Raw genomic sequence first — 56,868 nt, 5'->3', positions numbered from 1 at the left:
GTACACCCCGGCGTCGATGGTGTGGTCGACGCCGCCCGGCTTGTCCGGAGCGGTGACGGGCGCGTAGCCGTTGCACAGCTCCCCGGTGGTCGGCGGGGTCACGTTGGAGTCGTGCGCGCGGTTGTCACCGGCCCGCGGGAGCGTGAACCTCAGCTCGCTCGCCGCCGGCTGCTCGGGCACCTGGCTGGTGTCCGCGGTGCACACGTCGAACTGCACCGTGTACTTCGCGCCGGGCGTGAGCTGGTACGCGGCGCCGACACCGCCGAAGTAGTACTCGCCGGCCGCGTTGGTCCTGGTCGTGGCGACCTGTTCGCCGTCCGCGTCCAGCAGGTTGATCGTCGCTCCCGGCAGGAGTACGTGCCCCGGGTCCTGGATGCCGTTGTGGTCGCCGTCGAACCACACGACGTTGCCGATCTGGATCGGCGCGTTCGCCGCCGCGTAGGCGATGTCACCGAGCCCGCCGGCCTTGCCGAACCCGCCTTGGGCCGAGCTGACGAACTGGTACCCGTTGGCCTTCGGAGCGTTGCCCGGGCCCTCACCGGTCGTGATGTCGTGGTACCCGGTCCCCGAGGTCGCGACCTGCTCGACCGGGTCGAACTCGGTGCTGACGACCCACTGTTGCTGCGGGATGTAGGCCACCGACCCCAGCGAGGTCTCCTGGTGGGCGTTGGCGAAGGAGTCGCCCGGGAAGTATTCGACGACGTCGGCGGGCTGGCCGCCGTTGTTGGCGGGGGTGGCGTTGTTGGGGCAGCTCCCGGTGCCTTCCCACTGGTACTCACCGGTGGGAGTGGCGCAGACCATGGTGATGTCACCACCGGACATGGCGTTCTCCGGATTGTCGTTGTCCGGGCGGGGGTCCAGCCCTCCCCAGCTGAGCACATCCATGAACCGGTCGCGGAAGCCCAGGACCATCGAGCCGTCCCGGGCGAAGGCGAGGGAGGCCAACTCCGGCTGGGGGTCGATGAAGACGTTGCCCGACTTGCGGTCGTCCCACGTGTCCAGGCTGGTGTTCCACGGGTTCCAGTGGGTGCCCCGGTCGCCGCTGCCGAAGACCCTGCCGCGTTCGTACGTGAGCGGGTGGCTCAGCACTGTGGTGAACCGCTTCCCGTCGAAGGTGGCGACGACGGCCTTCAGGTCCTCGCGCCGCTGCGTGCTCTCCGCGCTGCACACCCCGCCGACGTACAGCGTGTTGTCGTGGGTCTGGAGTCCGAACGGCCGCCAGTCGTCGCGGCTCGCGCACCCCGGGTCCGGGATCGGGACCGTCGACTTGGGCGTGGAGGCGGTGGCGCCGGTCGCGTCGAAGCTCACCAGGCTGCGGGTCCGCAGGTTCACCGCGTACAGCGTGGTGCCGTCCTCCGACAGGGCCAGGCCGCCGATGCTCTCCTTGCCGGGCGCGTCGGTGAACCCGGCGTCCTTGATCATGTTGGCGGTGTCGTGCCGCGTCACCGTGGCGTCCGGTACCCGCGCGAACAGCTTCGGGGCACCCGAGCCGTCGACCGGCACCGTGTAGATCGCGCCACCGCCCTGCGGCCCGTACGGGGTGTACCGGCGGGCGAACGCGCTCTGGAACAGCCGGGTCCGGTACGTGTCGTACGCCAGCCCGAACGTCGTGCCCACCTGGGCCTGGGTGGCCAGCGTGGTCGGGCACGCCGCGTCGGTGGGACACGTGCGCCGGACCTCGGTCCCGAACGCCACCAGCGCCCGGTTGTCGTTCCCGTTCGGGCCGTTGTGGACCGGCACGAAGTACCGGGTGTCCGGCAGCGCGTAGTCGGCCGGATCCCACACCCCGGTCACCACCGAGGCGTCCTTGCCGTCCGACACGTCCACGAACGACGTGAAGCTGTCGAAGTGGTTCTCCGCCGTCGACGCGGGCGCCGCCCGCAGATAGCGGCGGTACGGTTCCGGGACGCTGACGTCGACGCGGTACCGGCCGCCGTCGAGCGCGGCCGACTCCGACACCACGACCTTTCCGGTGGTGTCCGTGACACCGGTGACCCGGTGCCCGGCGGGATCGGAGACCTCCACCCGCATGCCCCGCTGCGGCACGTCCATCGTCGTGTTGATCACGCCGGTGCCGAAGAAGTCACGCAGGACCTGGACCGTCAGCGTGCCGTCGTCGGCCGCGGCGGTGGCCGGTCCGGCCGTCGCCCCGACGGCGGCGCCCGCCAGTAAGAGGAGGGACAAGCCGGTGCGCGCCAGTGGCTGCGCGAGCCCCCCGGCCGCCCGGCGCGAGTCTCTGCCGACTCGGTTCATGGCATCACACTCCACACTTTCCTTGTCTTGAAAACGAAGCCGCCGTGTCCTGAAAACGAAGCCCCCGAGGCAAAGAAAAAGGGCCCACGCCGCTGTGCATGGGCCGCTTTATGGTGATCGCCGGAGGATATCGCGGGTGAGCCGTAAGGAGTGCGGGCCAGAAAAAGCGAACACGCGTTCAGGCTCTTGGGCGGGACCGCCCCGGTCCGGGAATTTCCGCAGCTCAAACGTAGGGAGTTCGCGCAGCTCGAACACGGTACCCTCGCCCCCACCACCGACCTCGCCGACCGCCATCGCGAGCGGCGCGCGACATTCTATCCATGGGGATCTCGCCGTTACCACCGGAACTCCCCACAAGCGCCGGGAGCCGCATTCCCGAAGGCCCGCACGGTTTTCGGCTCGGCACCGGCCGACCGGGGGCACGGGTCTCGGCGGCGGCGGGGGCGGGGGCGGGGACCGGCGCCCACCGGGAGCTGTCCCTTCGGTCCGGGGGTGCGTACACTCCACTGCGACGTGTGATCTTCGCGGGCCGGAGGGCGCGGCATGGGTGGACCCGGGACTCCCCGACGTGAAGTGGTCACGGGGGCACCCCGGACGTCCCGCCCGGCCCCCGGCCCGGTTCCCCCCGCCCGGACCCGGCCCCAGGACGCCGCCGTGGTCAGGGACCTGATGCGCCGTCAACTCAGGCTCGGCATCGTCGCGTTCGGCATGCTCGTCGGGCTGATCGGGCCGCTGCCGCTGGTGTTCGCCGCGCTGCCCGACCCGGCAGTCCGGCCGGGCAGCGCGCTGCTCGTCTGGGCCGTGCTCGGAGTCGGAGCCTACCCGGTGTTCGTCGTCATCGGCCGGTGGTACGTCGTACGGGCCGAGCGCAACGAACGGGACGCCGTGGAACGGGACGAGGGGACCAGGCGGTGACCGGGGTCCGGGGTTCCGGAGCCGCCGGGTGAACCAGACGTACGGCGTCGTGGCCGTGTCGACGGCGGTCCTGGCCACGCTGGTGATCGGCTCGGTGGGGCTGCGCGTCTCCCGCACCACCTCCGACTTCTACGTCGCCTCCCGCACCGTCCCGCCGTACCTCAACGCCATGGCCGTCAGCGGGGAGTACCTCTCGGCCGCCTCCTTCCTCGGCATCGCCGGGCTCGTCGCCGCCGAGGGCGTCCAGATGCTCTGGTTCCCCGTCGGCTACGCGGCCGGCTACCTCGTCCTGCTCGCGTTCGTCGCCGCCCCGCTGCGCCGCTCCGGTGCCTACACCCTGCCCGACTTCGCCGACTCACGACTCGGCTCCCCGGCCGCCCGGCGGGTCGCCGGGGTGCTCGTCGTCGGTGTCGGCTGGCTGTACCTGCTGCCCCAGCTCCAGGGCGCCGGCCTCACCCTCGGCCTGGTCACGGGCGCCCCGCACTGGCTCGGCGGCGTGCTCGTCGCCGTCGTCGTCACCCTGGCCGTGGCCGCCGGCGGCATGCGCGGCATCACCTTCGTGCAGGCGTTCCAGTACTGCCTGAAGCTGATCGCGCTCCTCGTCCCCGCCCTGTTCCTGCTGCTCGCCTGGCACGGCGACCCGCGCCCCGCCGGAGCCCTGGAGGAACCGCCGGCCTTCCGCCGGCACACCCAGGTCACCGTCGACAGCACCGTACGGCTGCGGATCGAGGCGCCGCTGCGGGCCGTGGCGAGCGGTGCCGTGGACGGCAGGACCTACGACGGCACACCGCTGGCGCTGGACCCCGGGGTGCACGAGATCCGGGCCGGGACCACCCTGCGCTTCCCGCCCGGCACCCCGGTGCCCGAGCGCGTGCCCGGCGACGGCCGGCCGGGCGGCGCCGCGGGCTGGGCGGCACCGCTGTCCGGCGGCGAGGAGGAGCACCCGCTCTACGCCACGTACGGGCTGATCTGCGCCACCTTCCTCGGCACCATGGGGCTGCCGCACGTCCTCGTCCGCTTCTACACCAACCCCGACGGCCGCGCCGCCCGGCGCACCACCGTGATCGTGCTCGCCCTCGTCGGCGGCTTCTATCTGCTGCCGCCCCTCTACGGCGTCCTCGGCCGGCTCTACGCCCCCGACCTGCTGCTCACCGGCGACACCGACGCCGCCGTCCTCGTCCTACCCGAGCGGCTGCTCGGCGGCACCGCCGGTGATCTGCTCGGCGCGCTGATCGCCGCCGGTGCCTGCGCCGCCTTCCTGTCCACCGCCTCCGGGCTCACCCTGTCCGTCGCGGGCGTGCTCAGCCAGGACGTGCTGCCCTCGCTCGGCGTCCGCCGCTTCCGGCTCGCCACGCTGCCGGCGGTGGCCGTGCCCGGCACCGTGAGCGTGGCCGCCGGCCAGCTCCCCGTCGCCGGCGCCGTGGGACTCGCCTTCGCCGTGGCCGCCTCCTCCTTCTGCCCGCTGCTGGTGCTCGGCATCTGGTGGCGCGGCCTGACCCCGCCCGGCGCCATCGCGGGACTCCTCGCCGGCGGTGGCGGCGCCCTCACCGCCGTCACCCTGACCATCGCCGGGCCGCCGGCCGGCGGCTGGGCGCACTCCCTGCTCGCCTGGCCCGCCGTGTGGTCCGTCCCGCTCGGCTTCCTGACCATGATCCTGGTGTCCCTGGCGACCAGGGACCGCGTACCGCCCGGCACCGAGGCCGCCATGGCCCGCCTCCATCTGCCCGAACACCCGGCCGGCCGGGACCTGCCCAGCACCCGCCGAGGAGTGACGACGCCATGACGACCCACCGGCTCCGGCGGTACGCGGCCCAGGGCACGCGCCCGTGAACGGCCTCGCCCTGCTCGCCGCCGGGGCCCCGCTGCTCTTCGCCGCCGGGCTCGCCACCGGACGCCTGCTGGCCCGCCGGACGGTCCGCGGCGGCCCGGACCCCGGCACCCCCGTGGAACGCGCCACCTTCCGCACCCTGCACACCGCGTCCGTGGCCGCGCCCCCGCTGCGCGCCGGACTCACCCCGGACGCCGCCCGCAAGGCGGTCCGGGGGCTGCGGCCGCTGTTCGGCACGGCCGCGCTCGCGCTCACCGCCGAGGACCGGCTGCTGGCCTGGGAGGGGCCGGGCCGGCACCACGCGGAGGCGGCCCTGGAACGGGTCCGCCAGGTGCTGGGCACCGGCCGCGCGCAGACCTTCGCCGTCGCCTGCCCGGACCCGGACTGCCCGGTGCGCTGGGGCGCCGCCGCTCCGCTCACCGTGGACCGGCGCGTGCCCGGCGCCCTCGTCGTGCTCGGCGCGGGGGAGCCGGGATCCGGGGCGCGGGCCACCGAGGAGGTGGCGCGCTGGGTCTCCGTCCAGCTGGAACTCGCCGACCTCGACCGGGCCCGCACCGGGCTGATCGAGGCGGAGGTCCGGGCGCTGCGGGCGCAGATCTCCCCGCACTTCGTCTACAACTCGCTGGCGGCGATCGCGTCCTTCGTGCGTACCGACCCCGAGCGGGCCCGCGAGCTGCTGCTGGAGTTCGCCGACTTCGCCCGCTACTCCTTCCGCCGGCACGGCGCGTTCACCACCCTGGCCGAGGAACTGCGCGCCGTCGAGCAGTTCCTGGAGCTGGTCCGGGCCCGGTTCGGGCCGCGGCTGGAGGTCACCCTGCGGATCGCCCCCGAGGTGCTGCCGGTGGCCGTGCCCTTCCTCTGCCTCCAGCCCCTGGTGGAGAACGCGGTCAAGCACGGGCTGGAGGGGAGCGCCGGGCGCGGCCGGATCACGATCACCGCGCGGGACGAGGGGGCGACGGCCCGGATCGTCGTCGAGGACGACGGGGTGGGCGTGGAGCCCGGCCGGCTCCGCCGGATCCTGCGCGGCGAGGACGGCCCGACGGCGGGCATCGGGTTGCGCAACGTGGACGAGCGGCTGCGCCAGGTCTACGGCGACGAGCACGGCCTGGTGATCGAGACGGGCGTCGGGGCCGGGACGAAGGTCACCCTCCGCGTCCCCAAGTACCGGCCCGGGATCCACACCGCGCCCCCGGACACCGGGCGCGGGGACACGGCGGGCATGGACACGGAGGGCGGATACGACGAACCCCCGGACACCGAGGTGCCGGGGGTCACGGAGCCGGGGGCCGGTGGGCTACGCCGCCTCGACCGCTGAGGCCTCGGACGCCGGAGCCTCGCCCGCCGGCGTCCGCCCGCGCTGCCGGCGCGCCGCCATCACCGCGTAGACGATGATCCCGACGAACAGGAACAGCACACCCTGGTACACCGCCGCGTACCCGGCGCCCGCCATCAGCCAGACGGAGAACGCGGCGGCCACGGCGGTGATCACGGAGTCCCGCACCAGCCGCCCCCGGTCGACCTGCCCGGGCCGCCCGGCCACCAGGTGGAAGATCTGCGCGGCGGTGGCCAGCAGATACGGGACGGTCGCGGTGAACGTGGTCACCAGGACCAGGACGTCGAAGACCTTGCTGGAGCCGGAGAAGTAGTTGTAGACGGTGAGCAGCGAGGCGAGGACGACCGTCACGCCCACGCCGACCGTGGGCACGCCCCGCCGGCGGCGGGCGAAGGCGCTCGGGAACAGCCCGTCGCGCGCCGCCGCGTACGGCGTCTGGGCGCTGAGCAGGGTCCAGCCGTTGAGGCAGCCGGTCATCGACACCAGCGCGGCGAGCGCCACCGCCGTACCGCCCCAGCTGCCCCCGAACATCGTGTTCACGGCGTCCGAGAACGGCGCGGTGGAGGACACCAGCCGGTCGTGCGGGACCGTGCCGAACACCGACACCGTGCCCAGCAGGTACACCAGCGCCGCGCCCGCGGTGCCGATGACGGTGGCGCGGCCCACGTTGCGGCGGGCGTTCTTGACCTCGCCCGCGCTGACGGCGGCGGACTCCACCCCGAGGTAGGAGAAGAGCAGCAGGGCGGCGGAGGCGGAGACCGCGCCGACCGCGCCGTGCCCGCTCGCGTTGAACGGCCCGAGCCGGTCCGGGTCGAAGAAGAACAGCCCGCCGACCGCCACCAGCAGCAGCGGTACGAACTTCAGCACGGTGGAGACCAGCTGGACGGCGCCGACGTACCGGGTGCCGGCGAAGTTGGCGAGGGCGGGCAGCCACTGGAGGACCAGCGCGGCCAGGCAGGCGGTCCAGCGGTGGTCGTTGACCGGGATCAGCACGTCCAGGTAGCCGACGGCGGCGACGGCGAGCGCCGCGTTCGACACCCAGGTGGTGATCCAGTACGACCAGGCCGCGAGGAAGCCGGCGAAGTCGCCGAACGCCTCGCGGGCGTAGACATAGGGGCCGCCGGTGCGCGGGTCCCGGGCGGCCAGCCGGCCGAAGACCAGGGCGAGCGCGATGGCGCCGACCGTCAGCACGACGAACGCGACCAGGCTGACCGTGCCGTAGGGGGCGATGGAGGCGGGCAGCAGGAAGATGCCGCCGCCGATGATGTTGCCCATGACCAGCGCGGTGGCGACGGGCAGGCCGAACCGACGGGCATGCCGGCCGGCGTCGCCTCGGGGGTCCTCGGCGGGAACCGTGGGCGGCGCCGCGGGGGTCTCCGCGGAGGCCGGAGCCGACCGTGCGACGGTTCCGGTGTTGTGCATGGGTGGTGCGCCTCTCATGGAACGAACGTTCCCGGGATCACCGGGACGCGCTCCATGGTCGGGGATGCGCGGAACTGGCTCAAAATCGCCGTTTTTTGTTCCGTGCGGGCCGCTTGATCGCGCAAAAAACGTCGCGGCGTGGACCTCCCGCCGCCAGATGTCCGGCGCCGGACGCGGTCAGTCCGCCGCCCACAGCCCGCGCACATGACCCAGATGCCGGGTCATGAGCGCGTGCACGGCCCGCTCGTCGCGCTCCAGCAGGGCGTCCAGCAGCTCCAGGTGCTCCTCGGCGGAGGCCAGCAGCCGGCCCGCCCGCACCAGCGCGGTCAGCCCGTACAGCCGGGAGCGCCCCCGCAGGTCGGCGACGACCTCGACCAGGTGCGCGTTGCCCGCGAGGGCGAGCAGGCCGAGGTGGAAGCGGGTGTCCGCCTCGACGTAGGCGATCAGGTCGCCCGCCGCGGCGGCGGCGACGATCTCCCGGGCCGCCGGGCGCAGCGCCTCCAGCGAGACCCGGTCGGCGGTGCGGGCCAGGGCCGCCACGGTCGGGATCTCGACGAGCGCCCGGATCTGTGTGTACTCGTCCAGCTGCCGGTCGGAGACGACGGTGACCCGGAAGCCCTTGTTGGGCACGGTGTCGACCAGCCCCTCCTTGGCCAGGTCGAGCATCGCCTCCCGGACCGGTGTCGCCGAGACGCCGAACCGGGCGGCCAGCGAGGGCGCCGAGTACACCTCGCCCGGCCGCAGCTCGCCCGCGACCAGCGCGGCGCGCAGGGCGTCCGCGACCCGCTCGCGGTAGCTGCTGCGCCGCCCGCCGAGCCGGGGGAGGGCGGACAGCTCCGCGTCGCGCGTGTTCTGTGCCATGTCACGCATCACCGGGGTGAGTGTAGAGGAGGCCGGAGGCGGTGCGGGAGGCGAGGGGACGGCGGGGGAAGCCGGGGGCGGTGGCGGAGTCCGGGGCGCTACAGGACGAACCCCTCGGGGAACGGGTCGTCCGGGTCCAGCAGGTACTGTGCCGTCCCGGTGATCCACGCCCGGCCGGTGAAGCTGGGCAGCACGGCCGGCACCCCGGCGACCTCGGTCGTGCCCAGCAGCCGCCCGGTGAACCGGGTGCCGATGAAGGACTCGTTCACGAACTCGGTGCGCAGCGGGAGTTCACCGCGGGCGTGCAGCTGGGCCATGCGCGCGCAGGTGCCGGTGCCGCAGGGGGAACGGTCGAACCAGCCCGGGTGGATGACCATGGCGTGCCGGGAGTGCCTGGCCGTGGCGCCGGGCGCGTACAGGTGGACGTGGTGGCAGCCGCGGATGGACGGGTCCTGCGGATGGACCGGCTCGTCCTGCTCGTCGACCGCCCGCATCAGCGCCAGCCCCGCCGCCAGGATGTCGTCCTTGCGGGCGCGGTCGAAGGGCAGCCCGAGGGCGTCGATCGGCAGGATCGCGTAGAAGTTGCCGCCGTAGGCGAGGTCGTAGCGGACGGTCCGGCCGCCGGGCAGGGTCACCTCGCGGTCCAGCCCGGCGGCGAACGACGGCACGTTCCGCAGGGTCACGCTCCGGGCGGCGCCGTCCGCCACCGCGACCTCGGCGACCACGACCCCCGCCGGGGTGTCCAGCCGGATGGTGGTCACCGGCTCGGTGACCTCCACCATGCCGGTCTCGACCAGGACGGTGGCCACCCCGATCGTCCCGTGCCCGCACATCGGCAGATAGCCGGAGACCTCGATGTAGATGACGCCCCAGTCGCAGTCGGGGCGGGCCGGCGGTTGCAGGACGGCGCCGCTCATCGCGGAGTGGCCGCGCGGTTCGTTCATCAGCAACCGCTTGACGTGGTCGCGGTGGGCGCGGAAGTACAGCCGCCGTTCGTTCATCGTCGCGCCGGGCACGGTGCCGATCCCGCCGGTGATCACCCGGGTCGGCATGCCCTCGGTGTGCGAGTCGACGGCGTGCAGGACGAGTTTGCTGCGCATCTTCCGGCCTCCTTCCGTGTCGTCAGGCCGGCCCTGCGGCCAGGGCCTTCCCGGTGGCCGCGCGGACCGCGGCCTCCTGCTCGGGCAGCAGCGGCACCCGAGGCGGGCGCACCGGGCCGCCGTACCGTCCGGCGAGGTCCATGGAGAGCTTGATCGCCTGGACGAACTCCGTCCTGGAGTCCCAGCGCAGCAGCGGATGCAACCGCCGGTACAGGGGCAGTGCGGTGGCCCGGTCGCCGGACACGGCCGCGCGGTACAGCTCCACCGAGGCGCGGGGCAGCGCGTTGGGGTAGCCGGCCACCCAGCCCTTGGCGCCGGCCGTCGCCAGCTCCAGCAGCACGTCGTCGGCTCCGGCCAACAGGTCCAGCCCCGGAGCGAGTTCGGCGATCCGCCAGGCGCGGCGCACGTCACCGGAGAACTCCTTGACGGCCTGCACCAGCCCCTCGCCGTGCAGCCGGGCGAGGAGTTCGGGCACCAGGTCGACCTTGGTGTCGACCGGGTTGTTGTACGCCACCACCGGCAGGCCGGCCCGGGCGACCTCCGCGTAGTGGGCGAGGACGGAACGCTCGTCGGCGCGGTAGGCGTTGGGCGGCAGCAGCATCACCGCCGCGCAGCCGGCCGCGCCGGCCTGCTCGGCCCAGCGGCGGGCCTCCGCGGAGCCGTACGCGGCCACGCCCGGCATCACCCGCTCCCCGCCGACCGCGGCCACGGCGGTCTCCACCACCCGGGCCCGCTCCTTCGGGGTGAGCACCTGGTACTCGCCGAGCGAGCCGTTCGGTACGACGCCGTCGCAGCCGTTCGCGACGAGCCAGGCGCAGTGCTCGGCGTAACGGTCGTGGTCGACCGAGAGGTCGTCGCGGAAGGGCAGGGCGGTGGCGACGCGGACGCCGTGCCAGGGGCGGTGCGGCAGATCGGACATCGGAAGTCCCCATTCCCGGCGGATAACCGTCTAAGTGAGGTGTGACATGGCACTGTGGGGCGCCGGCTCACTCGGTGTCCGGCAGTTCGGCCAGGACGCCGAGCGGTACCGGACGGGCGAACGGCCGGCGGCCGGGGCCGAGCGGGCAGCCCGTCAGGCCGGCCACCGCGGGCCCGCACATCCGGCCCTGGCACCAGCCCATCCCGGCCCGGGTGAGCAGCTTCACGGTGCGCGCGTCACCGGCGCCGAGCGCGCCGACCGCCTCGCGGACCCGCCCCGCGGTGACCTCCTCGCAGCGGCACACCACCGTCTCGTCCGGCAGCCGGTCCGCCCAGCCCGAGGGCGGGGCGTACACCGCGTCCAGCGCCGCGGCGAACGCGCGCGCCCGCGCCCGCGCCCGGACGGCGGCGGCCCGGCGGCGCGGGTCCGGGACGGTGCCGTACAGCCGGGCGGCGACCGACTGCCCGGCGATGTGCCCCTCGGCGAGCGCGAGCGCCGCGCCGCCCACCCCGGTGGTCTCCCCGGCGGCCCAGACGCCGGGCACGTCGGTGCGCTGCTCGGCGTCGACCCGTACGGCGGTGCCGGACAGGGCGCAGCCGAGGGTCTCGGCGAGATCGGTGTGCGGCAGCAGCCCGTGGCCCACGGCGAGCGTGTCGCAGCGCACCCGGCGGGCGGTACCGGGCCGCGGGCGCCCGGACCGGTCGAGCGCGACCACCGTCACCGCCGCCAGCCGCTCGGTGCCGTGCGCCGCCAGGACCGTGTGCCGGGTCAGGGTGCGCACCCCGTGCCGCAGCAGCCGGGCCGCGTACCCGGCGCCCTCGGCGAGGGTGTCCGGCCGCGCGACGAGGGCGGGCATCCGGCGCGACAGCGCGGCCGGACCGGCGGACTCCACCAGCGCCGCCACCCGGGCACCGGCCGCGGCGAGCCCGGTCGCCACCGGCAGCAGCAGCGGCCCGGTCCCGGCGACCACGGCCGTCCGTCCGGACAGCACCAACTGCCCCTTGAGCATGGCCTGCGCTCCGCCCGCCGTGACGACCCCGGGCAGTGTCCAGCCCGGGAAGGGCAGCACCCGCTCATAGCCGCCGGTGGCGAGGAGCACGGCGTCGGCACGGATGGTGACGCCCTCCTCCTGCCCGGGCCCGCGCAGGGCGTACACGGTGAACCCGCCGGAGCCCGACTCGCCTGCCACCCACCACACATGATGGTCGGTCAGATGAGTGATCCGGCCCGCCGCGCGGTGCCGTTCGAGGCCGGTCCGCAGCCGCTCCCAGGTGCGCCACCGGTGGTGCAGGGCCTGGGGCCGGCGGGCGCCGAGGCCGGCGGCCGGCTGCCGGTAGAACTGCCCGCCGGCCTGGTCGGCCGCGTCGACCAGGAGCACCCGGACACCCCGCGCGGCGGCCGTCACGGCCGCGGCGAGACCGGCCGGGCCCGCGCCGACGACGGCGAGCCGGGGCCGCTCAGTCATCGTCCCGGCCCGTTCCCCGCTGGGTGCGGATCACGTCCCCCGGGCGCACCGGGACCAGACAAGCCCGTTGGCCGGGAAGGTCGTTGACGACCACCAGGCAGTCGAAGCACACCCCGGTGCCGCAGAACACCCCGCGCGGCTCGCCGGTGCCCCGCGCGCCGCGCCAGGCCGTCACGCCCGCCGCCCACAGCGCCGCCGCGACCGTCTGACCGGGCAGCGCCCGCAGGGGCCGGCCGTCGAAGGTGGCGGTGTGGGCCGGGCCCGGCCGGGCCCGCGTCAGCTCAAGGGGATCCACCGTCGTCGCCTCCCTCTGGGTCGAACCGTTCCGGCCGGAACGGCGTGAGATCGAGCTCCGGAGTCTTCCCGGTGAGCGCCCGCGCGATCGACAGCCCGGTGGCCGGGGCGAGTCCGATGCCGGCGCCCTCGTGCCCGCAGGCGTGGAACAGGCCGGGCACGCGGGGGTCGGGGCCGATCGCCGGCAGATGGTCGGGCAGATACGGCCGGAAGCCCGCGTACGTCCGCAGCGCGCGGACCCGCCGGAGGAACGGGAACAGCCCGACGGCCCCGGCGGCGAGCGCCCGGAGCGCGCGCGGCGACAGCGAGCGGTCGAAGCCCACCCGTTCCCGGGTGGCGCCGATCAGTACCGGCCCGGCCGCCGTGCCCTCCACCACAGGCGAGGCCCGCAGCCCGGCCGAGTCGCTGGCCACGTCGGCCACGTAGTCCGCGGCGTACACCTTGTGCCGCACCCGGCGCGGCAGCGGCTCGGTGACCAGGACGAAACCGCGCCGGGGGAGCACCGGCAGCCGGATTCCGGCGAGCGCCGCGAGCTCGCCGCCCCGGACGCCGGCCGCGTTCACCACCGCCGGGGCGTGGAGGTCCCCCCGGTCGGTGCGGACGCCGTACACCGTGCCGCCCGCCCCGCGCAGCACCCCGGTCACCGTGTGGCCGAGGTGCAGCCGGGCACCGGAGGCGCGCAGCAGGTGGGCTGCGGCCAGCGCGGGCATCACCTGGGCGTCCTGCGGGTAGCGCACCCCGCCCGCCATCCCGGGCGCCAAGTACGGCTCCAGATCGGCGAGTCGGTCGGCCGCCACCGGTACGGCCGTGACGCCGGCGGACCGCTGGCGGGCGGCGAGGTCCCGCAGCGCGGCCAGCGCGCCGGGCGCCGAGGCGACCACCAGGCCGCCCTTGGGCTCGTACTCGATCGCGGCGCCCAGCTCCTCGGCCAGTTCGGCCCACAACCGGGCCGACAGCAGGGCCAGTCGCAGCTCCGGGCCCGGCTCCTTGTCGGAGACCAGCAGGTTCCCCTCGCCCGCCCCGGTGGTGCCGCCGGCCACCGCGCCCCGGTCCACCACCCGTACCTCAAGGCCGGCCCGGGCGGCGTACAGCGCGCAGGCCGCGCCCGTCATCCCGGCTCCGACGACCACGACATCGCAGGTCGGCCGCTTCGCCACGCCAGTACTATGTCACATGTTTCTCACCCTAAGGAGACCCCCGACTCCAGTGCGCGGACGCCCCCTTGACGTCGTACCGAGCCGGATCGACACTCCAGGGAGGGAATCCTAGTGAACAGGTAGGGAATCATGGCGCGCCTCGCACCGGGCACCGGCCGAACGGACCGGACCCCGACGCGCGCACCCCTGCTCACCTCCCGCCGTCACATCGACCTCCAGCGTGTCTGCAGCGCGATCAGCCGCCACCGCTGAACCGGGCCCCTCGGCCCCCGCCGGCCGGCCGTCGCCCGTGCCGGAGCGCCCGTCCGCACGCCCACCACCCGGGGAGACGCATGTCCATCACTCCGCTCGACGCCGTCCGGCCCGCCCACCGCACCGCCCCCCTGTTCCGGGGCCGCATCGGCCGGGACGCGCGCAGCGGCCACTACGCCGTGCCGCACCGCTACCGGCTCCACCTGTCCACCGCCTGTCCCGACGGACTGCGCCTCGCCGTCGGCCACAGCCTCCTCGGCCTGGACACCCGCTGTCCGGTCACCCTCCTGCCCGCCGTCCCCGACTGTCCCGACGGCGGCCACACGGCGCTGCGCCCGCTGTACGAGGCGAGCGCCCACCACTACACCGGCCCCGCCCTCGACCCCGTGCTCAGCGACGACTGGTCCGGACGCATCGTCAGCACCCACACCCCCGACATCCTGCGCGACCTGGACCGGTTCCGCCCGGACGACCGCGCCGGCCTGTACCCCGCGGGCCTGGAGTCCGTCATCGAGGCGGTGGAACGGATGTGCGCCGAGGGCATGGAGGAGGCCGCCCAGCGCGCCGGCCGGGCGGGCGCCGACCCGGAGGAGCGGGCCGCCGCGCTCGACACCCTGCTGGACACCCTGGGCCGGCTGGAGCGCCGGCTGAGCGGCGAGGAGTACCTGGCCGACGGCCGGCTGACCGCCGCCGACATCGAGCTGTGGGTGTCCCTGGTGCAACTCGACACCGTCCACCGCTGCCACCTCGACGCCTCCGCCGTGCACCGGGTGGCCGAGCACCGCGCGCTGTGGGCCTACGCCCGCCGGCTGGCCGCCCACCCGGCCTTCGGCCGCCATCTGGACCTCGACGGCATCGCCCGCCGCCACCACGGCCGCTGCCAGGGCCTGGAGGCCGCCGGAGCCGCCGTCCAGATCCTGGACTGGGCGAGCCATGCCGCGCACACCCCGGGCGCCCTCCCCAGGTGAGAGGCGCCCGCCGGGGCCCACTGGGCGGACAGGCGTTGACATTCGAACGGTCAACTGCCTTACTTACGGCTCAGAACGGTCATGAGCGTCAGCGCCAAGCCCTGGCTCGCTGACCGGCAACCCTCGCACCGCGGTGGGGTGCCCCAGGTGACGACCGGACCGGACGACGCATTCGGTAAGCGCGAGGCCCCCCGGGGCCACGACAGTGACAGGTGACGCCATGTACGCAGCTCCCAGGACGGCCCCGAGCCGCCCCCAGGGCCGCGTACCGTCGTACGCCGGACTCCTGGTCGCCGACCGTGCCGTCGATCTGCTCCGGGTGAACAGCGCGCTGTGTACCGCGCCGGGCATCGCCCGCCGCCAGGGCTGACCACTCCTCTTCGCCCTCGCGTTCCCGCCGCACACCCCGCTCGCCCGGTGTGCCGTTGTCCGCCCAGCCCCCGGCTAGCGCCGGCCCGTGCGCCGCCCCGTGCCCCACCGCCGTGGCGGCGCGCGTCCGCCCGGCCGCGGCCCGGGGTGTCCGACCCCGCCGGAGCCCCTCATGAGTGAACCCCCAGGCGCCGCCGTCTCCCTCGCCGAGGCGCCCACACCCGCCGACAGACCGTCAGAAAGGCTCAACGCACCACGAGTTCAGCCGCAGCGCCGGCCCGGGCGGTGGGTCGTCACCGCCGTCGTCCTCGTGCTCGTCGCGCAGATCCTGCACGGACTGGTCACGAACCCCTTCTACCAGTGGGACCGCTTCCGCTACTGGTTCCTGCGCCCCGCCGTCCTCGACGGGCTCCTCGTCACTCTCGAAGTCACCGCGCTCAGCGCCGTGCTGGGGCTCCTCGGCGGTGTCCTGCTCGCGCTCGGCCGGCTCTCCGGCAGCGCGGTGCTGCGCGCGGCCAGCTGGACCTACACCTGGCTGTTCCGCTCCGTCCCGCTGATCGTGGTGCTGATCTTCCTGTACAACTTCAGTGCCCTGTACAAGACCCTGAGCCTCGGGGTGCCGTTCGGTCCGGCCTTCGTGACCTTCGACGAGTCCCGGCTGGCCGGCGACATGGCCATCGCCGTGGTCGGCCTCACCCTCAACGAGGCGGCGTACGCGGGCGAGGTGGTGCGCGGCGGCATCCTCTCCGTCGACCAGGGCCAGCACGAGGCCGCCGCCGCGCTCGGCCTGCCCCGGGCCCACCGGTTCCGCAGGATCGTCTTCCCGCAGGCCCTCAGGTCCATCACCCCCAACTACGTCAACCAGCTGATCGGCCTGGTCAAGAGCACGTCCCTGGTCTTCTACGTCTCCCTGCTCGACCTGTTCGGCGTGGTGCAGTCGATGGGCAACACCTACCCCGGCGACGTGGTGCCGCTGCTGATGGTCGCCACCGTCTGGTACCTGATCCTGACCAGCGCCGTCTCCGTCGCCCAGTTCTATGTCGAGCGGTACTACGCCCGCGGCGCTACCCGCGTCCTGCCGCCGACCCCGCTCCAGCGGCTGCGCGCCCGACTCGCCGACTTCCGAGCCCGGTTGCGCGGCGAGACCGCCGTATGACCGCCGCGCGGCCCCTCGGCGACACCGCGCCCGCCCCACGACATCCCGCCCCACGACGTCCCGACACCCGAACGACAAGGACAGCCATGCCCAGCCAGTTCTCCCGACGCCGTCTCGTACGCGGCCTCACCGCGGCGACCGCCACCCTCTCCCTCGCCGGCGGGCTCGCCGCCTGCGGCGGGGACAGCGACGCCGCCACGATCGGCGACCGGGCCGGCACGGTGACCGTGGGACAGCTGTCCAACGGAGCCGCCGACCCGGTCGAACTGAAGGTGTCCGAGGTCAAGTCCATCAGCGCCCAGCTGCCCGCCTCGATCCGCAAGAGCGGCAAGCTCGTCATCGGCATCGGCGCCCTGCCCTCCGGCTCCGCACCGCTGAACTTCGTGGGCAGCGACCAGAAGACCCTCACCGGCTCCGAACCCGACCTCGGCCGGCTGGTGGCCGCGGTGCTCGGCCTGAAGCCCGAACTGCGCAACTCCACTTGGGAGAACCTCTTCGTCGGCCTCGACAGCGGCAAGAACGACGTCGCCTTCTCCAACGTCACCGTCACCGAGGAACGCAAGAAGAAGTACGAGTTCGCCTCCTACCGCAAGGACGAACTGGCCTTCGAGGTGCTGAAGAAGAGCACCTGGAACTTCGACGGCGACTACCGCAACCTCGCCGGCAGGACGGTCACCGTCGGCGCCGGCACCAACCAGGAGAAGATCCTGCTGGAGTGGAAGGCCCGACTGGCCAAGGAGGGCAAGCGGCTCACCGTCAAGTACTTCCCGGACCAGAACGCCATCAACCTGGCGCTGCGCGGCGGCAAGGTCGACGCCTATCTCGGCCCCAGCCCCGCCGTCGCCTACCGCACGCGGCAGACCGCGCACACCCCCGACCCCACCCGCGGCGCCGGCACCTTCTCCGGCGCCGGCGAGACGGTCCAGGGGCTGATCGCCGCCACCGCCAAGAAGGACAGCGGACTGGCCAAGCCGCTCGCCGACGCCCTCAACCACCTGATCGAGAACGGGCAGTACGGCAAGTGGCTCGCCGCCTACAACCTGTCGGCCGAGGCCGTGCCCAAGGCCGAGATCAACCCGCCCGGCCTGCCCCTGGACAACTCCTGACGCGGCCCGGGAACAACCCGCGGCGGCGGTGTGTTGAGGGTCGTGACGAGATCCACCCGGCGGACGCCGAACCGGCCCGCCGCGACCGACGGAGGGAGGTGACGGCCGTGACCCGGGTGCCCGAACTCATCCGCCCGCCGCGCCCGTACCGCTCCGTCCGGCTGCACTCCCGGCCGCACATCGACCTCCAGCGCGTGTCCGCCGCGCTCTGTCGCCACTGATCCACGCCCGGCCTTCGGCCCGGCCGCTAGCCCCGCTTCCGCTCCCGCGCGCCCGCCGGGCCCGTGCCGCGTGCACCGCGGCCCCCGCCGCGCGCACCCCGGCCGCGCCCGGCCGCGCGCCGCTCACCGACGTACGGACATCAAGGAAGGCACCGACGTGTCGCCGACTCCCGCCGCACACCTGCACCTCGCCGTCGCCCTGGACGGCACCGGCTGGCATCCCGCGTCCTGGCGCGAGCCCGCCGCCCGCCCCCGGGACCTGTTCAGCGCCGGCTACTGGGCCGACCAGATCACCGAGGCCGAACGCGGTCTGCTCGACTTCGTCACCCTCGAGGACGGCCTCGGCCCGCAGTCCTCCCGGCGCCACGAGCCCGACGAGCGCACCGACCAGGTCCGCGGCCGGCTCGACGCGGTCCTCATCGCCTCCCGCGTCGCCCCGCTCACCCGGCACATCGGCCTGGTCCCGACCGTGGTGGCCACCCACACCGAGCCGTTCCACATCTCCAAGGCCATCGCCACCCTCGACTACGTCAGCGCCGGACGCGCGGGCCTGCGCGTCCGGATCAGCGCCCGCCCCGACGAGGCCGCCCACTTCGGCCGCCGCACCATCCGCCCAACCGGCACCGACGACGGCCCCGCGCGCGCACCGTTCACCGAACTCTTCGACGAGGCCGCCGACTACGTGGAGGTCGTCCGCCGGCTCTGGGACAGCTGGGAGGACGACGCGGAGATCCGGGACGCGGCGACCGGCCGCTTCATCGACCGGGACAAGCTGCACTACATCGACTTCGAGGGCCGCTTCTTCAGCGTCAAGGGCCCCTCCATCACCCCCCGACCGCCACAGGGCCAGCCGCTGGTCACCGCACTCGCCCACCAGACGGTCCCCTACCGGCTGGTGGCCCGCCAGGCCGACATCGGCTACGTCACCCCGCACGACGCGGACCAGGCCCGCGCCATCGTCACCGAGATCCGCGCCGAGCAGCGGGAGGCCGGCCGCGCCGGAGAGCCGCTGCACGTCTTCGGGGACCTCGCCGTCCTCCTCGACGACAGCGAGGCCGCGGCACGGGCCCGGCTGGACCGGCTCGACACCCTCGCGGGCGAGCCGTACCGCAGCGACACCCGCGTCTTCACCGGCACCGCCGGACAACTCGCCGACCTCCTGGAGGAGCTGGCGGCCGGCGGCCTGACCGGCTTCCGGCTGCGGCCCGCCGTCACCGGACACGACCTGCCCCGCGTCACCGGGGACCTGGTGCCCGAACTCCAGCGCCGCCGGCGCTTCCGCACGGCCTACGACGCCACGACCCTGCGCGGCCACCTCGGCCTCACCCGCCCCGCCAACCGCTACGCCACCACCGCCGCCTGAGCCGGGAGGACCCGCCCCACCATGAGCAAGCCGCTGAAGCAGATCCACCTGGCCGCCCACTTCCCCGGAGTCAACAACACCACCGTCTGGAGCGACCCGGCCGCCGGCAGCCACATAGAGTTCGACTCCTTCGCACACTTCGCGCGGACCGCCGAACGCGCCAAGTTCGACTTCCTGTTCCTCGCCGAGGGCCTGAGGCTGCGCGAACAGGGCGGCAAGATCTACGACTTGGACGTGGTCGGCCGCCCCGACACCTTCACCGTGCTCGCCGCGCTCGCCGCCGTCACCGACCGGCTCGGCCTGACCGGCACCATCAACTCCACGTTCAACGAACCGTACGAGGTGGCCCGCCAGTTCGCCAGCCTCGACCACCTCTCCGGCGGCCGGGCGGCGTGGAACGTGGTCACCTCCTGGGACGCCTTCACCGGCGAGAACTTCCGGCGCGGCGGCTTCCTGCCGCAGGAGGAGCGCTACTCCCGCGCCAAGGAGTTCCTCGCCACCGCCCACGAGCTGTTCGACTCCTGGCACGGCGACGAGATCCTCGCCGACCAGGCCACCGGCACCTTCCTGCGGGACGCCCGGGCCGGCTCGTTCGTGCACCAGGGACAGCACTTCGACATCCAGGGCCGGTTCAACGTCCCGCGCTCCCCGCAGGGCCGCCCCGTCATCTTCCAGGCCGGCGACTCCGACGAGGGCCGCGAGTTCGCCGCCGCCGACGCGGACGCCATCTTCAGCCGGTACTCCACCCTGAAGGAGGGCCAGGCCTTCTACACGGACGTCAAGTCCCGCCTCGCCAAGTACGGCCGCCGCCCGGAGGACCTGCTCATCCTGCCCGCCGCGACCTTCGTGCTCGGCGACACCGACGAGGAGGCCGCCGAACTCGCCCATGAGGTCCGCCGGCAGCAGGTCAGCGGCGCCACCGCGATCAAGCACCTGGAATTCGTGTGGAACCGGGACCTGTCCGCGTACGACCCCGAGGGCCCGCTGCCCGACGTGGACCCGGTCGTCGCCGAGGAGCACATCTCCCGGGGCCGCGCCCAGGTGCGGATGTACCGCGACCCGGTCGCCATCGCCCGCGAATGGCGCGAACTCGCCGAGGCCAACAAGTGGTCCATCCGCGACCTGGTCATCAACACCGGCAACCGGCAGACCTTCATCGGCTCGCCCGCCACCGTCGCGCGGACCATCAACGAGTTCGTCCAGGCCGACGCCTCCGACGGCTTCATCCTGGTCCCGCACATCACCCCCGGCGGGCTCGACCCGTTCGCCGACCGGGTGGTCCCGCTGCTCCAGGAACAGGGCGTCTTCCGCGCCGACTACGAGGGCACCACCCTGCGCGACCACCTCGGCCTCGCCCACCCCGACACCGGCCGGCGCACCGGCGCCCCCGCCGAGCGGGCCGCGTCGTGAAGTTCCTCGCCGTCACCCTGATCGCGAACCGGCCGGACCCCGCCACCGGCCTGCCGAAACCGGCGCACGAACGGTTCCGCGAGGTGCTGGACGACGCCATCCTGGCGGAAGAACTCGGCTTCGACGGATTCGGCGTGGGGGAGCGGCACGAACGGCCGTTCCTCTCCTCCGCGCCCACGGTGGTGCTCGGCCACATCGCCGCGCTCACCCGCCGCATCCGGCTCTTCACCGCCGTCACCACGCTCAGCCTGCTCGACCCGGTCCGGGCGTACGAGGACTACGCCACCCTGGACCACCTCTCCGACGGCAGGCTGGACCTGATCATCGGCAAGGGCAACGGCACCGCGCAGCGCGAGCTGTTCCACGTCACCCCCGAGGACCAGTGGGCCCGCAACGCCGAGGGCTACGAGGTGTTCCGGCGGCTGTGGCGCGAGGACAAGGTGAGTGCCGACACCCGGTTCCGGCCGCCGCTGAAGGACGCCGAGGTGTTCCCACGGCCCTACCAGCGGCCCGTTCGGGTCTGGCACGGCAGCGCCACCAGCGAGGAGTCCGTGGACCTCGCGGCACGCCACGGCGACCCGCTGTTCTCGGCGAACGTCACCCACCCCGTCGAGCCGTACGCCGCGCTGGTCCGCCACTACCGGGAGCGCTGGGAGCACTACGGCCACGACCCGGCGGACCTCGCGGTGGGCGCCGGCACGGCCGGACTGTACGTCGCCCGCACCTCGCAGGAGGCGCTGACGGCGTACCGTCCGGTCTTCGAGGCCGGCCTGGCCCACCAGCGGGCGGCCGGCCTGCCCGTGGTCTTCGAGACCCTGGAGGACTTCGTCGCCCGCAGCTCGGCCCTGATCGGCAGCCCCGAGCAGGTGATCGACAAGGTGCACCGCTACCACGAGGAGCTCGGGCACACCGTGCTGCACGTGGCGGCGGATGCGAACGGGCTGCCGCCCACGCTCCACCGCGACTCCCTCGAACTGTTCCAGTCCGAGGTCGCCCCGGTGCTGCGCCGCCACATCCCCGGCCCGCCGTTCCCCTGGGCGCCGGTCGTCCCCCGCCCGGCGCCCGCACCGGCCCCCGTGCCGGCCGGCCGCTGAACCGCCGCACGTCCGCGTCCGCGCACACCCGAGCTCCGTACCGAGGAGATGGACATGACCACCGTCACCGATCCCGGCACCCACCTCGTCGTCCACCGCACCGGCCCGCGCATCGGCGCGGAGATATCCGGCGTCGACCTGACCCGCCCCGTCGACACGGCCACCGCCGACGCGCTGCGGACGGCCTTCCGCGACCACAAGGTGCTGGTCTTCCGCGACCAGCACCTGACCCCCGAACAGCACGTCGAGGCCGTCCGGCTGTTCGCCGAGCCGTTCGACCACCCCACCGCCGAGCGCCACCCGGACCACCCGCTGGTCTACCCCTACAACGTGCGGCACACCGGCAAGGCCAGCACCTGGCACATCGGCGGCCTGTGGCGCACCCCCGCCTTCGCCATCGAGTCACTGACCTACGACGAGGTGCCCGAACTCGGCGGCCACACCCTGTGGGCCGACCTCCAGGCGGCCTACGACGACCTGTCCGAGCCCTTCAAGACGCTGCTCGCGGGCGTCCACGCGGTCTACGACGGCAACCCCGAGAACTACGCACAGGGCAGCCGGAAGACCGCCCCGGACCAGACCACCACCGAGCACCCGGTCGTCCTCGCACACCCGCTCACCGGACGCAAGGGACTCTTCCTCAGCTCCTCCGCGCTCGGACTCACCGGCGTCACCGAGCAGGAGGGCCGGGTCCTGCTCGACCACCTCCTGCGGCACGCCGCCTCGCCGGACTACACGATCCGCTTCGGCTGGCGGCCCGGCGACTTCGTGCTCTGGGACAACCAGGCCACCTGGCACTACGCCGTCGACGACTACGGCGACGGCGCCCGCGTCTACCGCAAGGTCATCGGCGTGGAGCCGCTGCGCACCGCGTCCTGAACGGGCACGGCACGGCGTGGGCGCGGACGTCACCTCCCCCGTAGGTGACGTCCGCGCCCGTTCCCCCGGTGCCGGACTGTGGCCCGATGCCGTCCGTGTGCCGTCACCAGCACATGACCGCTGTCTCTCCCGACCCCCACGTGGAGTACAGGCGGACCCGGACGGTGTAGCGGCGGCCCCTGACGAGCCGGACCCGGACGACGGCGTTGTCCGGCGTGCCGCCGTCGTCCCGCCCCGTGAGGAAGCGCGGCTCCCCGTCACGCTCCTCGAACACCACCAGCACGGTGTCGGCCTCGCCGAAGGTGCCCACGGTGTACTCGCGGGTCTCCGCCGGCTCGACGGCGAAGTCCGCCTGCTCGCCCGGCCCGAGGCCGAGCGGCACCGACCGGAACGGCACCAGCGCGGCCGGCCCCGCCGGACCGGCGGGCGGATACCAGCGCAGCACGAACTCCTTGTCGGCCGGGGACGGGCTGCCGGGCGGCCGCAGCCCCCCTCGGTACTGCTCCGGCTCCAGCACCAGCCCCGGCCCGAGCGGCAGCGTCATCACCGACTGCGGGTCCCACACCGAGGCCCCCGCCTCGCCGCCGTCCAGCCGGTCCAGCACATTGACGTACGTCGTCTCCCGGCTCCAGAAGTTCGGCGGACCGGCCAGCTCCGCGTACACCGCCTCGTCGTCCCAGTGCAGCCCCGCGTACGGGCTCTGGTGCTCGTGCACCATGCCCAGGGCGTGCCCGATCTGGTGCAGGACCGCCCCGCGCTCCCCGGGCGCGGTCACGTCCCAGCCGAGGTTCATGGTGCGCTCGCCCCGGCCGGCCGACAGCGCGTCCCGGCCCACCGCCGACCAGGACCCGGCACCGGCCTGGAACCCGATCCGCAGTTCCGCCTCGTGCCGGTCGGCGACCTCGGCGAAGACGACGCCGATGCCGAGGTCCTGCCACTCGCGGAAGCAGTCGCGGACCACCTCCCGCTGCCCCTCCCCGCCCGCCCAGGGCACCCGGCGCAACTCCCCGGACCCGGGGACCGGGATGACCGAGGCGTCGGTGCGGGCATCCAGGAAGCAGTAGTGCAGCACCGTGCCGTTGACCCACATCCGCCGCCCGGCGAGCAGCGCGCCCAGCCGCTCGGCGGTCAGTCCCGGTGGATACGACGGGACCGGCTGCCGCGGAAGCGAGCAGAGGCGTCGGGTCATGGCACCAGAGTGCCGCCCGCCCCGGCCGCCCACCTGAGTCGAGGGCTACTCAAGTCGCCCTGTATCAGAACTGAGTACCCGCGCTCAGTAGGGTGTGAGGACTTACCGACAGGACGCGAAGACCCTTCAGCTGCCCTGGCCGTTCACCGGCCGGTCGGAGGAACTCGACCAGGTGCGCGCCGCGTTGACCGGGGGACGGCCCGGCATCGTGGTGACCGGACCGGCGGGCCACGGCAAGACCCGGCTGATCACCGAGGCGGTCCGGGGCCTGGAACACGCCCGGGTGACCGGCACGCCCGAGGCCCGGGACCTGCCGCTCGCGGCGTTCGCGCGGCTGCTCCCCGACACCGTCTCGCTGCACCGCGCGGTCCGCGCGCTGTCCGGCGTACGGGTCCTCGTCGTGGACGACGCCCAGTTGCTGGACGAGACCTCCGCCGCGCTGGTCCACCAACTGGCCGTGCACGGCGGCACCCGGCTGATCGTGGCCGCGGCGGACGGGGTACCGGCGCCCGGCGCGGTGTCCCGGCTGTGGACCGGGGAACTGCTGCCCCGGCTGCCCCTCGGCCCGCTCCCGCCCGAGGACACCGCCCGGCTGCTCGCGGGCGCCGCGCTGGACCCGCTCACCGTGCGCCGCCTGCACCAGTCCTGCCGCGGCGACCTACGCCTGCTGCGCGCCCTGCTCACCGCCCTGACCGAGTCCCCCCGGCCGACGTCGGCGCCGAGACCGGTGCTTGCCGGGGTGGGGGTGCCGGCGTCCGCTTCGGGGACGGGAGCCGCGGAGTGCGGCGCGTCGGGCTCTGGCTCTGCGGGACTCGCAGAACGCGGCGCGCCGGTCTCGGTTCCGGGCACAGGACTCGGCGACATCGGCGTGCCGGGGTCCGCTCCGGGGGCGGTGCTCGCCCCGGCCGAGTCGCCGGTGGCCTGCCCTGGTGCCGGGCTCGTCGGGGTCGGGCGGCTGGAGTCCGTTCCCGGTACCGGGGAGTCGGCCTGGCGGGGGCCGTTGCCGGTCACCCCGGCGGTCCGGGAACGGCTCGCCCCCGCCCTGGAGCGCTCCGGTCCCGGCGAACGCGACATCCTGGACCGCCTCGCCTTCGCCGAACCCCTGCCGCTGCCGCTCGACGAGCTGGACCTGGAGGCCCTGGAACGCCTGGAGGCGGACGGTCTGATCGACGTCGGCGAACAGGGCGGGGTCACCCTCGCCCACCCCCTGCACGGCACCGCGCTGCGTGCCACGGCCGGCCGGCTGCGGGCCCGCCGGCTGGGCCGGACGGCCCCCGCGTACGGACCGGCGCTCGACGCCGAACGGCACACGCTGGTACGGCACATGGAGCGACTGGACGTCCGGCCGCTGCCCACGCCGGTGGGGGAGTGGCTGGTGGCGCACGGCGTGCCGTTGCCCGCCCGGTACGCCGAGACCCGCGCCCGGTTCGCCCGCCTGCGCGGCGAGACACGGGAGGCGGCGGCCTGGGCCCGGGAGGGGCTGCGGTCGACCCCCTCGGACGGCGGCTGCCAAAGGGAACTCCGGCTGGCCGAGGGCGGCCCGGACGAACCGGCCGACCCGGACGACGTCCACGCCCGCTACGCCGCCGTACGCCTCGGGGAGCCCGGCCGGGCGACCGGCAGGGCGACCGGGCGGCTGCCGGCCGGCAGCGTGCTGGCCCGGCACGCCGACGCCCTCGCCCGCGCGGACGGGCCCGCGCTGGAGGAGGCCGCCGAGGCACTGGCGGAGCGGGGCTTCACGCTCTACGCGGCGGAGGCGTACGCGCAGGCCGCCCGCGCGCACCGGGATCCGAGCGCCGCCAGGCGTTCCCGGACCCGGGCCGTCGCCCTGGCCCGCCGCTGCCAGGGCGCGAGCACGCCCGCGCTGGCCGGCCTGGTCCTCGGCGAACTCACCGCCCGTCAGCGGCAGATCGTCGCCCTGGCGGCGGCCGGGCTGAGCAACCGCGAGATCGCCGAGAAGCTGACGCTGTCGGTCCGCACGGTCGGCAACCACCTGTACAGCGCGTACACCCGCCTCGGCACGGGCGACCGCACCGCGCTGCCCTGGCTGCTGGACGGCCCCGACCGGGAGACGGCGTAGCGGCCACCCCCCGCCACCGGGGCCCGGCCGGGCAGCGGACGGCCGACGGTCGTCGTCACCAGATCACCACCGAGGTCACGGTGGCGTGGAAGGCGAATTCGAGGGTGAGAGAGGTCTGGGTGTTGTTTTCTCGCACCGTGCAGAAGAACGGGACCTTGTTGTCGCCGGAATGAAAAGCTGTGCCGAGGCGGAGATTCATGCTCATCGCACCGGCATTGGCGAGACATACCGGCCCCGGAAGACAGTCCGTTTCGATGCGCGCATACCCCTGAATCACCGAAGTCCCGCAATCGACGGTGTTGACCGCGGCGGTGGCGGTCATCTTCTTGAGTGATCCGTGAGCCCTGACGGGCAGGTCGCTGCCCTGGCGGGGGCCTCAGTCGCGATGGGCAACCGGCTCGGGACCGGCGTCGAGCGCGTCGAGCACCGCGTCGCCGTTCGCCCTCGCCCACTCGGTCAGCGTATGGATCGGTTCGATCAGCGTCGCCCCGAGGGGAGTGAGCTCGTACTCGACGCGGGGCGGGACCTCGGCGTAGGCGTGGCGGCGGACGAGCCCGTGTGCCTCCAGCCGTCGGAGCGTCTGGGTGAGCATCTTGCGGGAGATGCCGCCGATCAACTCGACCAGTCGGCCATGGCGCACCGGGCCCTTGCTGAGGCCGGCGAGCACGACCACCGTCCACTTGTCGGCGATGAGCTCGACCGCCAGCCGCGCCGGGCAGTCGGCGAGAAAGAGATCACCGGAACGGAAACCGCTCATGGAGCCAAAGGTACCCGCGCCAGAGGCACCTGCTGGTTCCTGTCGAAAACCTAGCCTGGTCCCCTCCCCCTTTTCCGAAGCCAGGAGAGTCATGCGAGCCATCACCCAGCGGACGCTCGGCGGTCCCGAGGTGCTCACCGTCGTGGACGCGCCCGAGCCCCAGCCCCTCCCGACCGAGGTTCTCGTCCGCGTCAAGGCGATCGGGCTGAACCCGCTGGAGGCGCGCCTGCGCGCGGGCGAGTTCCCGCTGATCGGCCGGCCGCCGTTCATCCTCGGCTGGGACATCAGCGGCGTGGTCGAGGAGTCACCGCGGACGTGGCGGTTCAGGCCCGGCGACGAGGTGTTCGGGATGCCGCTGTTCCCTCGGGCGGCGAGCGCGTACGCCGAGGTCGTGTCGGCGCCGGCGTTGCACCTGGCGCGCAAGCCGGCGTCGCTGTCGCACGTCGAGGCGTCGGCGCTGCCGGTCGTCGGGCTGACGGCGTGGCAGGGTCTCGTCGATCTCGGCGGCGTGCGCGAGGGCGACCGTGTCCTGGTCCACGGCGGTGGCGGCGGGGTCGGCCACGTCGCGATCCAGATCGCGAAGGCGCTCGGCGCGCACGTGATCGCGACCGCCGGCGGGAGCAAGCGGGAGTTCGTCGAGGGGCTCGGCGCCGACGATGTGATCGACTACACGGCGGTCGACTTCGCCGAGGCGGTCCGCGACGTCGACGTCGTGCTCGACACGATCGGCGGCGACACCGTCGAGCGGTCGCTCGAAGTGCTCCGCCCGGGCGGTCACCTGGTGACGGCGGTCGCCGAGGAGGATCCGGGGCTCGTCGCCGCCTACGAGGCGGCGGGCATGCGCTTCAGCGGCATCGCGGTCGACCCCGATCCGATCGCCCTGCGAGGTCTCGTCGAACTCGTCGAAGAGGGCAGGCTCCGGGTCCACGTGCGGGAGACGTTCCCGTTCGAGCGCGTCGCCGACGCGCACCGGCTGCTCGACGCCGGTCACCTCCAGGGCAAGCTCGTCCTCACCGTCTGATTCCGTCGCAGGGCCTCGAGGGAGCGCGGCCCGCTGAGACCCGCGGCCCAACGGTTCTCCGCGACTCCGGGCGCTCCCGACGCCGCCTACGACGTCGACCGGATCGCGGAGATGTCGAACTGCAGCCGGACCTTCTCGCTCACCATGGTGCCCCCTGCCTTGAGGCGCTGGTTGTAGACCAGGCCCCACTCGGTGCGGTCGATGGTGGTGGTGCCGTCGAAACCGGCCCGCTCGAAGCCGAAGGGGTCCAGAACCGAGCCGAGGTAGTCGATGTGCAGGTCGACGGGCCGGGTGACGTCGCGAATGGTCAGGTCCCCGGTCATGCGGAAGGTCTCTCCGCCTTCATGGACGGTGGAGGTGCTGCGGAAGGTCATTTCCGGGTAGTGGCGCGCGTCGAAGAAGTCGGCGCCGATGATGTGCGCGTCCCTCTGCTCCACGCCCGTGTCGACGCTGGCGACCCGGATGACGAGGTCGGCCCGCGACTCGGAGGGCTGGGCCCCGTCGAAGTACAACATGCTGTCGTAATCGGTGAAAGCCCCCCGGACCGTCGTGACCATGGCGTGCCGTACGGAGAATCCGATGCGGCTGTGCGGGCGGTCGATCGTCCATCGCCCGGTCAGGGCCTGGAGTGCGGGGCTGAGCGCGACACCCTGGGACGTGGCCCCCGCGAGAGCCGGGGCCGGCTCGCTGACGGCGGTCTGGCGTCTGCCGAAGATACCCATGATCGTGAGCCCTTTCCCGTCTGATTGCTCTGTGCTGCCAAGGTGTCGCCGGGGCGCTGCCCCGATCGGTGCCCCCCGCCCGAGGGGGACGTGGTCGGCTGACCCGCTATGCGGCGCTACTTCGGTGGCGTGGGCGTGTCGTGGGTGCGGTACATCGCCTGTACGTCCAACTCCAGTTGGACGGTCGGCCCGACGACGGCGATGCCGCGGGCGAGCATGGAGCGCCAGTTGAGGGTGAAGTCCTCCCGGTGAAGTTCGGTCTTCGCGAGGGCCGCGCAGCGCAGTTCCTGTTCGTAGCCCCCGTTGATCGACCCGAGGTAGGTGGTGTCGAGGCCGACGGAGCGGCTGGTGCCGTGCATGGTGAGGGTGCCGTGCAGGGTCCACTTGGAGCCGCCGAGGTGGGCGAACCGGGTGCTGATGAAGTCGATGTACGGGTAGCGTTCGACGTCCAGGAAGTCGGCCGAACGCAGGTGGTTGTCACGGGTGTTGTTGCCCGTGGTGACACTGGAGGCGTCGATGCGCACCGCCACCTGTGAGTCGGCCATGTTCGGAGCGATGCGGATGCTGCCCTGGAAGCGGGTGAACCGCCCGTGGACATGGGCCATGCCGACGTGCTTGGCGATGAACCGGATCGCGGTGTGCGGAGGGTCGAAGAGCCAGGTACCGGCCGTCGGAAGTTCCAACTGGCGGGCGGGCTGGAGCGTGACTTGTGCGGTGGGCCGAGCCACCCCGGCCACGATGTCGAGGTTCTCGCGGGCCGGTGACAGGCCCTCGGCCACGATCATCACGCTGTAGGAGCCGGGTGGCAGCGTGGCTATGAAGTAGCCGTGGGGGTCCGTGGCGCCACGCGTCGCGATCCGGTGGCTGTCCAGCGCGGTCACGGTGACCTCGGCTCCGCCCATGGGCTGCCCCATGGGATCGAGCACCTCGAAGCCGAACGCCCCGGCGCCGGGCGGCAGCGGGACCGAGATGCTCGACGCGGCGCCGGAGGCACCACGGGAACGCCGACGACGGAGCAGCCCGAGAGCCATGGAGTTCACCCTTCTTCCCCTGCGCCTCGGTTACGCGACTCGCTCGGAGTTCTTGCATTCCCGGTCGCCAAGAAACGTCGACGACAGGAGGACGGACGCAAAGCCAGTAGTTCGCCGACGATCATAAAGCGCTCTGCGAGTAGGTCACTCGAGCCGGCGTCGAAGCCGCTCAACGTACTTGCGGACGGGGGCGAGGCCGCATATCGGTACATCGGCCGACCATATCGCCACAGCTCGATTCACTGTTTTGCGGCAATGCTGTGATGAAGGGCACGGAAAAGGGCCCGGATATTCACAACCGATCTGCGGTTTCATCACGGACCTGACACAGGACGCGCCGTGCTGCCGTCCTTCCGTGGGCCGGTGAGAAGGAGGCGCTGCCGGACGCCGACGAGTCGGGAGCAGCTCGCGATGCTCCCCCGGGCGGCTGTGGCTCGGGTCCGCGGCGCCCTCCAACGCCTTCGCGGGTACGGCCCTGCCCGACCTGGACGACCTGCGGGCGCGCGGAATCCTGGGCCCGCACGCGGAGACGGCCCCGGCCCCGTACCGCTCTCTCGGTGCCGGAGCCGACTCCGCGGGCTGACGCCGGCCGGAAACGCGCCCGGACGGGCCCGCTGCTCGCGCCACTGAAGTCCATGCCGCCGTCGACGGTGACATCCGTGATGCGCCCATCGCGCCGGTCGCCGAGTCCAGCGTGGGCCTGGCCCGGCCGTCTGCCGGCGGGCTTCGGCAGTGCGGTCGGTCGTACGGCCGGTCCAGCACGGTCGAAGCCGGACGAGTGGTCAGCGCCAGCGGTTGTTGCTGGTGTGGTCGCCGGCGAGCCAGCGGGAGAGGTCGTCGTGTGCTGTGGCCCGCCGCTCGGCGTCGATCTTCTCCACGTCGGGGTGGTCGACGGCGAACTCCAGTATCAGCCCGTTGGGATCGGTGATGTACAGCGAGACGCAGTAACCGTGGTCGACCACATGGGCGTTCGTCTCCGCATGGCCGGCCGCGGTGACGCGCTCGCGCATGGCTTCCTGGGCCTCCGCCTCGACCTTGAAGGCAATGTGGCGCACGGGGGTGGAATTGATGTCGGTCTTGAACTCCTCCTGGTCCTTGGGGTTCGCGAACTGGAAGAAGGCGAGCGCGCTGTCGTCGGCCAGGCCGTAGAGGGTGTGACTGTAGACGCGCTCGGTTCCGAACATCACCTCGCGCTCGGTCCAGGTGGCGACCAGGGGCAGGCCGATCACTTCCTCGTAGAAGCGCCGGTTGGCTTCCTGGTCGTCAGTGATCCAGGCGTGGTGGTGGAGGCGGAGCGGCAGGGCCTCGCTCATGACGAGTCATCTCCCGTGGTGGAGTGGGGTGTTGGTCTGATGACCGAGGTGGTCGCCGACCTAGTGGTCAGCATGCCGCTCAATTAAGTTGAACGCTAAATCAATTCGGGCCGTTGTGTGCGCGCCGGGGGCGGGTAGCCCGTCGGTCGGCCAGTGGGGGTTGGCGTCAGGCGGACGGTATGCGTCGGGTGGTGTGTGGTGCCGCATCCGCGCCCGGACGGGCCCGCTGCTCGGTGTGGGCTGGGCCTGGCGGCTACAAGGGCTCCGACCTGACCCGACGTCGCACTCGTCCGCCCTGTTCGCGCAGGCCCACCGCCAAGATGGCGGATTTGGGCCCGGTGTGCGTCCAGTGGCGAGAAAAGGTTGAACAGTAATCTACTTAGGGTGGAGCGGGCGGAGGGGGCGGGGCTCCGGGCTGGAGGCCTCGTCCGCAGCTCGCCGGGTCGCCTCGTGCCGCCGGAGCCCATGGACCGGACATATGAGCGGGGACGTCGTGCCGGTTGCCGCCGGGGGTCGTCTACTTTTTGTGAAGCTGCTGGGTTACGAGGGCGTCGTTGAGGACGTTGTAGATGGTCACTGTGGTGGCTTTGGGGGTGTCGCCGACGTAGGAGTGGTAGACGTCAGCGAGCTGTTCGGCCGTCGTGGTGGCAGTGTCATCGGTGCCGATGCGGGTGCTGATCAGGACGTGTCCGTCCTCGCGGTCGAAGACGCGGTCGACCGTGCTGGTGATCTGCGCGTGCTGGTGGTCCTTGCCGTACGCGCGAAATTGTTCGGCACTGTGGGTCATGGCCGTGCTGTTGCCTGAGACGGGGAACTTGTCCGGGACGGGGGACTCTCCGGGGGCCTCGCTGGAGCAGGCTGTCATCGCGAGGGCGAGCATCGCTGCGGGCACGGCGGTGCGGACGGCGGTACGCCGGATGTTCACGCAGATCTCCTTCTGTATGGGTCAGTACTTGACTCCTCCACGGAGTCCCAGCACTTGGCCTGGCCGGTGACGGGGTTCTCACCGCAGACAGCGGCGCCCTGCCAGCCCTCCGCCAGGTTGATCTCGCGGCCCTTGTAGACCGCGATGCCCCCACCCTCCGCGTTGATCCTTTCGGCCTCGTACACCACAGGAGACGGGTGAACGAAGCGTCAGGTCACAGTGAAGTCAGTGATGAAGCCCACATGAGAGTCGGAGGGGGGCTCACCGAACCCGTGGGACCGCAAACGGAGTTCACCTCGGAAAGCGGGAAGGCGTCCGAACCCGCGTCGAGTACTGACTTTGTCGCTCGGAATGCCGTGCTTGCTGAGCACGTCCAACTGGGAGTCGCATTCCTGCCCGAGGGGCGAGCAGTGGGCGTAATCGATCGTGCTCGCGCAAAGGACCGTTCATGCGGTCTCAGACTGTCCGCGAACGGCCTGAAACGTCCCTGCGGCGGTGAACGCGTTGGTGATCGGCGCGATGAGCGAGGCGAGGCGGCGGGCGCCTGCGTTGCCGATCGGTGCCCATAGTGCGGCGCAGTGCTCGTCCGTTTCCACTTCGATGCGCTCGCGTGCCGCAGTGCCGGCGTCGGTGATCACGCCGTGGGAGTCGAGCCAGCCGCGCGCGACGAGGCGTGCCGTCGCCGCGCTCCACTCCTCGTCGTCCCACTGGCGGGTCGCTCGCGCCAGAGCTGCCGGGAGGCGGCCGGTCGCGGTGTGCAGAACGAGACAGTCGCACGGCCCGAGGCCGTTGTCGGCGAGTACGACGAGATGGGCGTCGCCGCGCCACTCGCGCGCCACCGTGATCTGCTGCCAGAGCGCGACGAGAGGATCGTGGGGAAGTGCGACCGAGGCGTTGGCGGCGGCCAGCACCTTGCCGGCGTAGTCGGCGCCGGCGACGACCGGGTCGATCAGCGCGCGCGCCTCGGCAAGGTGGTCGTCGGTGAGATGTGCGTCGACGCGCCGCATCGCACGGCCGACGGCCGAGAAGCGGGCGGCCTGCCACCGCTCGGGTGGCGCGACGTCCCATACGCCCGCCATGGCCCGCACTGCCCGCGGGCTGAAGTTGTAGAAGGCCGCGAGCGTGACCTGCCACGGAACCGCGCCCATCGCAGCCGACCGGAAGGCCAGATACGCCGGCCCGCGGTCGGTCACGCCGAGCCCGGCCGCCTCCTCGGCGGTCTCGGGGACGAGATATACGAACAGGTGAGCGTCACTGATGGCGCGGCTGACGCCACGGACGGCTTTCAGGTCCATCGGGCCGTCACCGGTACGGGCGTCGTCGGGAAGGGCGTCGAGAGGCATGGCGGTGGTGTCTCCGGGAGTCGGATGGCGCTGTCAGGCGGGTGTTTCGACGGTGGCGGTCAACACCGCGCGTCCAAGGGTGTGACCGGCCGTGGTGAAGCCGAGGACGGCCGGTGTGGCGTCAGGGCCGTAGACGGTGACGGCATAGCGCTCGGTGCCGTCCGGGGCGCCGCCCCAGGACGGCTGTGGGGATGTGTCCTTCTCGCTCGTCGTGCAGGCCGGAGGGGTGCTGCTCGGGCGGCCGCGCGGTGCCGTCGGTGACGGTGGTGCTGGTGACGGTGAACGAGGCCGCCACGGGGAGGTGGGCGAAGGGGGCGTTGGCAGGCGCGGCGGTCGCTCCTTCCCGGACGAGCATGTCCTGATCGACTGCCGAATCGACAATAACAAAGATAATCGATTATTTGAGGGATCGTCTAGGGTTGGCTCATGACTCAGACGGCGCGCTCCTCGACCCCGTCGGGGAAGCAGATGCTCTCCGAGCAGGTCTACGCACACCTACGAAACGCGATCATGCGCGGGGACCACCCCCCTGGCGCCCCTCTCAAGCCGCAGGAACTGGCCAAGGAACAGGGCGTGAGCCTGGCGGTGGTGCGCGAGGCGCTCGTGCGGGTGGTCGGCGAGGGGCTCGCGGACCGGCTGCCCAACCGCGGTTTCGCCGTCCCGTCCTTCTCCGACAGCCGCTGGCAGGAGATCGCGGAAGCCCGCCGGACCGTCGAACCGGTGGTACTGCGCATGTCCATCGAGCGCGGCGACGTCGACTGGGAGGCCCGCGTGCGGGCTGCCCACCATCGTCTGGCGCGCACTCCGGCATACGCGCCGGAGGAGGGCGAGTACTACACCGCCGCGTGGGCCGAAGCTCACAGAGTCTTCCACCGCACATTGCTGGAGGGGTGTGGCAACCGCGCACTGCTGGAAACCTTCGACCGGTTGTGGACCGCGAGTGAGCTGGCCCGCCGTTGGTCGGCGCACCGCAACCCCGGCCGGGACGGCGCCAAGGAACACCGCAGGCTGGAGGAGGCGGTGCTGGCCCGCGACGCCGACACCGCGGCCGCGGTCCTGGTCCAGCACCTCACCTTGACCGCGGCCGCTCTGACCGACGAGTCGGGTCAGGCCACCTAGGCTTACGTCACAACAGCGAGGTCGAGGTCCTCAGCACGGGTGTGCGGCCAGTTCAGTACGGCGGCCAAGTCGTCGGCCTGGGCCGGGCGGACCGCCTCGCCGCTGAGCCGCGGTCGGGAAGAGTGGGCGAAGCTGCTCAAGGCAGTCGGCGTTCCCTGCGCGCCGATCGCCACAGTGGCCCAGGCACTGGGGAGCCCGGAGGCGCGAGTCCGCAGCACGATGACTGAGTCGGACCACCCCACCATCGGACGACTGCGCACGACCGGGTCGCCTTTTAAGCTCAGCGGCACCCCGGTCACGATGCGCACAGCCGCCCCCCCCCGCTCGGTCAGCACACCGACGAGGTTCTCACCGAGGCCGGTTACTCGGCCGATGAGATCACCGCGCTGCACACCACGGGAGCGGTTCGATGACCGGCTCGGCGGCCGTCGGCCTGCACCGGCAAGGTCCCGTGGTCACTCTCCGAGTGGGGACGGCAGTGGTGACCGACGCGATCAAGGCCCCTCATCCTGCGGCCGTGCGGCCGTGCGGCCGTGCGGCCGTGCGGGCTGCCGAGCGGTCGGTGGACTCGGTACTCGGTCCGGTCCGGACCACCTGGGGGTCTCCCGCAAGGGCCGAGCGCCGACTGCACGAGTACGAGTACGCAGTCGGGTCTTTCCGTCTTCCTGGCTCGGATGACGGGCGGCCCAGGAGCCGACGCCACTCGCTCGGTGGCCGTCGACGGGTGCTGACCCGGGAGGTACGGTCGGCCCGGACCCGACGGAACCTGGCGCGATGCCTTCGTCGACCTCGTCGGCGCGGTCATCGCCGTGCACAGGTCTGTCCGACGGGCACGGACGACCCGCCGCTGGCAGGACGCCCGGCACGCCGGCCCTGGTTACGGTCGGGCGCGCGACGCTTCTCGACGTCGCGCACCGCGAGCCGACCGACCTCCGCACCCCCAGTGGCACCTCTTGAGGGCTGAGCAAGGCCGTCGGCTCGCCGGGGCTCGCCGGAGTCAGTGACGGGCCGTCTCCGGGGTGCGCCGTACGCCTGCGACGGCGAGCAGAGCGCCGACCACACACAGGACGCCGGAGACCAGCACGGCGCTGTGCACGCCGTTCATGAACGCCTGGTGGCTGCCTTCGACGACCGCCGACTTGAACGAGGCGGGCATGTCGCCGGAGACCGGGGCGACGCCCATGGCCACCGCGTCCTTCGCCTCGGACAGTGCACCGGCCGCACCGGCGGGCACGCCGGAGGAGACCAGTTCCCCGTTCAGGGTCGAGCCGACCCGGCCGCTGATGAGGGAGACCAGGACGGACGTGCCGAGCGCGCCGCCGACCTGCAGGGCGGTGGCCTGCAGACCACCCGCGACCCCGCCGTCCTTGACCGGAGCGTTGCCGACGATGGCGTCGGACGAGGACGCCATCACCATGCCGACGCCGAGGCCGAGCGCGATGAACGGCGGCCACATCAGGGCGTACGAGGAATCCGCACTCCAGCCGAGCATCGTGAAGCAGGCGACGGCCTGGAGGGCCATGCCGAGCGGCATCGTCAGGCGCGGGCCGAACCGCTCGGTGAGCGCGGCGCCCAGCGGGGAGGCGACCACGGAGGCGAGGCTGAGCGGCAGGGTGCGCACACCGGACTCGACGGGGGTGAAGCCCCGCACGTTCTGCAGGTACAGCATCACGAAGAAGATCACGCCGAGCAGGATGAAGAAGTTCAGGGCGGTGATGACGGTACCGATGGTCAGCGCCGGGTTGCGGAAGAGACGCATGGGCAGGAGCGGGTGCGCCACGCGGGTCTCGTACCAGCCGAAGAACAGCAGGATCACGGCGCCCGCGCCGATGGCGCCCAGGGTGCCTGCCGAGGTCCAGCCCCACGTCTCGCCCTTGACGACGCCGAAGACGACGGCGAGCAGGCCGAGCGCGAGCAGCACGACGCCGGGGATGTCGAACTTCTCCCGCCCCGCCGCGGTGTTCTTGCTCTGCGGCAGGACCGCCATGCTGAAGACGAGCGCGATGACGCCGATGGGGGCGTTGATGTAGAAGACGGACTCCCAGTTGACGTGCTCGACGAGCAGGCCGCCCACGATCGGACCGAGCGCCGTCGAGACCGATGACACCATGGCCCAGATGCCCACGGCCATGCCGAACTTCTTCGGCGGGAAGACGGCGCGCAGCATGCCGAGGGTGTTGGGCATCAGCAGCGCCCCGAAGAAGCCCTGGAAGGCGCGGAAGACGACGACGCCTTCGATGGACCCGGCCACGCCGATGGCGACGGAGGCGAGGGTGAAGCCGGCGACGCCGATCAGGTAGAAGGTGCGGCGGCCGAAGCGGTCGCCGAGCTTGCCGCCCAGGATGAGGGCGGCGGCGAGGGCGAGCAGGTAGGCGTTGGTGACCCACTGCAGGTCGGCGGTGGAGGCGTTCAGGTCCCGGCCGATCTCCGGGTTGGCGATCGAGACGACCGAGCCGTCCAGGCCGACCATGAACAGGCCGAAGGCGACGGCGACGAGGGTCAGCCACGGGTTGGCCCGGCGGCCGCTCGGTTCTGTCGTGCGCGCCGAACGATCGTGCGGGGCAGCGGAGTTCAGTACTTCGGGGGGCATGCGCTGGTGATTCCTCGGTCAGACAGGGGGAGGTGGAGGGACGGACCGCGGCGTACGCCTGTGCGCGTCCGCGCGGGATGACCGGCCGTGTTCCGGCGCGGGTGCGCCCGGACACGGTCGGGAGAAAGGGTGAGAGAAGGTGATGGAAGGCGGAAGAGGCGGAGACGGGCGCCCGCCGGTGCCGCGTACGGGCCGGGCCCGTACGCGGTCAGCCGTTGGCGGGGTGAAGGCGCTCGTTCAGCTCCTGCAGGGAGGACAGCGCCGAGCCGAGGGCGTCGAGCTCGCCGTCGGTCATCGTGTGCAGCACCCGGGCGACCTGGTCGCCCATGAGGCGCTGGACCTCCACCAGCTGCTGCCGGGAGGCCGCGGTGAGGTGCAGATGCGCGATGCGCTTGTCCTCGGGGTCCTGTCGGCGCTCCAGCAGGCCCTGCTCGGTCAGCTGTGTGACCAGGGCGCTGACGTTGTTGGGCTTCATCAGCAGAGCCTCTGCGGCCCTGCGGACGGTGACGCCGTCATGGGACGCGACATGACGCAGCAGTGCGAGCTGCGCCTCCGGCGGCTTCGGATGCGGGAAGTCCGGCCCGATCCGCCGTTCCATGGCCCGGGCCAGCGCCGGCAGACATGCCACGAGCCCGGCGGCTACGCGGTCGATGTCCTGGGCGGACGCGCTGGTCTCGGGCATGAGAGCAGCGTAGGTCCACGAGTATAGCTATGTCAAGATACCTATATGGGGGTGGGTGACCGCACCGCCCGCGTACAGGCTCCTGCTCAGCGCGCCCCGACCGCGCACGCCTGGCGGGCGCCCGTTCCGCCGAGTGCCGTCGGCGCGGCCGAAGCGCCCGGCCGCCCGCCGGACTGTGGAGGCCGCTGCCCGTGGTGAGCCGCCGATGGTGGAGGGCGGTCGGTGGTGGTGGCGGTGTGCCGCGAGCCGTCCTCCCCCCGGCCTCACGGCACAACCCGCCCGGCCGCCCGGAGCGTCAGCGGCCCCGCGCCGTCTCAGCCCGCGGTGAAGGTGAAGGCCTGGGCGGAGCCTCCGGTGCATGCGGTCTGTACGGCCTCGGCGCCGTCCGTGGCCGGGGGGAGGAAGCCCACGCACAGGCCGCTGTGCAGCGGCCGGAGCCGGAAGCCGCCGCCGGAGGCCTCCAGGCGGAACGTCTGGCTGTCGCTGTCCGCACAGGGAGCGGGGGAGAGCAGGGTGCCGGGGGAGGTGGAGCCGTCGTCGACGGTGAGGCAGCCGATGCCCTTGTCGGCGTCGGGGTGGTGCCACTGGATGCGGTAGGTATGCCGCCCCAGCTTCTGGAGGTAGACGCGGGGCAGCGGGGCGTCGGCGCAGGGGTGCTGGACGGCGATCTCCCGGTCGGTGCGCCCGTTGCGTTCGCGGCCCTCGGTCAGACACAGGGAGGCGGAGGACGCGGGATGGATGCTGGTCCAGCCGGTGGCCGGCAGCCGGGCGGGAACCGGCGTCTGTGCGGAGGCGGGTGGGGAGCCGGCGCGGGAGGATGTCTTCTCCTCGTGCCGGTCCGGCGAGGCGACGGGGGAGACGGGATCCTCGGCGGTGACCGTACGGCTTGCGGTGGGCGAGGCGGTGGGCTGCTCGGACTGCGCGCGGGGCGCGGTGCCCGAGGGCGGGGCGCTCGAGGGGGCGCTGTCCGCGCGGTTGTCGTCGGCGCGGTCGTCGTGGGGCCAGAGCGCGAGAGTCAGGACTCCGGCGACGGTCAGGGCGGTGATCGCGACCAGCGGCCCGTGCCGTCGCCGGTTCGACTGAGCGCGCGGGGGACTGGTGTCGTCGTCGGCCGGCCCGGAGTCCGCTGCGCCGGCCGGACCGGTGGCCGGGGCCTGCTCCTCGTCGGGGGCTTCCTTGTCGCCCTGGGGTGTCCCTGGTGGGGTGTCGTCGTCGGCCGGAACCGCGGTCCGCGAGTCCTCAGCAGGTGCGGGCGGCGGTGTGCCGACGGGGGAGATGGACAGGCGGCGGCGGGCGTCGAGCCAGGCGGACACCGTGTCGTCGTCGGCGCCACAGGCCCGTACGTAGGCGGCCAGGAGCTCCTCGCGGGGCAGGTCGTTCCGGCTGAGGGCGGCGGAGATCGTCGCGCGGGGCAGGACGTCACCGGCGTCGGCGGCGTTGCGCTCCAGCTGCCGGTAACTCAGGTCCGCCCAGCGGCGTAACAGCCGCATCAGTTCCATGAACTCCGCAGGGCTCTGCGCCGCTGCCGGATCGGGCCCCCGCTCCATCACCGCTCCCTTGTCTCGTGAGTACCAAGGAAGCTTAAAGGCCGGTGATCCGTACATCAGTGCCGTTCTCCAACGTTGTCCGGCCGGGTTCCGGGGCGGGGTGTCCCCAGCTGCCTGATGCCGCGTCATCCGTACTGCCCTTTCGAGTCGTTCACGCCGTTCATGGCCGTATGTGGCGGTAGGCGACGACGTTGCCGGGGGCGGGGAGGGGGGCGGTGGTGACGGTGGTGCCGGGCTTGGGGGCGTGGATGATCTGTCCGTTGCCGATGTACAGCCCGACGTGGCCGCCTCCGTAGGACAGGACGAGGTCGCCGGGGACCAGGCGGCCCCGGGTGGTGGCGGTCCCGGCGTGGATCTGGTCCCACGTGGTGCGCGGCAGCGTCACCCCGGCCGCCTGCCAGGCCCGCATCACCAGGCCGGAGCAGTCGAAGCCGCGGGGTCCGGTGCCGCCCCAGACGTAGGGCTTGCCCTGTTGCCCCTTGGCGTAGGCGACGACGGCGTTCGGCACCGGCGCGGCCCGCTTGGCGGGCTTGGTGGGCTTGGTGGGCTTGGCGGGCTTGTCCGCGGACCGGACGCCGGGCCGTCCGTCCGGCCGCTGCGCGGGCGCCGACGGTGCGGCCTTCGACTGCCGAACGGAGGGGGAGGAGTCCGGCTGAGCGGGCACCTGAAGCGTCCGTCCGGCGTAGATCAGCGTCGTCGAACCCAGGTCGTTCAGCTGCTGCAACGCCTTCACGCTCGTGCCGTGGGTGCGGGCCAGTGCCCAGAGCGAGTCACCGGGCCGCAGCGTGACCTTCTCGACCTTCACGGACCTGGCGTCCGTCGTGTCCTCCTCGGCGGGTTCGGCGGTCTCGGTGGTCTCGGTGGGCTTCGTCCGCGCGGGCTCGGGCGCGGACGGCCCTTCCGGCTGCAGGGCGACCGCCGGCCGGTCGGCCGACGGCGAGCCCGACGGGCCGTGCACGGCCAGCAGCACGCCCGCCAGCAGCGAGAGTACGAACGCCACGGCCAGCCCCGCCACGCCCGCCACGACGCGGTGGCCCTTTCTCCCGCCCGCACCGGCACCGCGAGGCCTCCGGTGCGACGCCGGTGCCGGCCGGGGTGTCTTCGGTGCCGTCTTCGGCGCGGTCTGCTTCCGGGGGGTTCGCCGCGGGGGCGGGAGCAGGGTCTGAGATGCCATCACAACCTCCTTCGACGGGCCGGGCCGGGATGCGCGGCCCGCAAGGAGGCTGTTGCGCCGGGTCGGTGTCTCGCCAGATCCTCAGGCGTCCGGGACAGTCCAGGCCTGTCCATGCAGGTCAGAAGGGCCGTGCGGCTCTTCTGACGGCCTGTTGCCCCTGGGCCCGCGAGCGGCAGGAAGCAGCCGACGGCCGTGCCCGGGATCCGCGCCCGACCGGCTCGCCGGGTCCTGCGGCCCGGCCGGGCGGACGTCTGCGCCCGGCATCGGCCGGCTGCGGCAGCCGTTGCCGGGCGGGGGCGGGCGGGCCACGCGTCGCCCTTTGGACGGGAGAAGCCGCCCTTTGGACGGGAGAAGGGGCATGCACGCTCGCGGGCCCCTGGTCGGCAACGGGACTCTTGCCGTTGGCGCACACCGGACGCCCACGGTCCGCGGGGCAGACCGCGGTCCCCTCCGGACTCATCGGCATCGGCCCCTGAGGCCGGGCCACGGGGCGGCTCCCGCGTCCGTCGCCGAGCGGCTCCCGTCCTCCGCGTGCACCGCCCATTCCCCGCCGGCCGGCGTTGCGGCCCTACGCGTCCCTGGCTCCCTTTCGCGGACGACGCGTTGCTTCCGGTCCGGTCGCGGCCTCCCAAGCGGCGGCGGACTGAGCTGGACACCACCGCTGACCAGGGAGGACGTTCCTGGACTGTCTCGGACGCCGCAGGCCGTTGCCGAGTGCGCCGGACACCCCGAGGCTCTTGCCCATCGCCCCGCATCACCGGGCCGCGCCGCGTCGAAGGCGCTGCCCCGCGCGATGCCGGGCCCGCTCTGCCGCTCACCGGTGTCGACGGCCGCAGGCAGACGAGGAACGAGCCCGGGACGGCGCACACAGGCGCCCGGCTGCCCGGCACCCACCCACCTCTTCAGCACAGGAGGAAACAGCATGCGCAGCACACGAGCCCGGCGGATCCGTCCCCTGGTGGTCGCGGCCCTCACCGGCACCCTGCTCGCCGGCGGCGGCGCCGCGGCCGTCTCCGGCGGTCTGTTCTCCGCCGGCGCCCCGGGGAAGCCCGCCGATACCATCGCCGACGTCGCGGCCGCCCGGTCCGACACGGCGCCCAAGTGCCAGGGCTCTGCCGTCGGCGTGGTCGGCAAGTCGTCCGTGGGACTGTCCTCGTGCGCGTTCATCGGGTCGAAGAGGACTCCTGCGTTCACCTACGAGCTGTGGGGCGACAAGAACGCCGATCCGCGGCGCAGCCAGGTCGAGGTCTTCGGGATCGCGCCGAACGGCAAGGGCACGTGGTACGAGATCGGCGTCATCGCGGGCGGCACGGAGCAGGAGACCGTCTTCGGCAAGACGCCCTGGGGCAACAGCGCGGCCACACCGAAGATCCGTGTCGAGCCCGTACCGATCGCCGGCGCCGTCGTCACCAAGGCCTTCTTCGCGCACCGCTGACCACACCGCTGACCACGCCGCTGTCGGCGGCCGGACCGGCCGGGTCGGGCCCGGCCGGACCCGACGGATCCCACCGGGCCCGGCCCTCACCGTCGGTCCGCTCCCACCTGACTCACGGAGCACCACCCACCGCCGCGTCGAGCGGTCGCCCGGCGCCCGGACGCCGGTCCCGCCCCGGGCGGGACCGTGACCGCTCGACCCTCTCCGGCCTCTCCGGCCAAGAGGCCACCACCCCGGCGGGAAGACCCGCCGGGCTCACATCCCCGCAACCCCGATCGGAGCAGCATCCGCATGCCCATGCACACGGCACACAGCACCCGCTCACGCAAGGCCCGTCCGCTGATCGTCACCGCGGTGGCCGGCGCGCTGCTGGGCGGGGCCATCGCCCTGCCCAGCACCTGGCCCCTCGGCCGTGAGGCGGCCGACGGCGAGCGCGACACCGTGGTGAACGCCGGGGCGGCCCGGTCCGACACCGCCTCGGCGGGCTCCGCCGCGGACCGGGCCACGGCCGCCGGCTCCACCAAGAGCGACTGCCCGTTCTCGGTGGAGAACCCCTTCGTACACAACGGACGTCTCTACGCCCGCACCACCATCACCTGCAAGGAACGGCACACCATCAGCCTGACCGTCACGCTGCGCCGCCCCAAGTGGCCCGTCGGCACGAGCTACATAGCCGTCGGCAAGGTGCGGCTGAACAACTGGAAGGGCACCAAGTCGCTCACCACCTCCGTCTCCTGCGACGAGGTCAGCCGCAGGACGGACTACTCGGCTGACGCGATCCTGTACGACAAGCGCTTCCTCGACTACCCCATCGAGGTCGACGACCAGGACAGCCCCGGGACGAGCAAGGGCTGCTGATCCCGGGCGGCGGTCCTCCAGGTCGCCGTCGCGGTGCGTGCCGAGTGTGGCGGAGTGGCACCCGCCGCCGAGGCGCCCGCGGTGCGAGACGCCCCTGACCAGCAGGGACAGCGAACCGCGACTGGAGTACTAGGCCGCCCCGAACGCCGCGAAGGCCCAGCCCGTCGCCTGGTGGACCGCGTCGCCCGGCAGGGCGGCGCGGGCGTCGCGCAGGGCCTCGGCCAGGGACAGGCCCGCGCCGAGGCCCTTGTGCAGGGCCAGCATCAGCGGCACCACCGCCGCGTCGTTCACCGGCGCGCTGCTCGCCACCACCCCGGCCGTGCCCAGCGGCAGCAACGCCGTGACCACGCCCAGCAGTTCGTCCGCGCCGACCGAGGCCAGGCGCGCCGTCTCACAGCTGGACAGGATGATCCGGTACGGGCTGCGGGCCAGGCGTTCGAAGTCGTGCACGATCAGCGGCCCGTCCGCCATCCGCAGCGCGGAGAACAGGGGGCTGTCCGCGCGGAACGTGCCGTGCGCGGCCAGGTGCGCCAGCCCCGCGCCGTCCAGCTCCGCCAGCACCCGGGGCACCCGCGCCTCGTCGTCCTCCAGGACCGTCGCCGTGCCGTACCGGCCGGCCAGCTCCGGCACCTCCGCGCCGCCGGTCGCCAGACCCGGGCCGCGCACCAGCACCGGCCGGCCCTCCGGCGGCGGCTCCGTCTCCCGGGCGCGCAGCCAACTGCCCGCCGACGGCGACACGCTGAGCACCCGCTCGCGCAGCGCGGGCAGCAGCGCCCACGGCACCTGGTGCAGCGCGCCCGGCGGCACGATCACCACCGGGCCGGACCCCAGATGCGGCACCGCGCCCGCCAGCAGCAGGTCCTGGAGCCGCCGGCCTGCCTCCTCGACCAGCGGCAGCCGCGCCTCGGCCCCCGGATGCGCCAGCCGCCGCAGCGCGGCCTGCACATGCCCGGCCTCCGCCACCGCCTGGTCCAGCGACCCGCCGGTGAACCGCCGTACCCGGCCCTGACCGCACAGCAGGGCGTGCACCCGGCCGTCGACCACGACCAGTTCCACCAGCCGCCCGTCGCCGAGCCGGTCCAGCAGCCGGTCCACGTCGAAGCGGTACCCGGTGCCCGCCGCGGCCCCGCCCATGTGCCGGGTGCGGGAGCGCACCTCCCGTTCCAGGCGCCGCTGTTCGCGCTCCAGCGCCGGCACCGGGCGGCCCTCCATCCGGGCGGCCTCCGCCCGGGCCGCGATCTCCCGGTAGGCGGTCAGCCCGCTCAGCAGCGCCGGATCGTCCGGCGGCCGGGTCGGCGGCGCGGACAGCACGGTCGCCCGCCACCGCTCGCTCCACGCCAGCAGTCGCCGCGGACCGCCCTGCGCCAGGCTCACCTCCTGTGCCAGCGCGGCCAGTTCGGCGCCCTGCGCGGTCGCGTGGGCGCGCAGCTCCGAGGCGCCCAGCGTCATCCGGTGGTCGTCCAGCACGTCCAGGCCGCGCCGACACGCCTCCAGCACACCCCGCCGGGACCCGGCCGCCCGCGCCCGCAGCGCCTGCGCCGCCCAGCCGGTCACCCGGGCCGGCGGCGGTCCGCCGTGCCGGCTGCGCGCGGCCACCGCCAAGTGCCGTTCCGCGTCGGCCGTCCAGCCCAGCGCCAGCGCGATCCGGCCGGCCAGCAGTGAGGCCTCCGGCGCGGCGGGCGAGCCGAAGGAGGCCAGCCGCTCGGCGACCGCCGCCGCGTCCGCGACCATCCGCCCCGACCGGCGCCCGGCCGCCACCCGCGCCTCGATCAGCACCAGCCGCGCGTGCGTCTCCCACCAGGTCCGGCGCTGCGCCGCGAACAGCCGTACGGCGACGGCGGCGCGGGCTATGGCGGTGTGCGCGTCCCCCGCCGAGCGGGCGGCCCAGGAGGCGGCCAGCAGCAGTTCCGCCTTGCGGGTGGACTGCCCGCCGATCCGGTCCAGTTCCGCGATCGCCGCGTCCGCCTCGGCCAGCGCCTCCGGGGCCAGCCCCGCCGCCCGCAGCACCTCGCAGCGCCGGATCGACAGGTTGTAGGTGGGGGTGCCCAGCTTGGCGTAGCGCTCCTCGGCCTCGTCCAGCAGCCGCAGTGCCGCCGGGATGTCCCCGGAGCGGAAGGCGGCCAGGCCCCGGCTCTCCACCGCGTCCGCCTTGTCGTGCTCCTGGCCGGTGGTGTCCCACAGCCGCTCCGCCGCCGTGAAGTCGGCGACCGCCCGGTCCACCGCCCCGAGCGCCAGATGGACGGTGGCCCGCAGGGTCAGCGCCCGCGCGGTCCAGATGTCGTCGGCGGCCTGGCGCAGCACCGGCAGCGCCCGCCGCACGTCCTCCAGCGCCTCCCGGTGCCGGCCCAGCACCCACCACACGTAGGCCCGCCGGTACAGCACCCGGGCCCGGGTGTGCCCGCTGCCCCGGGCCACCCCCCGCTCGAACGAGGCGAGTCCCTGCCGTGTGCGCCCCGCGTGCACCAGTGCGACCCCGAGCGTCGCGAGCACGTCGGCCTCCCGGTCGGCCGACTCGGCGCGCGCGGCCAGGTCCCGGGCCCGCCGCAGGTGCCGCAGCGCGATCCGCAGGTCACCGAAGTCCCGCTGCCAGATGCCGAGCACCTGGTGGGCGACGCTCGCGTGCAGCGGCGACGGACCCGAGCGCAGCACGTGTTCGGCCCGCGCCCGGGCCTCGCCCGGGTCGGCGAACACCATGGGCAGCAGTTCGAGAATCGCCTCGCTTCCCGCTGTCACGTCTCGCATGGTAGTAGCCGGCTGTATCAGACGACGGCCCCGCGACTCTCAACTGTCGTAGCGCCGTCTACGGGGGAGGACAACACGTGGCACCTCAGCGTTTCCACGAGCAGTTCCAGCACATCCAGCGCGCCCTGCCGGACGTCCCGCTGACCATGGGGGAGGACGACACGGCGGGCCTCCTCTACGAGAAGGGGGTCGTCCTCGTCCGGGACGGCGAGGAGGCTCCGTTCGTCGAGGACGCCGTGCGCACCCACTTCACCGAGACCCAGGGCCTCGTCCCCGACCACGTACGCCGCGAGGGCCCGCAGACGGGCCGCACCGGCGTGACCCGGATCCGGGTCGGCGACCCGACCGAGGGCGAGGACACCGTGCCGTACGCCCTGCACGCCGTCCGGCGGGCCGAGGACCGGCGGGGCCGCCGGCTGGCCGGACGCAACCACGTCATGCACATCGCGGTCAACGCCTGCCCCGGCGACGAGCCGGTGCCCGTCCCGCGCGCCGAATCCGCCAACCCGGCCCCCGCCGAGGGCCGTCACGACCCGGCCACCGCGGTCGGCGTCCTCGTGGTCGACACCGGTCTGGTGCACGACCACCGTTGCTGTCCGCTGCTCGCCCACACCACCGGCGACGTCCAGAGCGCCGAGACCGACGCCGACGGCGTGCTGCGCCAGTACGTCGGCCACGGCACGTTCATCGCCGGGATCCTCGCCGCCGTCGCGCCCAACACCGACATCACCGTGCGGGGATCGCTCAGCGACGCGGGCGCCGTGCTGGAGTCGGAGTTCGGCGCGCTGCTGTTCGAGGCGGTCGACCGGGACGGCTGGCCGGACATCATCAGCCTGTCGGCCGGCACGCCCAGCGAGGACGCCGACGGCCTGATCGGACTGGAGGCGTTCATGCGGGAACTGCGCGACCAGCGCACCCTGCTGGTCGCCGCGGCCGGCAACAACGGCAGCGCCACCCCGTTCTGGCCCGCCGCCTACGCCGGGCTGCCCGAGTACGCCCGCAGCGTGCTGTCGGTCGGGGCGCTGCGCGCGGACGGCGAGGGCGGGGCCTGCTTCAGCAACCACGGCCCCTGGGTACGGGCGTACGCCCCCGGCGAGCGCCTCACCAGCGCCCTCACCGGCTTCCGGGCCCCGGTGCCGTACGTCTACCAGCACTCCACCTACGACTCCTGCCGGTTCGGACCCGACGCGTACCTGTGCACCTGCCAGTACCCGCCCCACACCGGCGTGCTGAGCGAGGGCCTGACGAGCACGGGCGGGAAACCGGACCAGGTGATGTTCGAGGGGCCGGCGCAGTGGAGCGGCACCTCGTTCGCCACCCCGGTGGTCGCGGGGCTCGTCGCCGACCGGATGACCCGGTACCGGGAACGCGACCCGCGGGCGGCCGGCGCCGCGCTGCTGGCGGCCACCGCGGACCGGGCCGAGGTCCGTGGGGCGCGCGCTCCGGCGCTCCGCCCGCCCACGTGGCGCCCCGTACCGGCCGCGACCCCGGCGCTGCCGGTATGAGCGCCGGGACCCTCCGCGGCACGGCGTACGATGACGTGCCGTACACAAGGGGTGGAGTCGTGGACCGAACAGAGGTCGGCGCGCTGGTCCGGTCCGCCGTCGACGGGGACGCCGCGGCCTGGAAGGCGCTGGTGGAAGGGCTGAGCCCGCTGGTGTGGTCGGTGGTGCGCGCGCACCGCCTCTCGGAGGCCGACGGGCACGAGGTTTTCCAGACCGTGTGGTTCCGCTTCGCCCAGCACCTCGGCCGTATCCGGGAGCCCGACAAGGCCGGTGCCTGGCTGGCCAGTACGGCCCGGCACGAGTGCCTGAAGGTGCTCAAGGGCCTGTCCCGGCTGACCCTGACCGACGATCCGCGGGTGCTGGACCGGGCCAGCGAGGAGCGGACGCCGGAGGAGTCGCTGATCGACTCGGAGGAGGCGGCGGACCGGGCCGAGCGGGTCCGCCGGCTGTGGCAGGAACTGGACGGACTGGGCGAGCGCTGCCGGCAGCTGCTGCGCGTGCTGATGGCCTCGCCGCCGCCCAGCTACGGGGAGATCTCGGCCGCGCTCGGCATCGCGGTCGGCAGCATCGGCCCGCTGCGCCAGCGCTGTCTGCGCCGGTTGCGGGCCCGGATGGACACGCGAGGTGCGCAGTGAACGGGGACGAGGAGATGCCCGGGGAACCGGACGAACTAGCGGACGGTCTGCTGGAGGAGGAACTGCGGCAGGCCGCCGCCGTGCTGGACCCGGTCCCGGCCGAGCTGCTCCAGTCGGCCCTGGACGCGTTCGCGCTGCACGACCTGGACGCCCGGCTCGCCGAGCTGACCTTCGACTCGCTCGTGGACGCCCTGCCGGTGCGGGGCGCCATGGACCCACCGCGCATGCTCACCTTCCGCGCGGGCGAGGTGACCGTGGACGTGGAGGTCACCGGGGACGGGCTGATCGGCCAGCTGCTGCCGCCGCAGTCGGCGCGGATCGAACTCCTCGGCGGCCCGGGGCACGTCCGCCCGCTCACCGCCGACCCCCTCGGCCGGTTCACCGGCGGCCCGCCGCCCACCGGCCCGTTCGCCCTCCGGCTGCGCACCGGCGCGGAGGTGATCGTGACGGAGTGGCTGCGGGCCTGACGCGGTGGCGGCGCGGCGTGGCACGGCGGCGGCGCGGGACGGTGCCTTCGGGCCGGGCCCGTGCCGCCACCCTCGGCTACACCGCGTCGACCAGCCTCGCCAGGGCCGTGGCCAGGCGGTCCAGGCCGGGACCGGCCGGGCCGCCCGGCTCCGTCATGTAGGTGTCCCGGCGGATCTCCACCATCAGCGCGCCGACCCGGGCGTCCGTGCCGTAGAAGTCCAGCGGTACGTACGTCCCGGCGAACGGGCTGTCCAGGCCCGTCTCCCCGCAGCCGGCGAACGCCTCGCGGGCGGCACCGGTCAGGGCGGGCGGGGTGTGGAAGGTGTCCGTGCCCAGGCACACCGGCGGGCGCGGGCCGGTGCCGTGCAGCTCGTAGGGGAGCGGCTCGGTGGGGTACGAGTGCACGTCGATGATCACGGCGCGCCCGGTCGCGGCCAGCCGGCCGGCCACCGCCTCGGTCATGGCCTTCGCGTACGGCCGGAAGTACCGGGCCAGCAGCGGCTCCGGGTCGGTGTCCGCGGGCCGCAGTCCGGCCCGGTGCGTGGTCCGCGTGTACACGGCGCCCATCCCGACGGCCGCCATCTCCTCCCGCTCGTCCGGGAACCGCTCCGGGTCCACCACCAGCCTCGACAGCCGGTTGACGAACCGCCAGGGCCGGACCCCGGCGAGCGCGGCGGCCAGCTCGGCCAGCTCGGCGGTGTGCGCGTCCGTGATGTGGTCCAGCTCCCGCTCCAGCCCGCCGTCGTCCAGCACGATCCCGGCGCGCACGTCGGCCGGTATCGCCCGCGAGGAGTGCGGCACGTGCAGCAGCACGGGGGAGTCCGGGGCGCCGGGCAGGAGGTCGAAGGAGGTCACGGGCTGCTCCAGGGGCGTGTCGCTGACATCGTGCGTGCATCACGGTGCCACACGGCACTGACAACGCACCGCGCCCCGGACGGGCGGTGCCGGCCGGGGCGCGGTGCTCAGGGTGCCGAGGGCGTCAGCTCAGGGACGCCAGGGCCTCGTTCCAGGTGGCCGACGGGCGCATGACCGCGTCCGCCTTGGCCTTGTCGACCTGGTAGTAGCCGCCGATCTCGGCCGGCTCGCCCTGGACGGCGTTCAGCTCGTCCACGATCTTCCGCTCGTTCGCGGCCAGGGTCTCGGCGAGCGGCGCGAACGCCTCGGCGAGGCCGGCGTCGTCGGTCTGCCGCGCCAGCTCCTGCGCCCAGTACAGGGACAGGTAGAAGTGGCTGCCGCGGTTGTCGATGCCGCCCACCCGGCGGGTCGGGGACTTGTCCTCGTTCAGGAAGGTCGCCGTGGCGCGGTCCAGGGTGTCGGCGAGGACCTTGGCGCGGGTGTTGCCGGTGGCCGTCGCGTACTGCTCGAAGGACGGCACCAGCGCGAAGAACTCGCCGAGCGAGTCCCAGCGCAGGTAGTTCTCCTTGACGAGCTGCTGGACGTGCTTGGGCGCGGAGCCGCCGGCGCCGGTCTCGAAGAGGCCGCCGCCCGCCATCAGCGGGACGACCGACAGCATCTTGGCGCTGGTGCCCAGCTCCAGGATGGGGAACAGGTCGGTCAGGTAGTCACGCAGCACGTTGCCGGTGACGGAGATGGTGTTCTCGCCGCGGCGGATGCGCTCCACCGACAGCTTGGTGGCCTCCACCGGGGACAGGATCCGGATGTCCAGGCCCTCGGTGTCGTGCTCCGGCAGGTACTGCTTGACCTTGGCGATCAGGTTGGCGTCGTGCGCGCGGTTCTCGTCCAGCCAGAACACCGCCGGGTCGCCGGTGGCGCGGGCGCGGGTGACGGCCAGCTTGACCCAGTCGCGGATCGGGGCGTCCTTGGTCTGGCAGGCGCGGAAGATGTCGCCCTGCGCGACCGGCTGCTCGATCAGGACGTCGCCGGCCTGGTCGACCAGGCGGACGGTGCCCGCGGCCGGGATCTCGAAGGTCTTGTCGTGGGAGCCGTACTCCTCGGCCTTCTGCGCCATCAGGCCGACGTTCGGGACCGAGCCCATGGTGGACGGGTCGTAGGCGCCGTTGGCCCGGCAGTCGTCGATGACGGCCTGGTAGACACCGGCGTAGGAGGAGTCCGGGATGACGGCGAGGGCGTCGTGCTCCTGGCCGTCGGCGCCCCACATGTGGCCGGAGGTGCGGATCATCGCCGGCATGGAGGCGTCGATGATGACGTCCGAGGGCACGTGCAGGTTGGTGATGCCCTTGTCGGAGTCCACCATGGCCAGGGCCGGGCCCTCGGCGATCTCGGCGTCGAAGGAGGCCTTGATCTCGGCGCCCTCGGGCAGGTTGTCCAGGCCCTTGAGGATGCCGCCGAGGCCGTCGTTCGGGGTGAGACCGGCCGCCTTGAGGGTCTCGCCGTACTTCGCGAAGGTCTTCGGGAAGAAGGCGCGCACCACGTGACCGAAGATGATCGGGTCGGAGACCTTCATCATCGTGGCCTTCAGGTGCACGGAGAACAGGACGCCGTCCTCCTTGGCGCGGGCGACCTGCGCGGCGAGGAACTTGTTCAGCTCGGCGACGCGCATGACGGAGGCGTCGACGACCTCGCCCGCGAGGACCGGCACGGAGTCCTTCAGGACGGTGGTGGTGCCGTCCTCGCCGACCAGCTCGATCTTCAGCGCGCCGTCCTCGGCGATGACGACGGACTTCTCGGTGGAGCGGAAGTCGTTCTCGCCCATGGTCGCGACGTCGGTCTTGGACTCGGAGGTCCAGGCGCCCATGCGGTGCGGGTGGGTCTTGGCGTAGTTCTTCACCGAGGCCGGGGCACGGCGGTCGGAGTTGCCCTCACGCAGCACCGGGTTGACGGCGGAGCCCTTGACCTTGTCGTAGCGGGCGCGGATCTCGCGCTCCTCGTCGGTCTTCGGGTCGTCCGGGTAGTCCGGCAGCGCGTAGCCCTTGCCCTGGAGCTCGGCGACGGCGGCCTTGAGCTGCGGGATGGACGCCGAGATGTTCGGCAGCTTGATGATGTTGGCCGCGGGGGTCTTGGCCAGCTCGCCCAGCTCGGTCAGCGCGTCGGGGATGCGCTGGTCCTCGTTCAGGTACTCCGGGAAGACGGCGATGATGCGCCCGGCCAGCGAGATGTCGCGGGTCTCCACGGGCACACCGGCCTGCGAGGCGTACGCCTGGATCACCGGCAGGAACGAATGCGTCGCCAGGGCCGGGGCCTCGTCTGTGTAGGTGTAGATGATGGTCGAGTCAGTCACCGGGTGCTCCGCTCCACGTCTGCAACATTGCTCGACATCAAGATATCTCGTGATCGCCGTCCGCTCGACAGGGGTCCGGCGCGGAAAATCCGCGGCCCGCCATCTCGCGCTCGATCCAGCGGCAGACGACGTCCACCACGTACACGTGTTCGCTTCGGGTCAGCTCGCGTCCCCGGGGAATGCCGTGCCAGCGCTCCAGGCAGCCACGGCAGCAGGTGGCGGTCGCGTGCTGGGCCACGAAGACCGGGTGGCCGCGGTAGGGGGTCTGCCTGCCGTCCTTGTGCGGCCGGGCCGGCGCCAGCCGCCGGGCGATCAGGTCGTAGGCGTGCCACCGCAGGGTTGCCGGTCCCTTCAGCCGGGCGGTCGCGAGGTCCCGCCCGCGCAGGTGGAACCGGGCCCGGAACGGCTGCCGCGCGAGCGCGTCCAGCCGCCGGTCGAGCGCACGGGGGTCGAAAGCGGGAGAAACCACGCCTCCCGAGCATACGGCCACCACGCCCCTCGCCTCCGGCGTCCGGCCCCGCCCCCGGCGACCGTCGGCCCCGATCACTGGACGGCCGGCGGCCCTGGCCTCCGGCGGCCTTCCATTCCTACCCTGGGCGGCCCCGGCGGCCTGCCATCCGGGCTGTGGGCCCTTCCGCCGGGTTTCTGTGGCCTTCGGCCCCGGTTCCGGCGGTCTGCGGCTTGGGCTCTGGGTCCTCCGCCCGGTTTTGGCCTTGGGTCCCGGTTCGGGCGGTCTGCGGCTTGGGCTCTGGGTCCTCCGCCCGGTTTTGGCCTTGGGTCCCGGTTCGGGCGGTCTGCGGCCTGGCTTCGGGCCCGTGTGCCGGGCCTTCTGTGGGCTTCAGCCTCAGCCCCCTACGGCCCCCCGGACCCTTGGCGGCCTTCCGTGCCGGCTCTCGGGAGTCTTCCGCCGGGGCCCTGGGCCGTTTCCCTGACCCCTCGCGGTCTTCGGTTCCGGCTCCCTGCGGTCCTCTCGGACTCTTGGCGGCTTTCCGCCTTGGCTCCCGGTGGCCTCCCGCCCGGCCCCTGGGCCTTTCCTTCGTCTTCTCCGGTCTTCGGCCCCGGCCGCGCCGGGCTTCCCTTCCGGCCCTGGGGCCCTTTGTGGCCTTCGGCCGGGCTCTCCCCGGTCCGCCCGGCCACCTACGACCCCCCGCCCGGCCTCTGCTACCCCCGCGCTGGCGCCCTACGCCCTGCCCCCGTCCTACTCGGTCCCGCCCGGGATCCCCGACCTCACGTCCTCGCCGTTGCGCTGCTGCGGGATGGTCACCGGGCCCTGGTGGAGGGTCACCGTGCGGGTGGGGGCCGGGACGCGGATGCCCTCGGCGCGGTAGCGGCGGTGGAGGCGCTTGATGAACTCGTGCTTGATCCGGTACTGGTCGCTGAACTCGCCCACGCCGAGGATCACCGTGAAGCCGATCCGCGAGTCGCCGAAGGTGTGGAAGCGGATCGCGGGCTCGTGGTCGGGGACGGCGCCCGTGACGTCCCGCATCACCTCTGTGACCACCTCCGCCGTCACCCGCTCCACGTGCTCCAGGTCGGAGTCGTAGCTCACCCCGACCTGCACCAGCACGGTCAGCTCCTGCTCGGGCCGGGTGTAGTTGGTCATGTTGGCCTTGGCGAGCTGGCCGTTGGGGATGACCACCAGGTTGTTGGAGAGCTGGCGGACCGTCGTCTGGCGCCAGTTGATGTCGACGACATAGCCCTCCTCGCCGCTGCTCAACTGGATGTAGTCGCCCGGCTGCACGGTCTTGGAGGCGAGGATGTGGATGCCCGCGAAGAGGTTGGCGAGCGTGTCCTGAAGGGCCAGCGCGACGGCCAGACCGCCCACGCCGAGGGCGGTGAGCAGCGGCGCTATGGAGATGCCGAGCGTCTGCAGGACGACCAGGAAGCCGATGGCCAGCACCAGCACCCGGGTGATGTTGACGAAGATGGTCGCCGAGCCCGCCACCCCCGAGCGGGACTGGGTGACCGAGCGGACCAGGCCGGCGACGACCCGGGCCGCGGAGAAGGTCACCACGACGATCACCCAGACCTGGAGCACCTCGTTGACGCGGTGCTGGACGGTGCCGGTCAGCGGCAGCACGGCCGCAGCCGCCGCCGCGCCGCCCGCGATGGCCGCCCACGGCACGACCGAGCGCAGCGCGTCCACGATGACGTCGTCCCCGCTCCAGCGGGTCCGCTTGGCGTGCTTGGCGAGCCAGCGCAGCAGGGTGCGCGACATGAAGGCGAGCGTCAGGCCCGCCGCCAGGGCGATTCCGGCGAGGACGAGGTCGTCCAGGGTCAGCGCGCGGTTCACCGGTCACCTCCGGGGCGCTCGGCGGCTGCGGGAGGCCGGTTGTGAAGTCTCGTCACGTTGTCACCTGCTCGATGTCCGGGATGTGCGACCGCGCCGGCCGGAGGAACTCCGGGGTCCGGCGCGTTCGTTCATCCTGCCGCATCCCGCACGCCGGTTCGTACCGGGAGCGGCGCCCGCCGAAGGACCGTTCCAGCGGCGTCCGTCCCGGCGCCGCTCAGACGATGCCCTCCGCGAAGTCGGCCTGGTCCCGGCCGCTGCCGTAGGCGGCCGAGGGCGTGCCGTACGACCGGCGGGCGACGAACCACCAGATGGTGGCGAGGACCAGCACCACGGCGAGGGCGACGGAGGCGTAGTTCATCGTGCCCACCGTGACCGGCGACGCCTGCGGCAGGCAGAACAGGACGGTCACGCACGCCACCCACCCGACCGCGATCCACCCCACCGGCCGGCTCCAGCGGCCCAGGTGCCACGGCCCCGGCCGGAAGCGGTCGCCCGCGCGCAGCCGCAGCAGGACGGGGATGGCGTAGGCGGGGGTGATGCCGATGACGTTGATGGCGGTCACCGCGTTGTACGCCGTCGCCGAGTACAGCGACGGCAGCGCGAGCACGCAGGCCACGCTCACCGACAGCCACACGGCGGCGACCGGGGTCTGGGTGCGTCCGCTCACCTTGCGCCACAGGTGCGAGCCGGGCAGCGCCCCGTCCCGGCTGAACGCGAACACCATCCGGCTGGCCGCGGCGACCTCGGCGTTCCCGCAGAACAACTGGGCGACGATCACGACGAGCAGCAGGGCGCTCGCGCCATCGGTGCCGAGGCCGTCCAGCATGATCTGCGCGGGCGGCACACCGGTGTCCGTGGTGCGCGTGGCGTCGTAGTCCTGGATGGCGAAGGTCAGTCCGGCCAGCAGCACGAAGCCCGCGAGCCAGGACACCCAGATGGCGCGGACGATGCCCCGGGAGGCGGCCACCGAGGCGTGCGAGGTCTCCTCCGACAGGTGGGCGGAGGCGTCGTACCCGGAGAAGGTGTACTGCGCGAGCAGCAGGCCGACCGCCGCCACGTACACCTGGTTGTCCCAGCCGGTCTCGTTGACGAACTCGGTGAACACGAAGGACACCGACCGGTGCCGGTCCGGGACGATGACCAGCGCCCCCACGATCAGCGCGACGCCCGCCAGGTGCCACCACACGCTGACCGAGTTCAGCACGCTGACCAGACGCACCCCGAACAGGTTCAGCACCGCGTGCAGCAGCAGGATGACGCAGAAGATCAGCATGGTCGTGCCGGGCGTCGGCACGAAGCCCCACTGGAGGTTGGCGAACGCCCCGGCGAACAGGGCCGCGCCGTAGTCGATGCCGGCGATCGCGCCGAGCAGGCCGAGCAGGTTCAGCCAGCCGGTGTACCAGCCCCAGCGCCGGCCGCCGAGCCGGTCGGCCATGTAGTACAGGGCGCCGGAGGTCGGATAGGCGCTGGTCACCTCGGCGAGCGCGAGGCCGACGCACAGCACGAACAGGCCCACGCCCGCCCAGCCCCACAGCATCACGGCCGGGCCGCCGGTGTTCAGGCCGAAGCCGTACAGGGTCATGCAGCCGGACAGGATCGAGATCACCGAGAAGCTGATCGCGAAGTTGCCGAAGCCGCCCATCCGGCGGGCCAGCACCGGCCGGTAGCCGAGTTCGCGCAGGCGCTGCTCCTCGTCCTGCTGCGGCAGCCCGGGGGAGGGCACGGGCGAGGGCTCGGGGGTGGGGGACACGCGGAGGACCTCCGGATCGTGGTTGCCGAACGGTGCCGAACTGACGTGCTGCTGCCGGGGGTTCAGGGGCCGGAGCCCGCCGCGGCGGCCCGGCAGCGGTCCCGCGCCTGGGTGAAGACCTCCGCCGCGCGCTCCCGGTCCCGGGTGCGGTACATCCAGGGCGGCGGTGTGAAGTAGGGGCCGATCGCCTCGAACACCCGCGCCGCGTCCCGGAACTGGAGGGACCCCCACAGCGCGTGGGCCAGATGGTTGAGGTCCGGCAGCGCGCGCTCCCCGGGCCCCGTGCGGTCGAACCAGGACTCCAGCGCCCGCCGCGCCTCCCGGGCCGCCTCCTCCACCACCCAGTGCAGGTCCAGCGCCGCGTCCTGCCCGCTGTCCCGGCGGTAGCGCTCCACCCGCACGTACAGCGGCAGCAGGTGCAGCGCCGAGCCCGGCGGCGCCTGGCCCGCCGCCCACTGCGCGTACCCGGACGCCTCGGTGAGCCGGCCCGGCCCGCCGCGCACGTACAGGAACTGCAACATCCGGTGGTGGGCCTCGCGGTTGAGCGGGTCGCGCCGGTCCGCCTCGGCCAGCAGCCCCCAGGGGCCCGGCGGCAGCATCGGCTCCGGCGGGGCGGCCCGGTGCTCCTCCCAGCGCTGCTCCGGATCGAGCTGGGCCAGGGCCAGCAGACACACCCAGGGCACCGGGTCCCGGGGCGCGGCCACGGTGGCGGTCTGGGCCGCGTCCCACGCCTCGATCCACAACTCGTGGGTGCGCCGGTGCCGTTCCCGCCGGGCCCGCAGCGCCCGCTCCACGCCGACCCGGGCGAGCATCACCGTCGCGTGGGCGCTGTCCGGTTCCTCGGCGAGCCAGGCCCGCACCACGTCGGTGCCGGCCGCGGCCGTCGCCAGGACCTGGGTGCGCTGGGTCCAGCGCGGCCACTCGGCGGTCTCCGCCAGCAGGGTGCGCATGGCCATCCAGCGGCCGGTGCGCAGCTCCTGGAGCGCGGCCCGCAGCGCGTGGTCGGGGCCGGCGGGGTCGTAGGAGGGGCGGGCCGCGTCCCTGGCCATCAGCCGCTCCCCGGCCGCCGGCGCGCCTGACGTAGCAACGGCCCTCCCCTGGGCGGTGAACAAGTGGTCTCGCGTGGTCGGCGGTCACTATAGAGGTGACCGTTCTCCCTATCCATTGTTGCCAAGTCAACCACTTGGTATGGGCAGTTGGCCTACCCGGCGGTAGCCCGCCGACCCGGTGTCCGGCCGCCCGCGAGGACGGGCCGGCGCCCCGCCGGAAGAGCTTGACGCCGGACCGCCGCGACGGCAGGCTGGCGCGGTGATCTTCAGGGCCGGAGCGGTGATCTTCAGGGCCGGAGCGGTGATCTTCAGGGCCGGAGCGGAGGACGCGCGATGACGGGGCCGGTGCTCGCCGTCGACCAGGGCACGTCCGGCACCAAGGCGCTCGTCGTCTGCCCCGAACGCGGCGTCCTCGGCACCGGCTTTGCCGAGGTGCGCCCCCGTCACCTGCCCGGCGGCCTGGTCGAGGCGGACCCGGGCGAGCTGTACGGCTCGGTGGTCGAGGCCGGCCGGCGCGCGCTCGCCGAGGCCGGCGAGGACGTCGTCGCCCTCGGCCTCGCCAACCAGGGCGAGACCGTCCTCGCCTGGGACCCGGCCACCGGCCGCCCGCTCACCGACGCCCTGGTCTGGCAGGACCGGCGGGCCGACACCGTCTGCGCGGAACTCGCCGGTCACGGAGAGGAGTTGCGGCAGCTGACCGGGCTGCCCCTCGATCCGTACTTCGCCGCGCCCAAGATGGCCTGGATCCGCCGCCACCTCACCCGCGACGGCGTCGTCACCACCTCCGACGCCTGGCTGGTACACCGCCTCACCGGCGCCTTCGCCACCGACGCCGCCACCGCCGGCCGCACCCAGCTGCTCGACCTGGACCGCGCCGAGTGGTCCCCGCGCGCCCTGGACCTCTTCGGCCTGGCCGGCGAACGCCTGCCGGAGATCACCGACAACGCCCACCCGGTCGGCACCACCACCGCGTTCGGCCCCGAGATCCCGTTCACCGCCGCGATCGTGGACCAGCAGGCCGCCCTGCTCGCCCAGCGGATCACCGGCCCCGGCACCGCCAAGTGCACCTACGGCAC

The 56,868-nt window shown here is 73.4% G+C and carries 51 protein-coding genes, 1 pseudogene and 1 riboswitch (2 of these 53 only partly in view); of the genes and pseudogenes, 23 read left to right on the top strand and 29 right to left on the bottom strand.

Annotated elements, in window-relative coordinates; all coding sequences use genetic code 11:
• Positions 1-2,253, bottom strand: partial view of an SdrD B-like domain-containing protein gene (locus ACSURM_RS05435; RefSeq protein ID WP_436953809.1) — the 5' portion only. The gene continues 303 nt to the left of window position 1, outside the view; only the first 2,253 of its 2,556 coding nucleotides appear in the window; it begins with the start codon at positions 2,251-2,253; its stop codon lies off the left edge, out of view.
• A 654-nt stretch (positions 2,254-2,907) separates the two neighbouring features.
• On the opposite strand from ACSURM_RS05435, the gene ACSURM_RS05430 reads away from it, so the two are divergent.
• The 3 genes from ACSURM_RS05430 to ACSURM_RS05420 are packed head-to-tail and all read left to right on the top strand — an operon-like array spanning position 2,908 to position 6,311.
• Positions 2,908-3,168, top strand: a complete 261-nt coding sequence (locus tag ACSURM_RS05430; RefSeq protein WP_436953808.1) for a hypothetical protein — start codon at positions 2,908-2,910, stop codon at positions 3,166-3,168.
• Positions 3,169-3,196: 28 nt separating this feature from the next.
• Positions 3,197-4,951 (top strand): cation acetate symporter, encoded by a 1,755-nt coding sequence (locus ACSURM_RS05425; protein WP_436953807.1) that lies wholly within the window; start codon positions 3,197-3,199, stop codon positions 4,949-4,951.
• Between the two features lie 43 nt (positions 4,952-4,994).
• Entirely contained in the window at positions 4,995-6,311 is a 1,317-nt protein-coding gene (locus ACSURM_RS05420) for a histidine kinase (protein ID WP_436953806.1), read from the top strand.
• On the opposite strand, the gene ACSURM_RS05415 is transcribed toward ACSURM_RS05420, so the two are convergent.
• The 7 genes from ACSURM_RS05415 to ACSURM_RS05385 all read right to left on the bottom strand — a co-directional run bounded on the left by ACSURM_RS05415 (position 6,291) and on the right by ACSURM_RS05385 (position 13,547).
• On the bottom strand, positions 6,291-7,751 hold the full coding sequence (locus ACSURM_RS05415) for an amino acid permease (RefSeq protein WP_436953805.1): 1,461 nt from the start codon (positions 7,749-7,751) through the stop codon (positions 6,291-6,293). The two genes, ACSURM_RS05420 and ACSURM_RS05415, sit on opposite strands and share 21 nt — an antisense overlap.
• Before the next feature lie 177 nt (positions 7,752-7,928).
• A complete protein-coding gene (locus ACSURM_RS05410) occupies positions 7,929-8,612 on the bottom strand; it encodes a GntR family transcriptional regulator (protein ID WP_436953804.1) in 684 nt (227 codons plus the stop codon).
• Between the two features lie 98 nt (positions 8,613-8,710).
• Entirely contained in the window at positions 8,711-9,712 is a 1,002-nt protein-coding gene (locus ACSURM_RS05405) for a proline racemase family protein (protein WP_289971509.1), read from the bottom strand.
• Between the two features lie 22 nt (positions 9,713-9,734).
• A complete protein-coding gene (locus tag ACSURM_RS05400; RefSeq protein ID WP_436953803.1) occupies positions 9,735-10,631 on the bottom strand; it encodes a dihydrodipicolinate synthase family protein in 897 nt (298 codons plus the stop codon).
• Between the two features lie 67 nt (positions 10,632-10,698).
• Positions 10,699-12,096, bottom strand: coding sequence for an FAD-dependent oxidoreductase (locus ACSURM_RS05395; protein ID WP_436953802.1), 1,398 nt, complete (start codon positions 12,094-12,096; stop codon positions 10,699-10,701).
• Complete coding sequence (locus ACSURM_RS05390; RefSeq protein WP_436953801.1) at positions 12,089-12,391, bottom strand: (2Fe-2S)-binding protein; 303 nt, start codon at positions 12,389-12,391, stop codon at positions 12,089-12,091. Before ACSURM_RS05390 ends, ACSURM_RS05395 begins: the two co-directional genes overlap by 8 nt.
• The gene (locus ACSURM_RS05385; protein ID WP_436953800.1) at positions 12,378-13,547 is read right to left on the bottom strand and encodes an NAD(P)/FAD-dependent oxidoreductase; all 1,170 of its coding nucleotides are present in this window, start codon (positions 13,545-13,547) and stop codon (positions 12,378-12,380) included. The genes ACSURM_RS05390 and ACSURM_RS05385 overlap by 14 nt, the downstream gene beginning before the upstream one ends.
• 129 nt (positions 13,548-13,676) lie before the next feature.
• Between ACSURM_RS05385 and ACSURM_RS05380 the strand changes: the two genes are divergently transcribed.
• The 10 genes from ACSURM_RS05380 to ACSURM_RS05335 all read left to right on the top strand — a co-directional run bounded on the left by ACSURM_RS05380 (position 13,677) and on the right by ACSURM_RS05335 (position 22,365).
• Entirely contained in the window at positions 13,677-13,799 is a 123-nt protein-coding gene (locus ACSURM_RS05380) for a putative leader peptide (protein ID WP_436953799.1), read from the top strand.
• Positions 13,800-13,879: 80 nt separating this feature from the next.
• The gene (locus tag ACSURM_RS05375; protein ID WP_436953798.1) at positions 13,880-14,767 is read left to right on the top strand and encodes a glutathione S-transferase C-terminal domain-containing protein; all 888 of its coding nucleotides are present in this window, start codon (positions 13,880-13,882) and stop codon (positions 14,765-14,767) included.
• A 77-nt stretch (positions 14,768-14,844) separates the two neighbouring features.
• Positions 14,845-14,955: riboswitch (SAM riboswitch) on the top strand.
• Positions 14,956-14,987: 32 nt separating this feature from the next.
• Positions 14,988-15,137 (top strand): hypothetical protein, encoded by a 150-nt coding sequence (locus ACSURM_RS05370; RefSeq protein WP_344349628.1) that lies wholly within the window; start codon positions 14,988-14,990, stop codon positions 15,135-15,137.
• 171 nt (positions 15,138-15,308) lie between these two features.
• Positions 15,309-16,292 carry an amino acid ABC transporter permease gene (locus tag ACSURM_RS05365; RefSeq protein WP_436953797.1) on the top strand — a complete coding sequence of 328 codons (984 nt, stop codon included), beginning with the start codon at positions 15,309-15,311 and terminating at the stop codon, positions 16,290-16,292.
• Positions 16,293-16,378: 86 nt separating this feature from the next.
• A complete protein-coding gene (locus tag ACSURM_RS05360; protein WP_436953796.1) occupies positions 16,379-17,398 on the top strand; it encodes a transporter substrate-binding domain-containing protein in 1,020 nt (339 codons plus the stop codon).
• Between the two features lie 107 nt (positions 17,399-17,505).
• Positions 17,506-17,619 (top strand): putative leader peptide, encoded by a 114-nt coding sequence (locus tag ACSURM_RS05355; protein ID WP_436953795.1) that lies wholly within the window; start codon positions 17,506-17,508, stop codon positions 17,617-17,619.
• A gap of 157 nt (positions 17,620-17,776) precedes the next feature.
• Positions 17,777-18,982, top strand: coding sequence for an LLM class flavin-dependent oxidoreductase (locus ACSURM_RS05350; RefSeq protein ID WP_436953794.1), 1,206 nt, complete (start codon positions 17,777-17,779; stop codon positions 18,980-18,982).
• 21 nt (positions 18,983-19,003) lie between these two features.
• On the top strand, positions 19,004-20,392 hold the full coding sequence (locus ACSURM_RS05345) for an NtaA/DmoA family FMN-dependent monooxygenase (RefSeq protein WP_436953793.1): 1,389 nt from the start codon (positions 19,004-19,006) through the stop codon (positions 20,390-20,392).
• The gene (locus ACSURM_RS05340; protein ID WP_436953792.1) at positions 20,389-21,486 is read left to right on the top strand and encodes an LLM class flavin-dependent oxidoreductase; all 1,098 of its coding nucleotides are present in this window, start codon (positions 20,389-20,391) and stop codon (positions 21,484-21,486) included. The genes ACSURM_RS05345 and ACSURM_RS05340 overlap by 4 nt, the downstream gene beginning before the upstream one ends.
• A 54-nt stretch (positions 21,487-21,540) precedes the next feature.
• Complete coding sequence (locus ACSURM_RS05335; RefSeq protein ID WP_436953791.1) at positions 21,541-22,365, top strand: TauD/TfdA dioxygenase family protein; 825 nt, start codon at positions 21,541-21,543, stop codon at positions 22,363-22,365.
• A gap of 103 nt (positions 22,366-22,468) precedes the next feature.
• Here ACSURM_RS05335 and absR1 read toward each other — a convergent pair whose 3' ends face one another.
• The gene (absR1, locus tag ACSURM_RS05330) at positions 22,469-23,554 is read right to left on the bottom strand and encodes a beta-glucuronidase AbsR1 (RefSeq protein ID WP_436953790.1); all 1,086 of its coding nucleotides are present in this window, start codon (positions 23,552-23,554) and stop codon (positions 22,469-22,471) included.
• Positions 23,555-23,648: 94 nt separating this feature from the next.
• Between absR1 and ACSURM_RS05325 the strand changes: the two genes are divergently transcribed.
• Positions 23,649-25,634 carry a LuxR C-terminal-related transcriptional regulator gene (locus ACSURM_RS05325; RefSeq protein ID WP_436953789.1) on the top strand — a complete coding sequence of 662 codons (1,986 nt, stop codon included), beginning with the start codon at positions 23,649-23,651 and terminating at the stop codon, positions 25,632-25,634.
• A gap of 55 nt (positions 25,635-25,689) precedes the next feature.
• Here ACSURM_RS05325 and ACSURM_RS05320 read toward each other — a convergent pair whose 3' ends face one another.
• Both ACSURM_RS05320 and ACSURM_RS05315 read right to left on the bottom strand, forming a co-directional pair.
• The gene (locus ACSURM_RS05320) at positions 25,690-25,956 is read right to left on the bottom strand and encodes a hypothetical protein (protein ID WP_436953788.1); all 267 of its coding nucleotides are present in this window, start codon (positions 25,954-25,956) and stop codon (positions 25,690-25,692) included.
• 54 nt (positions 25,957-26,010) lie between these two features.
• A complete protein-coding gene (locus ACSURM_RS05315) occupies positions 26,011-26,391 on the bottom strand; it encodes a winged helix-turn-helix transcriptional regulator (protein ID WP_436953787.1) in 381 nt (126 codons plus the stop codon).
• A 91-nt stretch (positions 26,392-26,482) separates the two neighbouring features.
• On the opposite strand from ACSURM_RS05315, the gene ACSURM_RS05310 reads away from it, so the two are divergent.
• The gene (locus ACSURM_RS05310; protein ID WP_436953786.1) at positions 26,483-27,412 is read left to right on the top strand and encodes an NADP-dependent oxidoreductase; all 930 of its coding nucleotides are present in this window, start codon (positions 26,483-26,485) and stop codon (positions 27,410-27,412) included.
• Between the two features lie 86 nt (positions 27,413-27,498).
• On the opposite strand, the gene ACSURM_RS05305 is transcribed toward ACSURM_RS05310, so the two are convergent.
• The 7 genes and pseudogenes from ACSURM_RS05305 to ACSURM_RS05275 form a co-directional block, all read right to left on the bottom strand.
• Entirely contained in the window at positions 27,499-28,134 is a 636-nt protein-coding gene (locus tag ACSURM_RS05305; protein WP_436953785.1) for a YceI family protein, read from the bottom strand.
• Between the two features lie 116 nt (positions 28,135-28,250).
• The gene (locus tag ACSURM_RS05300) at positions 28,251-29,165 is read right to left on the bottom strand and encodes a YceI family protein (protein ID WP_436953784.1); all 915 of its coding nucleotides are present in this window, start codon (positions 29,163-29,165) and stop codon (positions 28,251-28,253) included.
• Positions 29,166-29,947: 782 nt separating this feature from the next.
• Positions 29,948-30,478: a VOC family protein gene (locus ACSURM_RS05295; RefSeq protein WP_436953783.1), complete on the bottom strand. Its 531-nt coding sequence runs from the start codon at positions 30,476-30,478 to the stop codon at positions 29,948-29,950.
• Positions 30,479-30,995: 517 nt separating this feature from the next.
• The gene (locus ACSURM_RS05290; protein ID WP_436953782.1) at positions 30,996-31,403 is read right to left on the bottom strand and encodes a hypothetical protein; all 408 of its coding nucleotides are present in this window, start codon (positions 31,401-31,403) and stop codon (positions 30,996-30,998) included.
• Complete coding sequence (locus ACSURM_RS05285) at positions 31,400-31,588, bottom strand: hypothetical protein (RefSeq protein WP_436953781.1); 189 nt, start codon at positions 31,586-31,588, stop codon at positions 31,400-31,402. The genes ACSURM_RS05290 and ACSURM_RS05285 overlap by 4 nt, the downstream gene beginning before the upstream one ends.
• A gap of 261 nt (positions 31,589-31,849) precedes the next feature.
• The gene (locus ACSURM_RS05280; protein WP_436953780.1) at positions 31,850-32,746 is read right to left on the bottom strand and encodes an SCO6745 family protein; all 897 of its coding nucleotides are present in this window, start codon (positions 32,744-32,746) and stop codon (positions 31,850-31,852) included.
• Positions 32,747-32,779: 33 nt separating this feature from the next.
• Positions 32,780-33,101: pseudogene (locus ACSURM_RS05275) on the bottom strand (hypothetical protein).
• Between the two features lie 71 nt (positions 33,102-33,172).
• On the opposite strand from ACSURM_RS05275, the gene ACSURM_RS05270 reads away from it, so the two are divergent.
• Both ACSURM_RS05270 and ACSURM_RS05265 read left to right on the top strand, forming a co-directional pair.
• On the top strand, positions 33,173-33,865 hold the full coding sequence (locus tag ACSURM_RS05270) for a GntR family transcriptional regulator (RefSeq protein WP_436953779.1): 693 nt from the start codon (positions 33,173-33,175) through the stop codon (positions 33,863-33,865).
• A gap of 39 nt (positions 33,866-33,904) precedes the next feature.
• A complete protein-coding gene (locus tag ACSURM_RS05265; RefSeq protein WP_436953778.1) occupies positions 33,905-34,543 on the top strand; it encodes a CoA transferase in 639 nt (212 codons plus the stop codon).
• 319 nt (positions 34,544-34,862) lie between these two features.
• Here the strand turns inward: ACSURM_RS05265 and ACSURM_RS05260 are convergent, their stop codons facing one another.
• The 4 genes from ACSURM_RS05260 to ACSURM_RS05245 form a co-directional block, all read right to left on the bottom strand.
• Positions 34,863-36,455, bottom strand: a complete 1,593-nt coding sequence (locus tag ACSURM_RS05260) for an MFS transporter (RefSeq protein WP_436953777.1) — start codon at positions 36,453-36,455, stop codon at positions 34,863-34,865.
• A 208-nt stretch (positions 36,456-36,663) separates the two neighbouring features.
• Positions 36,664-37,137, bottom strand: coding sequence for a MarR family winged helix-turn-helix transcriptional regulator (locus ACSURM_RS05255; RefSeq protein ID WP_436953776.1), 474 nt, complete (start codon positions 37,135-37,137; stop codon positions 36,664-36,666).
• 314 nt (positions 37,138-37,451) lie between these two features.
• Positions 37,452-38,684: an RICIN domain-containing protein gene (locus tag ACSURM_RS05250; RefSeq protein WP_436953775.1), complete on the bottom strand. Its 1,233-nt coding sequence runs from the start codon at positions 38,682-38,684 to the stop codon at positions 37,452-37,454.
• A gap of 160 nt (positions 38,685-38,844) precedes the next feature.
• Positions 38,845-39,684, bottom strand: a complete 840-nt coding sequence (locus tag ACSURM_RS05245) for a C40 family peptidase (RefSeq protein WP_436953774.1) — start codon at positions 39,682-39,684, stop codon at positions 38,845-38,847.
• 1,096 nt (positions 39,685-40,780) lie between these two features.
• Here ACSURM_RS05245 and ACSURM_RS05240 point away from each other — a divergent pair.
• Together ACSURM_RS05240 and ACSURM_RS05235 are read left to right on the top strand one after the other, a co-directional pair.
• A complete protein-coding gene (locus tag ACSURM_RS05240; protein ID WP_436953773.1) occupies positions 40,781-41,293 on the top strand; it encodes a hypothetical protein in 513 nt (170 codons plus the stop codon).
• A 291-nt stretch (positions 41,294-41,584) separates the two neighbouring features.
• Positions 41,585-42,151 carry a hypothetical protein gene (locus tag ACSURM_RS05235; RefSeq protein ID WP_436953772.1) on the top strand — a complete coding sequence of 189 codons (567 nt, stop codon included), beginning with the start codon at positions 41,585-41,587 and terminating at the stop codon, positions 42,149-42,151.
• A gap of 129 nt (positions 42,152-42,280) precedes the next feature.
• Here ACSURM_RS05235 and ACSURM_RS05230 read toward each other — a convergent pair whose 3' ends face one another.
• Positions 42,281-44,893, bottom strand: a complete 2,613-nt coding sequence (locus tag ACSURM_RS05230; RefSeq protein WP_436953771.1) for a CHAT domain-containing protein — start codon at positions 44,891-44,893, stop codon at positions 42,281-42,283.
• A 77-nt stretch (positions 44,894-44,970) separates the two neighbouring features.
• Here ACSURM_RS05230 and ACSURM_RS05225 point away from each other — a divergent pair, with 77 nt between their 5' ends.
• From ACSURM_RS05225 to ACSURM_RS05215, 3 genes are read left to right on the top strand one after another with little or no spacing between them, the layout of a single operon-like run.
• Positions 44,971-46,398 carry a S8/S53 family peptidase gene (locus ACSURM_RS05225; protein WP_436953770.1) on the top strand — a complete coding sequence of 476 codons (1,428 nt, stop codon included), beginning with the start codon at positions 44,971-44,973 and terminating at the stop codon, positions 46,396-46,398.
• Positions 46,395-47,033, top strand: a complete 639-nt coding sequence (locus ACSURM_RS05220; RefSeq protein ID WP_359042855.1) for an RNA polymerase sigma factor — start codon at positions 46,395-46,397, stop codon at positions 47,031-47,033. Before ACSURM_RS05225 ends, ACSURM_RS05220 begins: the two co-directional genes overlap by 4 nt.
• Positions 47,034-47,047: 14 nt before the next feature.
• Positions 47,048-47,500, top strand: coding sequence for a hypothetical protein (locus ACSURM_RS05215; RefSeq protein WP_359042969.1), 453 nt, complete (start codon positions 47,048-47,050; stop codon positions 47,498-47,500).
• A 76-nt stretch (positions 47,501-47,576) separates the two neighbouring features.
• On the opposite strand, the gene ACSURM_RS05210 is transcribed toward ACSURM_RS05215, so the two are convergent.
• The 6 genes from ACSURM_RS05210 to ACSURM_RS05185 form a co-directional block, all read right to left on the bottom strand.
• Positions 47,577-48,356, bottom strand: a complete 780-nt coding sequence (locus ACSURM_RS05210; protein ID WP_436953769.1) for an N-formylglutamate amidohydrolase — start codon at positions 48,354-48,356, stop codon at positions 47,577-47,579.
• Between the two features lie 124 nt (positions 48,357-48,480).
• The gene (locus ACSURM_RS05205) at positions 48,481-50,700 is read right to left on the bottom strand and encodes an NADP-dependent isocitrate dehydrogenase (RefSeq protein WP_436953768.1); all 2,220 of its coding nucleotides are present in this window, start codon (positions 50,698-50,700) and stop codon (positions 48,481-48,483) included.
• A gap of 37 nt (positions 50,701-50,737) precedes the next feature.
• On the bottom strand, positions 50,738-51,169 hold the full coding sequence (locus ACSURM_RS05200; RefSeq protein ID WP_436953767.1) for a DUF4186 domain-containing protein: 432 nt from the start codon (positions 51,167-51,169) through the stop codon (positions 50,738-50,740).
• Positions 51,170-51,898: 729 nt separating this feature from the next.
• Complete coding sequence (locus ACSURM_RS05195; protein ID WP_436953766.1) at positions 51,899-52,993, bottom strand: mechanosensitive ion channel family protein; 1,095 nt, start codon at positions 52,991-52,993, stop codon at positions 51,899-51,901.
• Between the two features lie 214 nt (positions 52,994-53,207).
• Entirely contained in the window at positions 53,208-54,743 is a 1,536-nt protein-coding gene (locus ACSURM_RS05190; protein ID WP_436953765.1) for an amino acid permease, read from the bottom strand.
• A gap of 62 nt (positions 54,744-54,805) precedes the next feature.
• Positions 54,806-55,792: a hypothetical protein gene (locus ACSURM_RS05185; protein ID WP_436953764.1), complete on the bottom strand. Its 987-nt coding sequence runs from the start codon at positions 55,790-55,792 to the stop codon at positions 54,806-54,808.
• A 333-nt stretch (positions 55,793-56,125) separates the two neighbouring features.
• On the opposite strand from ACSURM_RS05185, the gene ACSURM_RS05180 reads away from it, so the two are divergent.
• A protein-coding gene (locus tag ACSURM_RS05180) for an FGGY family carbohydrate kinase (protein ID WP_436953763.1) crosses the window boundary here: on the top strand, positions 56,126-56,868 show its 5' portion. It continues 688 nt past the right edge of the window; 743 of the gene's 1,431 nt are visible here — the first part of the coding sequence; the start codon lies at positions 56,126-56,128; its stop codon lies off the right edge, out of view.

Origin of the sequence: Streptomyces sp. SudanB182_2057 (genome assembly GCF_964272715.1) — a bacterium.
GTDB lineage: Bacteria > Actinomycetota > Actinomycetes > Streptomycetales > Streptomycetaceae > Streptomyces > Streptomyces rubradiris.
The sequence above is the reverse complement of the archived record's forward strand: the minus strand, read 5'-3'. Positions and strand labels throughout refer to the sequence as shown.

Bases quoted from the DNA above. Each gene is read 5' to 3' on its own strand.
- ACSURM_RS05415 (WP_436953805.1), bottom strand. From the start codon at position 7,751: ATGCACAACACCGGAACCGTCGCACGGTCGGCTCCGGCCTCCGCGGAG.
- ACSURM_RS05410 (WP_436953804.1), bottom strand. From the start codon at position 8,612: ATGGCACAGAACACGCGCGACGCGGAGCTGTCCGCCCTCCCCCGGCTC.
- ACSURM_RS05405 (WP_289971509.1), bottom strand. From the start codon at position 9,712: ATGCGCAGCAAACTCGTCCTGCACGCCGTCGACTCGCACACCGAGGGC.
- ACSURM_RS05400 (WP_436953803.1), bottom strand. From the start codon at position 10,631: ATGTCCGATCTGCCGCACCGCCCCTGGCACGGCGTCCGCGTCGCCACC.
- ACSURM_RS05395 (WP_436953802.1), bottom strand. From the start codon at position 12,096: ATGACTGAGCGGCCCCGGCTCGCCGTCGTCGGCGCGGGCCCGGCCGGT.
- ACSURM_RS05380 (WP_436953799.1), top strand. From the start codon at position 13,677: ATGGCGCGCCTCGCACCGGGCACCGGCCGAACGGACCGGACCCCGACG.
- ACSURM_RS05375 (WP_436953798.1), top strand. From the start codon at position 13,880: ATGTCCATCACTCCGCTCGACGCCGTCCGGCCCGCCCACCGCACCGCC.
- ACSURM_RS05370 (WP_344349628.1), top strand. From the start codon at position 14,988: ATGTACGCAGCTCCCAGGACGGCCCCGAGCCGCCCCCAGGGCCGCGTA.
- ACSURM_RS05365 (WP_436953797.1), top strand. From the start codon at position 15,309: ATGAGTGAACCCCCAGGCGCCGCCGTCTCCCTCGCCGAGGCGCCCACA.
- ACSURM_RS05360 (WP_436953796.1), top strand. From the start codon at position 16,379: ATGCCCAGCCAGTTCTCCCGACGCCGTCTCGTACGCGGCCTCACCGCG.
- ACSURM_RS05345 (WP_436953793.1), top strand. From the start codon at position 19,004: ATGAGCAAGCCGCTGAAGCAGATCCACCTGGCCGCCCACTTCCCCGGA.
- ACSURM_RS05335 (WP_436953791.1), top strand. From the start codon at position 21,541: ATGACCACCGTCACCGATCCCGGCACCCACCTCGTCGTCCACCGCACC.
- absR1 (WP_436953790.1), bottom strand. From the start codon at position 23,554: ATGACCCGACGCCTCTGCTCGCTTCCGCGGCAGCCGGTCCCGTCGTAT.
- ACSURM_RS05320 (WP_436953788.1), bottom strand. From the start codon at position 25,956: ATGACCGCCACCGCCGCGGTCAACACCGTCGATTGCGGGACTTCGGTG.
- ACSURM_RS05315 (WP_436953787.1), bottom strand. From the start codon at position 26,391: ATGAGCGGTTTCCGTTCCGGTGATCTCTTTCTCGCCGACTGCCCGGCG.
- ACSURM_RS05310 (WP_436953786.1), top strand. From the start codon at position 26,483: ATGCGAGCCATCACCCAGCGGACGCTCGGCGGTCCCGAGGTGCTCACC.
- ACSURM_RS05305 (WP_436953785.1), bottom strand. From the start codon at position 28,134: ATGGGTATCTTCGGCAGACGCCAGACCGCCGTCAGCGAGCCGGCCCCG.
- ACSURM_RS05300 (WP_436953784.1), bottom strand. From the start codon at position 29,165: ATGGCTCTCGGGCTGCTCCGTCGTCGGCGTTCCCGTGGTGCCTCCGGC.
- ACSURM_RS05295 (WP_436953783.1), bottom strand. From the start codon at position 30,478: ATGAGCGAGGCCCTGCCGCTCCGCCTCCACCACCACGCCTGGATCACT.
- ACSURM_RS05280 (WP_436953780.1), bottom strand. From the start codon at position 32,746: ATGCCTCTCGACGCCCTTCCCGACGACGCCCGTACCGGTGACGGCCCG.
- ACSURM_RS05270 (WP_436953779.1), top strand. From the start codon at position 33,173: ATGACTCAGACGGCGCGCTCCTCGACCCCGTCGGGGAAGCAGATGCTC.
- ACSURM_RS05260 (WP_436953777.1), bottom strand. From the start codon at position 36,455: ATGCCCCCCGAAGTACTGAACTCCGCTGCCCCGCACGATCGTTCGGCG.
- ACSURM_RS05255 (WP_436953776.1), bottom strand. From the start codon at position 37,137: ATGCCCGAGACCAGCGCGTCCGCCCAGGACATCGACCGCGTAGCCGCC.
- ACSURM_RS05250 (WP_436953775.1), bottom strand. From the start codon at position 38,684: ATGGAGCGGGGGCCCGATCCGGCAGCGGCGCAGAGCCCTGCGGAGTTC.
- ACSURM_RS05240 (WP_436953773.1), top strand. From the start codon at position 40,781: ATGCGCAGCACACGAGCCCGGCGGATCCGTCCCCTGGTGGTCGCGGCC.
- ACSURM_RS05235 (WP_436953772.1), top strand. From the start codon at position 41,585: ATGCCCATGCACACGGCACACAGCACCCGCTCACGCAAGGCCCGTCCG.
- ACSURM_RS05230 (WP_436953771.1), bottom strand. From the start codon at position 44,893: ATGCGAGACGTGACAGCGGGAAGCGAGGCGATTCTCGAACTGCTGCCC.
- ACSURM_RS05220 (WP_359042855.1), top strand. From the start codon at position 46,395: ATGAGCGCCGGGACCCTCCGCGGCACGGCGTACGATGACGTGCCGTAC.
- ACSURM_RS05215 (WP_359042969.1), top strand. From the start codon at position 47,048: ATGCCCGGGGAACCGGACGAACTAGCGGACGGTCTGCTGGAGGAGGAA.
- ACSURM_RS05185 (WP_436953764.1), bottom strand. From the start codon at position 55,792: ATGGCCAGGGACGCGGCCCGCCCCTCCTACGACCCCGCCGGCCCCGAC.